This window comes from Hyphomicrobium sp. NDB2Meth4 (assembly GCF_900117445.1).
In the GTDB taxonomy this organism is placed as follows: domain Bacteria; phylum Pseudomonadota; class Alphaproteobacteria; order Rhizobiales; family Hyphomicrobiaceae; genus Hyphomicrobium_A.
This window is the reverse complement of sequence record NZ_FPEJ01000013.1, coordinates 898,751-956,421: the sequence shown is the minus strand read 5'-3', so window position 1 is coordinate 956,421 and position 57,671 is coordinate 898,751. Positions and strand designations below refer to the sequence as shown.

The 57,671-nt window shown below is 61.2% G+C and carries 48 protein-coding genes and 1 pseudogene (2 of these 49 running past the window's edge); 16 read left to right on the top strand and 33 right to left on the bottom strand.

Going from position 1 to position 57,671, the window contains the following annotated elements; genetic code table 11:
- From NDB2M4_RS19605 to NDB2M4_RS19560, 11 genes and pseudogenes are all read right to left on the bottom strand, one after another.
- On the bottom strand, nt 1–100 hold the 5' end (the start) of the coding sequence (locus NDB2M4_RS19605; RefSeq protein ID WP_139247389.1) for a hypothetical protein. 800 nt of this gene lie to the left of the window's left edge; the window shows 100 of its 900 coding nt (coding positions 1–100); its start codon is at nt 98–100; its stop codon lies off the left edge, out of view.
- Nucleotides 101–147: 47 nt separating this feature from the next.
- Nucleotides 148–1,218 (bottom strand): hypothetical protein, encoded by a 1,071-nt coding sequence (locus NDB2M4_RS19600; RefSeq protein WP_244536240.1) that lies wholly within the window; start codon nt 1,216–1,218, stop codon nt 148–150.
- On the bottom strand, nt 1,158–1,613 hold the full coding sequence (locus NDB2M4_RS20550; protein WP_244536239.1) for a hypothetical protein: 456 nt from the start codon (nt 1,611–1,613) through the stop codon (nt 1,158–1,160). The genes NDB2M4_RS19600 and NDB2M4_RS20550 overlap by 61 nt, the downstream gene beginning before the upstream one ends.
- Nucleotides 1,614–2,274: 661 nt before the next feature.
- Nucleotides 2,275–2,568: pseudogene (locus NDB2M4_RS19595) on the bottom strand (transposase); the annotation flags it as partial.
- 242 nt (nt 2,569–2,810) lie between these two features.
- Nucleotides 2,811–3,848, bottom strand: a complete 1,038-nt coding sequence (locus tag NDB2M4_RS19590) for a zinc-dependent alcohol dehydrogenase family protein (RefSeq protein WP_072378120.1) — start codon at nt 3,846–3,848, stop codon at nt 2,811–2,813.
- Nucleotides 3,849–3,900: 52 nt separating this feature from the next.
- A complete protein-coding gene (locus tag NDB2M4_RS19585; protein WP_072378118.1) occupies nt 3,901–4,290 on the bottom strand; it encodes a DUF302 domain-containing protein in 390 nt (129 codons plus the stop codon).
- Nucleotides 4,291–4,494: 204 nt separating this feature from the next.
- Complete coding sequence (locus NDB2M4_RS19580) at nt 4,495–5,061, bottom strand: cytochrome b/b6 domain-containing protein (protein WP_072378116.1); 567 nt, start codon at nt 5,059–5,061, stop codon at nt 4,495–4,497.
- A gap of 11 nt (nt 5,062–5,072) precedes the next feature.
- Entirely contained in the window at nt 5,073–5,348 is a 276-nt protein-coding gene (locus NDB2M4_RS19575) for a PepSY domain-containing protein (RefSeq protein WP_072378114.1), read from the bottom strand.
- Nucleotides 5,349–5,489: 141 nt separating this feature from the next.
- Nucleotides 5,490–5,981: a Spy/CpxP family protein refolding chaperone gene (locus NDB2M4_RS19570; RefSeq protein WP_171988151.1), complete on the bottom strand. Its 492-nt coding sequence runs from the start codon at nt 5,979–5,981 to the stop codon at nt 5,490–5,492.
- 181 nt (nt 5,982–6,162) lie between these two features.
- Complete coding sequence (locus tag NDB2M4_RS19565; RefSeq protein WP_171988150.1) at nt 6,163–8,451, bottom strand: heavy metal translocating P-type ATPase; 2,289 nt, start codon at nt 8,449–8,451, stop codon at nt 6,163–6,165.
- A 42-nt stretch (nt 8,452–8,493) separates the two neighbouring features.
- Entirely contained in the window at nt 8,494–9,222 is a 729-nt protein-coding gene (locus tag NDB2M4_RS19560; RefSeq protein WP_072378110.1) for a cytochrome b/b6 domain-containing protein, read from the bottom strand.
- A 111-nt stretch (nt 9,223–9,333) separates the two neighbouring features.
- Between NDB2M4_RS19560 and NDB2M4_RS19555 the strand changes: the two genes are divergently transcribed.
- The 4 genes from NDB2M4_RS19555 to NDB2M4_RS19540 all read left to right on the top strand — a co-directional run bounded on the left by NDB2M4_RS19555 (nt 9,334) and on the right by NDB2M4_RS19540 (nt 12,658).
- Nucleotides 9,334–10,593: an APC family permease gene (locus NDB2M4_RS19555; RefSeq protein WP_072378064.1), complete on the top strand. Its 1,260-nt coding sequence runs from the start codon at nt 9,334–9,336 to the stop codon at nt 10,591–10,593.
- A gap of 407 nt (nt 10,594–11,000) precedes the next feature.
- Complete coding sequence (locus tag NDB2M4_RS19550) at nt 11,001–11,345, top strand: ArsR/SmtB family transcription factor (protein WP_072378062.1); 345 nt, start codon at nt 11,001–11,003, stop codon at nt 11,343–11,345.
- Nucleotides 11,342–12,406, top strand: a complete 1,065-nt coding sequence (locus tag NDB2M4_RS19545) for a permease (protein ID WP_072378060.1) — start codon at nt 11,342–11,344, stop codon at nt 12,404–12,406. The genes NDB2M4_RS19550 and NDB2M4_RS19545 overlap by 4 nt, the downstream gene beginning before the upstream one ends.
- Before the next feature lie 15 nt (nt 12,407–12,421).
- The gene (locus NDB2M4_RS19540; protein ID WP_072378059.1) at nt 12,422–12,658 is read left to right on the top strand and encodes a thioredoxin family protein; all 237 of its coding nucleotides are present in this window, start codon (nt 12,422–12,424) and stop codon (nt 12,656–12,658) included.
- A gap of 273 nt (nt 12,659–12,931) precedes the next feature.
- On the opposite strand, the gene NDB2M4_RS19535 is transcribed toward NDB2M4_RS19540, so the two are convergent.
- The 5 genes from NDB2M4_RS19535 to NDB2M4_RS19515 all read right to left on the bottom strand — a co-directional run bounded on the left by NDB2M4_RS19535 (nt 12,932) and on the right by NDB2M4_RS19515 (nt 18,411).
- Complete coding sequence (locus NDB2M4_RS19535) at nt 12,932–13,843, bottom strand: NAD(P)/FAD-dependent oxidoreductase (RefSeq protein WP_072378057.1); 912 nt, start codon at nt 13,841–13,843, stop codon at nt 12,932–12,934.
- Between the two features lie 196 nt (nt 13,844–14,039).
- On the bottom strand, nt 14,040–14,954 hold the full coding sequence (locus NDB2M4_RS19530) for a YihY/virulence factor BrkB family protein (RefSeq protein ID WP_072378055.1): 915 nt from the start codon (nt 14,952–14,954) through the stop codon (nt 14,040–14,042).
- A gap of 37 nt (nt 14,955–14,991) precedes the next feature.
- The gene (locus tag NDB2M4_RS19525; protein WP_244536238.1) at nt 14,992–15,954 is read right to left on the bottom strand and encodes an AI-2E family transporter; all 963 of its coding nucleotides are present in this window, start codon (nt 15,952–15,954) and stop codon (nt 14,992–14,994) included.
- A gap of 421 nt (nt 15,955–16,375) precedes the next feature.
- On the bottom strand, nt 16,376–17,035 hold the full coding sequence (locus NDB2M4_RS19520) for a response regulator (RefSeq protein ID WP_072378051.1): 660 nt from the start codon (nt 17,033–17,035) through the stop codon (nt 16,376–16,378).
- Nucleotides 17,032–18,411, bottom strand: coding sequence for a sensor histidine kinase (locus tag NDB2M4_RS19515; protein WP_072378375.1), 1,380 nt, complete (start codon nt 18,409–18,411; stop codon nt 17,032–17,034). Before NDB2M4_RS19515 ends, NDB2M4_RS19520 begins: the two co-directional genes overlap by 4 nt.
- A gap of 180 nt (nt 18,412–18,591) precedes the next feature.
- Between NDB2M4_RS19515 and NDB2M4_RS19510 the strand changes: the two genes are divergently transcribed.
- From NDB2M4_RS19510 to NDB2M4_RS19500, 3 genes are read left to right on the top strand one after another with little or no spacing between them, the layout of a single operon-like run.
- Complete coding sequence (locus NDB2M4_RS19510) at nt 18,592–19,356, top strand: MotA/TolQ/ExbB proton channel family protein (protein WP_072378049.1); 765 nt, start codon at nt 18,592–18,594, stop codon at nt 19,354–19,356.
- The gene (locus tag NDB2M4_RS19505; RefSeq protein ID WP_072378047.1) at nt 19,353–20,012 is read left to right on the top strand and encodes a hypothetical protein; all 660 of its coding nucleotides are present in this window, start codon (nt 19,353–19,355) and stop codon (nt 20,010–20,012) included. Before NDB2M4_RS19510 ends, NDB2M4_RS19505 begins: the two co-directional genes overlap by 4 nt.
- Nucleotides 20,009–20,623 carry a hypothetical protein gene (locus tag NDB2M4_RS19500; RefSeq protein WP_072378045.1) on the top strand — a complete coding sequence of 205 codons (615 nt, stop codon included), beginning with the start codon at nt 20,009–20,011 and terminating at the stop codon, nt 20,621–20,623. The genes NDB2M4_RS19505 and NDB2M4_RS19500 overlap by 4 nt, the downstream gene beginning before the upstream one ends.
- Nucleotides 20,624–20,751: 128 nt before the next feature.
- Here the strand turns inward: NDB2M4_RS19500 and NDB2M4_RS19495 are convergent, their stop codons facing one another.
- Together NDB2M4_RS19495 and NDB2M4_RS19490 are read right to left on the bottom strand one after the other, a co-directional pair.
- Complete coding sequence (locus NDB2M4_RS19495) at nt 20,752–21,387, bottom strand: response regulator (protein WP_072378043.1); 636 nt, start codon at nt 21,385–21,387, stop codon at nt 20,752–20,754.
- Complete coding sequence (locus NDB2M4_RS19490) at nt 21,384–22,811, bottom strand: sensor histidine kinase (protein ID WP_072378041.1); 1,428 nt, start codon at nt 22,809–22,811, stop codon at nt 21,384–21,386. Before NDB2M4_RS19490 ends, NDB2M4_RS19495 begins: the two co-directional genes overlap by 4 nt.
- A 152-nt stretch (nt 22,812–22,963) precedes the next feature.
- Between NDB2M4_RS19490 and NDB2M4_RS19485 the strand changes: the two genes are divergently transcribed.
- A complete protein-coding gene (locus NDB2M4_RS19485) occupies nt 22,964–23,983 on the top strand; it encodes a DUF2380 domain-containing protein (RefSeq protein WP_072378039.1) in 1,020 nt (339 codons plus the stop codon).
- 721 nt (nt 23,984–24,704) lie between these two features.
- Nucleotides 24,705–26,939: a TonB-dependent siderophore receptor gene (locus tag NDB2M4_RS19480; protein WP_083556619.1), complete on the top strand. Its 2,235-nt coding sequence runs from the start codon at nt 24,705–24,707 to the stop codon at nt 26,937–26,939.
- A gap of 172 nt (nt 26,940–27,111) precedes the next feature.
- Here NDB2M4_RS19480 and NDB2M4_RS19475 read toward each other — a convergent pair whose 3' ends face one another.
- The 3 genes from NDB2M4_RS19475 to NDB2M4_RS19465 are packed head-to-tail and all read right to left on the bottom strand — an operon-like array spanning nt 27,112 to nt 30,712.
- Entirely contained in the window at nt 27,112–28,371 is a 1,260-nt protein-coding gene (locus NDB2M4_RS19475) for an ABC transporter substrate-binding protein (RefSeq protein ID WP_244536237.1), read from the bottom strand.
- On the bottom strand, nt 28,368–29,930 hold the full coding sequence (locus NDB2M4_RS19470; RefSeq protein ID WP_139247387.1) for an ATP-binding response regulator: 1,563 nt from the start codon (nt 29,928–29,930) through the stop codon (nt 28,368–28,370). The genes NDB2M4_RS19475 and NDB2M4_RS19470 overlap by 4 nt, the downstream gene beginning before the upstream one ends.
- Before the next feature lie 11 nt (nt 29,931–29,941).
- The gene (locus NDB2M4_RS19465) at nt 29,942–30,712 is read right to left on the bottom strand and encodes a LuxR C-terminal-related transcriptional regulator (protein ID WP_244536236.1); all 771 of its coding nucleotides are present in this window, start codon (nt 30,710–30,712) and stop codon (nt 29,942–29,944) included.
- Between the two features lie 295 nt (nt 30,713–31,007).
- On the opposite strand from NDB2M4_RS19465, the gene NDB2M4_RS19460 reads away from it, so the two are divergent.
- Genes NDB2M4_RS19460 through NDB2M4_RS19435 form a run of 6 tightly spaced genes read left to right on the top strand, consistent with a single transcriptional unit; the run spans nt 31,008 to nt 38,682 of the window.
- Nucleotides 31,008–32,291 (top strand): ABC transporter substrate-binding protein, encoded by a 1,284-nt coding sequence (locus tag NDB2M4_RS19460; protein WP_072378031.1) that lies wholly within the window; start codon nt 31,008–31,010, stop codon nt 32,289–32,291.
- A gap of 9 nt (nt 32,292–32,300) precedes the next feature.
- On the top strand, nt 32,301–33,038 hold the full coding sequence (locus NDB2M4_RS19455) for an ABC transporter ATP-binding protein (RefSeq protein ID WP_072378029.1): 738 nt from the start codon (nt 32,301–32,303) through the stop codon (nt 33,036–33,038).
- Nucleotides 33,035–33,781, top strand: coding sequence for an ABC transporter ATP-binding protein (locus tag NDB2M4_RS19450; RefSeq protein WP_072378027.1), 747 nt, complete (start codon nt 33,035–33,037; stop codon nt 33,779–33,781). Before NDB2M4_RS19455 ends, NDB2M4_RS19450 begins: the two co-directional genes overlap by 4 nt.
- Nucleotides 33,782–33,784: 3 nt before the next feature.
- Nucleotides 33,785–34,696: a branched-chain amino acid ABC transporter permease gene (locus NDB2M4_RS19445; protein WP_072378025.1), complete on the top strand. Its 912-nt coding sequence runs from the start codon at nt 33,785–33,787 to the stop codon at nt 34,694–34,696.
- Complete coding sequence (locus NDB2M4_RS19440) at nt 34,693–36,330, top strand: branched-chain amino acid ABC transporter permease (protein WP_072378023.1); 1,638 nt, start codon at nt 34,693–34,695, stop codon at nt 36,328–36,330. The genes NDB2M4_RS19445 and NDB2M4_RS19440 overlap by 4 nt, the downstream gene beginning before the upstream one ends.
- A 30-nt stretch (nt 36,331–36,360) precedes the next feature.
- Entirely contained in the window at nt 36,361–38,682 is a 2,322-nt protein-coding gene (locus tag NDB2M4_RS19435) for a N,N-dimethylformamidase beta subunit family domain-containing protein (protein ID WP_072378021.1), read from the top strand.
- A 145-nt stretch (nt 38,683–38,827) separates the two neighbouring features.
- Here NDB2M4_RS19435 and NDB2M4_RS19430 read toward each other — a convergent pair whose 3' ends face one another.
- The 8 genes from NDB2M4_RS19430 to NDB2M4_RS19395 all read right to left on the bottom strand — a co-directional run bounded on the left by NDB2M4_RS19430 (nt 38,828) and on the right by NDB2M4_RS19395 (nt 51,337).
- Nucleotides 38,828–39,712 (bottom strand): transporter, encoded by an 885-nt coding sequence (locus NDB2M4_RS19430; protein ID WP_072378019.1) that lies wholly within the window; start codon nt 39,710–39,712, stop codon nt 38,828–38,830.
- A gap of 717 nt (nt 39,713–40,429) precedes the next feature.
- On the bottom strand, nt 40,430–41,863 hold the full coding sequence (gene lpdA / locus NDB2M4_RS19425) for a dihydrolipoyl dehydrogenase (protein WP_348533048.1): 1,434 nt from the start codon (nt 41,861–41,863) through the stop codon (nt 40,430–40,432).
- 19 nt (nt 41,864–41,882) lie between these two features.
- Nucleotides 41,883–43,172, bottom strand: a complete 1,290-nt coding sequence (locus NDB2M4_RS20545) for a 2-oxo acid dehydrogenase subunit E2 (protein WP_072378017.1) — start codon at nt 43,170–43,172, stop codon at nt 41,883–41,885.
- Nucleotides 43,173–43,197: 25 nt separating this feature from the next.
- Nucleotides 43,198–45,861 (bottom strand): pyruvate dehydrogenase (acetyl-transferring), homodimeric type, encoded by a 2,664-nt coding sequence (gene aceE, locus NDB2M4_RS19415; protein WP_072378015.1) that lies wholly within the window; start codon nt 45,859–45,861, stop codon nt 43,198–43,200.
- Between the two features lie 152 nt (nt 45,862–46,013).
- A complete protein-coding gene (locus NDB2M4_RS19410) occupies nt 46,014–48,386 on the bottom strand; it encodes a xanthine dehydrogenase family protein molybdopterin-binding subunit (protein ID WP_072378013.1) in 2,373 nt (790 codons plus the stop codon).
- A gap of 2 nt (nt 48,387–48,388) precedes the next feature.
- Nucleotides 48,389–48,841 carry a (2Fe-2S)-binding protein gene (locus NDB2M4_RS19405; RefSeq protein ID WP_072378011.1) on the bottom strand — a complete coding sequence of 151 codons (453 nt, stop codon included), beginning with the start codon at nt 48,839–48,841 and terminating at the stop codon, nt 48,389–48,391.
- On the bottom strand, nt 48,823–50,667 hold the full coding sequence (locus NDB2M4_RS19400) for a PQQ-dependent dehydrogenase, methanol/ethanol family (RefSeq protein ID WP_210186570.1): 1,845 nt from the start codon (nt 50,665–50,667) through the stop codon (nt 48,823–48,825). Before NDB2M4_RS19400 ends, NDB2M4_RS19405 begins: the two co-directional genes overlap by 19 nt.
- Before the next feature lie 52 nt (nt 50,668–50,719).
- Nucleotides 50,720–51,337: a QcrA and Rieske domain-containing protein gene (locus NDB2M4_RS19395; protein WP_083556613.1), complete on the bottom strand. Its 618-nt coding sequence runs from the start codon at nt 51,335–51,337 to the stop codon at nt 50,720–50,722.
- A gap of 597 nt (nt 51,338–51,934) precedes the next feature.
- Here NDB2M4_RS19395 and NDB2M4_RS19390 point away from each other — a divergent pair.
- Entirely contained in the window at nt 51,935–53,281 is a 1,347-nt protein-coding gene (locus NDB2M4_RS19390) for a porin (RefSeq protein ID WP_072378009.1), read from the top strand.
- A 103-nt stretch (nt 53,282–53,384) separates the two neighbouring features.
- On the opposite strand, the gene NDB2M4_RS19385 is transcribed toward NDB2M4_RS19390, so the two are convergent.
- The 4 genes in view from NDB2M4_RS19385 to NDB2M4_RS19370 are tightly spaced (at most 27 nt apart) and all read right to left on the bottom strand, a layout consistent with a single transcriptional unit that may run on beyond the window.
- Nucleotides 53,385–54,017, bottom strand: a complete 633-nt coding sequence (locus NDB2M4_RS19385) for a LutC/YkgG family protein (RefSeq protein ID WP_072378007.1) — start codon at nt 54,015–54,017, stop codon at nt 53,385–53,387.
- 6 nt (nt 54,018–54,023) lie between these two features.
- Nucleotides 54,024–55,445: a LutB/LldF family L-lactate oxidation iron-sulfur protein gene (locus tag NDB2M4_RS19380; RefSeq protein ID WP_072378005.1), complete on the bottom strand. Its 1,422-nt coding sequence runs from the start codon at nt 55,443–55,445 to the stop codon at nt 54,024–54,026.
- Nucleotides 55,445–56,242, bottom strand: a complete 798-nt coding sequence (locus NDB2M4_RS19375; RefSeq protein WP_072378003.1) for a (Fe-S)-binding protein — start codon at nt 56,240–56,242, stop codon at nt 55,445–55,447. The genes NDB2M4_RS19380 and NDB2M4_RS19375 overlap by 1 nt, the downstream gene beginning before the upstream one ends.
- Nucleotides 56,243–56,269: 27 nt before the next feature.
- A protein-coding gene (locus tag NDB2M4_RS19370; protein ID WP_072378001.1) for an L-lactate permease crosses the window boundary here: on the bottom strand, nt 56,270–57,671 show its 3' portion. The gene runs 245 nt beyond the window's last position; 1,402 of the gene's 1,647 nt are visible here — the last part of the coding sequence; the start codon falls outside the window, past its right edge; its stop codon occupies nt 56,270–56,272.

The following is a 57,671-nucleotide window of genomic DNA, read 5'->3' as shown; positions in this document are numbered from 1 at the left end:
AACGATCGGCCACCGCAAAGCCAGGAGCTCTTTCTCCAATGGCCGGGGAGACCGCGATGGAAACTAGAAGGACAGAAAAGACGAGGAGGGCTGTGCGCACGGGAGGCTCCTTCTGCAGTGTATCGTGACCGAGCGGTGTTGATTTACTTAGGCCTTAGATCCCGATGGTTTGTTGTCGGCGCGCGCATCGATGAGATAAATTTCTTTGTCATCCCGCAGCCCGAGTTTGTCGATGATGCGTTCGACACGACACTGTTCTTCATAGGTGAAATACACGATGGCTTTGATGCCCGCTTTCGCGTCGCTTGCCTTCTGATAGATGGGAACCTGGCGCTGAAGGTTTCGCTCAAGCCCCTTGTTTTTCGCAAGCTTCATCTCGACGAGCGTCTTGTCGTCACTGCCCCGAGAGATTTTGAAGTCGACGGGCCCACCGCCGTCATTCGCTTCAGTCCCGACATCAGATGGCGACCCATACCAGACGAGCCGGTAGAGGACCTGTAGATCCCTTTCGCGGCCGATCGGTTGTCCGCGATCGTAGAAGAGGCGGTACCCGCCCTTGTTCTCTATCACGTCCTTCAGATAGCGAAGCCGGGCGTGCGCCTCTTCATATGTTTCTTGCCCGTGCTCATAGAACCGGCTGTTCGCCAGAAGTGCTCGTTGAAGTTCCCTGATCTGCTCGATGAAGAACCGTTCGGTTTCTTCTACCTTTTCAGCGCTCACGCTGGCCGCGTGTTCGCCGTCATCCTCTTTCATACGGATGTAGTAGTCGATCAACTCAGGGAACTTCAGCATCGTGCGCGCTGCGGCATCGCCCCGCTCTTTCTTGTTCGGCTCGCGGTTCTTTGGACGCACGAGGACAGAGGCGAAGTAGCTTGAGACCTGGTCACGCAATTCGGCGTCAGGGATCGCAGGCGGAATGCGCTCGAAGCCGGTGATAAGATCTCCCCGGTTGATCCAATTCTCGTCCCGCGTCAGCATGTCCTTCGGCGTGAGGAGCACATAATCCCCATCCTTCCAGGGTAGCCAGTACTCTTCGCGCACCCACGCGCTTAGGCCGTAGTGGAACCTCGCATCACCGATGCCGACCAATCGCATCTGATCTTTCCGAAGGTACTTTATCGTGAAAGAGGCCGTGTAGCCGCACAAGTAGTGCTTGATCAGTTTAGCGGTGAAATCGCTGATGTTATCTCGACCGACGCCGTCGCTGATGAGGCACACCTTCTCTGGCTCCCCGCAGTGATTGCCTCCGATCCGAAATCCTTCAGAAGTTCATGGAGGTTTGCGTGCAGGGCACGAGCAAAGTCGATGCCGAGGCCAGACCCGCTATTGCCATGCACCGAGAAGCCGAGCCAGTTCTGCTTTACCTCCGGGAAGCAATACAAGCGCTTCAATTGCGCGTCCGTCGCTTTTCCGGAAATCGCCTTGTCGCGCAGGAAAACGAGGTACTTGATGATGTCGTCGTGGAGCGCCTGATACTCGGGCTTTTCGCTGCTGAAGAGCAGGAACGGGTCGATGAAAAGCGGCAGGTCATTCACGATGGAAATATCGAACGCGCCGTGCTCCTCAAGGACGTTCGAATCCAGTCCGAAATAGTCTGAGAAGAAGGTAGCCATCCCCTAGTATTATTCCAGGAGATTGACCTGCAACCAATCTGCAAGCGGGCAATCGCAGGATTATCCCCAGCCTGATGCGGTGGAGCCTTCAACGTAAAAAGAATCGCCCCGCTCACGAGCGGGGCCGCAGCTTCGGTATTCCTCCGCCAGCATGATCGTCATCACGCGCGCGGTGCCGCCAAGTAACGGCTGCTCCATCCCGACAAATCTATCGTCGAACCGACAACCTTCGAGCCGCTCAGTTCCTTCTCATCAACCTGGGGATTGAGAGTGACCACGTCGGACTTGAGGAAGATCCTGATAAAAGATCGATATCTGACTGCCGGTTCACCTCCACGAGCGGACCTAGTCGGCGATCGTCCAGCGGGCGCCGACCGTCTGTCGCGAAATGGCAGCTCTTGGGACTTTTCGTCCGTGACAGACGGCGTGCTATTGTCTCAACTGTCGGAGACAACGCGTTGCTCCAGCGCCGCCAAGTCATTGACTTCTATACAACCCAAAAAGCCGCCAAAGTAGCAATGCGCGTTGAGGAACTTGAGTAATTCCTTGCCTCTTAATCAGCGGGTCGAAGGTTCGAATCCTTCATCACCCACCATTCTTTTCAATGAGTTAGTCCGGAACACCGCTCTTAAACGGACGAATGAAGGAGCCACGGTCACCGCTTGCAGATCGCCTCTGCATCGGCTGCATCGTTGTTCTGGGTTTTCACATAGGGCTTCACATATGCCGGCGGCATGAGCCGGACCTGATGGCCCAGCTTCTCGATCGTGCGGGCCCAGTGATGCGCTGTCGCGCAGGCCTCGATGCCGACGAGGCAAGGTTCTAGCTTTGCGAAGAAGGCCCTCGACCGGCGGCGAAGCTTGCGGCTGAGGACCTTCTGCCCCTGAGCATCGATGCCATGGGCATAAAAAACGTTCTTAGCGATATCAAGGCCGACCGTGACTGGCTGCACCATCTGACTTCCTCCATCTCAAGCCCGAGAACCATACTGGTCGCTCAGGCCGGGTGATGGATCCCGTCCACAGCATCACTAGCCGACATCTCGGGGCGGTCACTAGGAGCGGCGCCGCTCTCAGTCAACGATGTCTGTTGTTGAGCGTATTCCGGTCGCTTTTACGTCGTCGCGAACAGGCGCGTTTGACCAGACCGGACGTCGTCGCCGATCGTCTTCGGCGGTGCCCCCAAATGGCCGGTCCACTAAGCCTCGATGATCACCTTGAGCGCCTTTGTCTCGGCGGCATTCCCGAAGGTCTCGTAGGCATCGAGAATTTTATCGAGCTTGAAGTGATGCGTAATCAGGAGCTTGGGATCGATTTTTTTCGAGCCGACGGTCTTGAACAACATCGGTATGGTGACCGTATCGACCAGTCGCGTGGTGATGGAAATATTGCGGTCCCACAGCTCCTCCAGATGGAGATCGACCTTCTTTCCATGCACGCCGATATTGGCGATGTTGCCTCCGGCAGTCACAATTTTTTCGCACAGTTCGAAGGTGATCGGAATTCCCACTGCCTCGATGGCGGTATCGACGCCGCGTTTGCCGGTCATCGCCATGACCCTCTCTAAGGCCTTGCCATCTGTGCTGTTGACGGTCGCTGTGGCGCCGAAACGCATCGCTACCGCGAGGCGATTGTCGTCGAGATCGATCATGATGATTTCGGCCGGCGAGTAGAACTGGGCGGTGAGAAGGGCTGCGAGCCCTATCGGCCCCGCGCCGACGATCGCAACAGTGCTGCCCGGCGTAACCTTGCCGTTTAGCACGCCGCACTCGAAGCCGGTTGGCAGGATGTCGCTAAGCATCACTAGCGCTTCTTCGTCCGCGCCGTCGGGAATCGGATAGAGGCTCATATCCGCGTAGGGAATGCGGACGAACTCAGCCTGCGTGCCATCAATCTTGTTGCCGAGGATCCAGCCACCGGTTGTGCAGTGGGAATACATCTGCTTGCGGCAATAGTTACATTTTCCACAGGCGCTGACACAGGAGATCAGTACATGGTCTCCCGCCTTGAACGCCGTGACGGCCGGTCCAACCTTCTCGACGATGCCGACGCCCTCGTGCCCTAGAATTCGGCCGGGCTTGCAGGTCGGAACATCCCCCTTAAGTATGTGCAGGTCGGTGCCACAGATCGTCGTCTTGGTGATCTTGATGATCGCGTCGGTGGGCGCAGTGATTTCCGGCATGGGGCGTTCTTCAACGGATTTCAATCCGGGGCCCGCATAAATGAGCGCTTTCATCGCATTCTCCTTGTTGCTATGGCCCGTTTGACGTGCCGGCACAGGCAATCGGCTAGGCCAAATTGTCGATGGCGCGCTTTAGCTGCTGCGCGACCTCCGCCGCCGCCCGCTTCAACGAAGCATTATCGACGGCCAACATCGATGCTACGGGGTCGATGGCGGCCACTTCGACCACGCCATCCTCCAGCTCCTGCACGACTACGTTGCAGGGTAGCATGGTCCCGATCTTGTCTTCCAACTGGAGTGCGTTATGAGCGAGCGTCGGATTGCATGCTCCGAGGATCATATACTTACGGAAGGCGACACCGATCTTCTCACGCAGTGTCTTCTGCACATCGATCTCGCTGATGATGCCGAAGCCCTCGGCCTTGAGGGCCAGTATTGTCTCGGCGACCACGACGTCGAATGAGCCACGCTTTCTGGTGTTGAAGTAGTAGGACATGTCACCATCCGTTCGCTGTCTTCTGAGGTTCACGAGCCCGGATCCAAGCAACGAGAGCTGCCAGAGATTTTGCAGATAATACGGCGAGCGCTTCGAAGCCGATTGACCTCGATCATATCGTGGTCCTCTCGGCCACGGCGGCACGTCGCTGCGACGGTCCGCCGTGCGCCACCATTACGCGGCTCTTACTCAGGCGAGGTCAAGTCAGGATGCCCGCTTGCGTCCGGTGAACATAGACTTTGCGAGGTTCTCGCGGTGCTCGAGACTAGCTGCCAGTACCCCCAGCACATGCAGCACAACGAGTGCCACCGTACCGTTGGCCAATGCGCCGTGGACGTCTTCGATGAGCTTTGATCCCCAATAGGCATCGGTCGTCATCAGGTAGCCCGTCACGCAGGTCATGGCGAGCATAGAAATGAGGGTGACAACCATTAGCGCACCGGCAGGATTGTGCCCGATGTAGCGGCGTGGCTGCAGACGAACAGCCGCTCGCAGGTAGCCAAATGCCGCACGAGGCGAGCGCACAAAGTTGGCAAAGCGCGCATGCGGCGGCCCAATGAACCCCCACACGATGCGTAAGACCAATAAGCCCGCGATCGCGTAGCCGGCAGCAATGTGCACTCGTTCAATCTCATCGCCCGTTAAGTAGGCGGTCGCGAACAGCGCTACCAGCGACCAGTGAAATACGCGGATGAATAGGTCCCAAACCTTGATCGTAGCCGGCGGCGTCGCGCCGGCTACAGTCGTGAGGGTGGAATGCGAGGTGGTCATCGCCGCACCCGTTACAGAGTGCCGACGACGGCGCCATTGGTCGGATCGACAAACACTTCAACGTGCGCTCCGGTCTTGTCGACGGCATAAAACTCCCCGCAAGCCTTCTTGAGCTTGCCCTTTTGCACCTTGTAACCGAGCGCCTCGACCTTGCTCTGCAGCGCCTCGATGCTGAGCCACTTGTCTTGGCTGGCGGTCGTGCATGGGCGCCCGAGGCTGTTGGCGTGGGCTACAGAGGCAGTTCCGAGAATGGCAATTGCGGCCGCGATGGCTGTGAACTTTCGCATGGGCAGTCTCCTTTGATCATCATTCCCGGCCGCGCATTGCGTCGGGTGAATGAAGACTGCCTTACCGACCCTGACGGCGCGCTGTTGAGTGTTGTCAGCGTACCGTCAGCCGCATCGGCACCTATCACTCTAGCCACCCTGTCACATCATGCAGCCCATGCCAGTAAGGAGACTTTCGGCGCTCCTCTTCTGTTCCTTGCTCAACGTGGCATACAGGGCTGCCAACGCCGGCTTGACCTCTTTCAGCGCTTGAAGCCGCGACTCCATCGTCGAGATATGCAGGTCGAGCCGTTCGACGGGATTGGTCGGCCGCGTAGCCCCCATCATGGTGGCTCGCATCTGCTGCATGCTCTCAAGGTTCTTGCGCAGCGCCGTGGCGTAGGCGTCCCAGACATCCTTTTGGGCGTCGGTGATGGCAAGCTCGGCCTTGATGAAAGCGATGCGTCCCTCCGCGAAAGTGGACGCGTCCCCACTACGCCCCGACATTCCCATCATCGGGCAGCCGCCGCCCATCATTCCCATCATCCCGCCGCCCATCATGCCCATCCCTGCGGGCGGACCTTGATCGGCTTCGGACTGCTGGGCGAGGCCCACTGTGGCGGTGGCGAACAGGATGGCTGCAAGAGCGGCCAACGTGACAACTGCATTTCGTCTCATCGCACGCCTCCAATTCTGTCATTCAGGCTACTGACAATATTGGCCTAGCCCGCCTAAGGTGTTGACCACAATCAACCGTGTGCGGCGCAGCAGACCCGATATGCGAGGGTTTTCGCTCAAATTGGGCGCATGTGTCCGCCCAACAAATCGTCTGCCTCTAAGCGGAAGTCGCTTCCTCGTAGATGTCTTCCTCCTGCGCGTTGTGAATGCGCACGAGGGCTTCGATCGAGCCGATCACCCGCTGGGCATCGCGCACGAGGTACTTGTCGGCGTCCTCCGCCCGCAGGCCATGCGCCAGCCGCGCCAAAAGCCTCGCCTGGTGCAGGATCTCGCGGTGCGCCCGACTCATTGCCGACAGTCCGTGGATGTCGACCAATAGCTTCGACAACCGCGGATAAAGCGCAGTTTCATCCTCGCGCTCGTGGGGGACAATGCTCTCTTCGATAATCGCGTGCGCGCTAAGGATTAGGTCTACGGCACGTTGATCGCTTGCATCATCAAGCGCGTCGGAAATGGATCGCAGCTTGTCCAGTTCCTGCTCGAGCAATCGGTGTTCGTCACTGAGGGCGTGCGCTGTCTTGCCAGGTAGTCCTGCGCGGCGTGAGCGCCACCCAGGCGTCAGTGCCCGCAGCGCATTGAGAATAACGGCGACATCGATGGCCTCCTGCGTCAGCGCGCCCGCAACGGGCGCTAGCCACCCGAAGGCGGCAAAGGCCATCGCAACGCCCGAAAGGCTCATGCCAGCAACGATGCTTTGAAGAGCGATGCGTCGGGCACGTCGGGCGATGGCGACAGCCTCCGACACCCGGTCGAGCCTATCCACAACGATCACCACGTCGGCCGCTTCCGATGAAGCGCTGGCGCCGCGCGCTCCTAAAGCAACGCCGACATCTGCCGCTGCAAGCGCCGGAGCATCATTGATGCCATCGCCCACCATCAATGTTGGATGAAGGCGACTCTCCATGACGACCGCGTCCACCTTGTCGGACGGGACCCGATCGGACAGCACGGCATCGATATTAAGCGCTGCCGCAATCGTCTCCGCGGCATCGGCGTGATCGCCGGTGACCATCACGATCCGAGCAACTCCGGCGGAGCGGAGCGATTGAATGGCGCGAGGGCTCTCCTTGCGTAGTTCGTCGGCAAGGAGCAGGGCGCCGACGACGCGGTCATCTACGGCTACAAACACGCTGAGCGCTGAGCGCCAGGAGGCGCGGCGCAATGCACGTGCCGCCCACTCGTCCGGCTTGCGTGCGCCGAAGATGAGTTGATGCGAGCCGACACGCACCCTGCGTCCGGCGACGAGGCCCTCGAGGCCGGATCCCATGACCTCATGCACCTGCTGGGGCATGTGCAGGGAAAGCCTGCGAGCAGCAGCGGCGTTGACGATGGCGGCGGCGACGACATGTTGCGAGGCTTGCTCCAATGACGCCGCAAGGCTCAACACCTCGTCAGCGTCTTTGTTGGGCGCGGTTTCGACGGCGATCAGACGGGCTCCGCCGATTGTCAGGGTGCCTGTCTTGTCGAACAGAACGGTATGCGTCTGGGCCAAGGCATCAAGCGGCCCGCCGCCTTTGATGATGATGCCGCGGCGCGCTGCCTGCGACACGCCAGCGATAAACGCTACCGGGGCAGCAAGTATGAGCGGGCACGGTGTGGCGACCACCAGAACGGCGAGCCCGCGAATGGGATCTCCCGACAGTGCCCACGCCAGCCCGGAGACCAAGATCGTCGCGGGCAGCAACAACAGCGCATAGCGATCCGCTAGCCGAATGAACGGTGCTTTGGCGGTCTGCGCGGCGGTGACCAGGCGGACGATACCGGCGTACGTGCTCTCCTCGGCCGTGGCCGTCGCCGTGATCTCGAAGGTGTCGCCGGCATTGAGCGTGCCGCTCCGGGCGCTCTCTCCAGCCCGGCGCGTGACCGGGATCGGCTCGCCGGTGAGTGCCGATTCATCTACGATCGCGATCGGAGAAGTGATCAACCCGTCGACGGGGATGATCTCACCAGCACGCACGAGGATCGCGTCGGCAACCTTCACATTTCGTATGTCGACATCTGAGATTGTCTCCTCGATGCGTCGATGCGCCATTCGCGGCGCGCGATCGACGAGTGTCTTCAAGTTGCGCTCGGCGCGGCTGACGGCGTAGTCCTCGAGCACTCTCCCGCCTGTGTACATGATGGCGACGACGATGGCGGCTAGGGGTTGCCCGAACACAAGACCGCCAGCCATGGCCAGAAGGGCGATGGCGTCGACGCCCACGCGTCCCGCCATCAAGTCGCAAACGATGGAGACGGCCAGAGCGATAACGACAGGGACTGTGGCCGCCGCCCATATCCACCCGGCCAACGCAGGGTGGCGTGCGAGTACAGCAGCGCCGCCCAACACGAGGCCAAGCAATGTGGTAAGAATAAGAGCGCGCCGGGCTAGGCGCTCGTTGATCATGGGACGCTACTCAGAAGCAGGATTCAGACCAGGAAGAAGAACTCAGGGGGCGTCGGGCGGAGAACGTGAGAGAATCTTGCGCCCGGTAAACATTGCCGACGTAATGCTTCCACCTTCATGAATCTCCGTCATAACGACCGCAATCAGGTGGAGCACGATCAGAATGGCCAGCGCATAGAAGCCAAGTTCATGCGCCTCAACAAACGGACGGCGGAAGGCGCGCATCGCGTCGTAAGAAGTCTTGTCGATAAGGTCGGTTGCGCCAGGCACCACCAAGGATGGATCAACGCCGGGAGCAGCCACCCACGCCGCGAACGAGCCGCCAAGCGGTGGCCAGAACAAGTCAGTCCCAGCGATGACGATGCCCGTCGCCGCCTGCACGAGCAAGAGCAGGAACAGCAGGGCCACGGCAACGCGAGCGAGTGGATTATGCCCCACATACTGTTGCGGCTCGCCGGAGAGAAACGAAGCCGAATACGCTTTGAGGGCCGCGAGATACCCGGACCCTCCCGGGAGGACGCTGCGCCAACGCGAGTAGCGGTTACCTAAAAAGGCCCAAACGAACCGCCACAGCAAGTTGACAGCCATGACGTAGCCGAAGGATGCATGGATGCCTTTGAGGGTGAGCTTTCCCGGCGCCGACAGCCCAAGCGCATCGTCGAAGAGAATGACGAGGCCCGTGCCGATGAGCCCAATCACGGCCAGCGCGTTGATCCAATGGAACCAGCGCGTGGGAACGTCCCATGCAACGTATTCTTTGTATTCAGCCATAGGCGTCGTCCTCTTTCATCTACTGAGGCGATGACAAGATCGGAGGCGCGGATCGTTAAGTCTAGATAGAACCTCGGATCCACGACAGTCCAGGTGATTGAGAAACAAGCGATGAGCAGACTGGTGACAACCGGCAGTCAGAAGGCGCCCGAAGCCGAAATCAAGCTGCAGCGCTCCCTTGGGCTGTGGCTGAGCGTGCTCTACGGTCTCGGCGTAACGATCGGAGCCGGCATTTACGTGCTGATCGCGCCTGTCGTGGGGCGCGCCGGCATGCAAGCGCCGCTCGCCTTCATTCTCGCGGCACTCGTCATGGCACCATCAGCGGCATCGTTCGCCGAGCTCGCCTCGCGCATGCCGATGAGCGCCGGTGAGGCGACCTACGTGCGGGCCGGCTTGAATTCGGCATTGCTCGCGCGCGTTGTTGGTCTGCTCGTCATCGCCACCGCGATCATCTCGGCGGCAACGGTGAGCCGAGGCAGCGCAGGGTATATCCAGGTGCTGGTCGGCTGGCCGACTCCGCTTATCGTCACGCTCGTCGTCTTGGGCCTCGGCGTCCTGACGGCGATAGGCATCTGGCAGTCCGTGTCGTTTGCCGGGGTCATGACGCTGATCGAGATCGGCGGCCTGCTGCTTATCGTCAGCCTTGGCGCCACATACACGCCCGACCTCTTCCATCGGCTGCCTGAGATCTGGAGCGGGCTGGACGGCGCCGCGGCGTGGGTCGGGATTGCCGGAGCCATCCTCCTCGCCTTCTTTGCGTTCACCGGATTCGAAGGGCTCGCCAATATCGCCGAGGAGGTGAAGCAGCCGTCCCGCACGCTGCCGATCGCCATCTTCTTCACACTGGCGCTCGTGACGCTGCTCTACGTGCTGGTCGTCTGGGTCTCGCTGGTCGCCGTGCCGCGCGAGGAACTGGCGCGGACGGCAGCTCCTTTGAGCCTTGTTTACGAGCGCGTCACCGGCGCCTCGCCCGCGGTCATAACCTCAATCGCCGTCGCCGCGACCATCAACGGCATCGTCGTGTTCATGATCATGGGCTCGCGGGTGATCTACGGAATGGCGGCGCAAGGGCTGCTGCCAGCACGGCTCGCGCGCGTTAACGCACGCACGCGCACTCCGCTCGCCGCGACGGGAATAGTGGTTGCTGCCGTGATGGTGCTCGCCTTGGCCTTTCCGATCGAGGGGCTAGCCGAAGCAAGCTCACGGATCACGCTCATCATTTTTGCGTTCGTCAATGCCGCGCTGCTCAAACTTAAGATCGACGGCTTGACAGCGCCGGCGGACGTGTTCGTGGCCCCCGCGTGGGTGCCGGCACTCGGGCTTGCAACAAGCTTGGCACTATTGGTCGGCGAGATTGTTCTGCTCCTTTGAGGCGCTCTCGAAGGGGCAACGCACTTTGATCGCCACTTTCGTTCCGCCATGCTGTCCGACCCAGTGACCGTCGCGGCCCAAAAGTCGAACGTCCGCGGGCAACGGGCGCCACCCGATCGGCATGATCCATGAGTGTATAAGTTCGGACAGCGCCGCTCGAATGGCAGAATGCCAACGTGCCCGGCAGTCTGCCCCTTTCATCGGGACGCAGACGTCCGCTGTGTGAGGTCATGCGGCTTTGACGACTCAGTACGATAGCGTGACGCGCTACGTCGCCGCGATGAGCGCTATCTCGGCTACGCTGCGTTCGAGTAGAGGCGTCGCCTCCACGATATGGCCAATTGATTCATGTCAATGCGCGCATATGCGTCCATGCGCATATCTTGAGGTCTGAACAAGGTGCGCACATGACCGAACCCGACCTCAGCTCAGCATTGGCGGCTCTATCCGATCCGACACGTCGGAAGGCGCTGGCTCTCCTCGACGAGAGGGGTGAGCTTTGCGTCTGCGAGCTGATGGCCATGCTGGACGCGACGCAGTCGAGAATGTCTCGCCACATGGCGGCGCTTAAATCCTGCGGTCTCGTCGTAGACCGCCGGGATGCACAATGGGTCCGCTATCGCAGGACGCCGAAGTTGACGAAGGAAGCCGAACGAATTGTCGAGGCTGTACTGGCTGCCACCAAAGTCACGCTTGGTAAGGCTAGGCCCCGCAAAGCATCGCTGTCTATGCCACGGCTAGGTCTGTCATGATGACTAAATCCACCGAAGCAGGGCTTTTGCACCGGCGCGATTTGGATGCGCTCAAGTGGCTGGGCGGAACGCTTGCCATGCTCGGCCTTTGGCTCGTGCTTTACCGTCAGCTCGTCCCCTTCTCGCAGTGGGTCGTGTCGCTGCTACCCATGGAGCGCAATACCCATCTTGGCGATGCCATCGCATTCTTCGTCTACGACACACCGAAGGTCCTGCTTCTCCTGACGCTGGTGGTGTTTGCCATGGGCGTCGTTCGCAGTTTCTTCTCGCCAGAGAAGACGCGGGCCCTGCTTGCCGGGCGCGTCGAGGGCATCGGAAACGTCTTAGCCGCGGGCCTTGGCACATTGACGCCGTTCTGCTCGTGCTCGGCCGTACCTCTCTTCATTGGCTTCGTCAGCGCCGGCGTTCCGCTTGGGATTACGTTCTCCTTCCTTATTGCCGCTCCCATGGTCAACGAGGTGGCGCTTGGCCTGCTGTTTGCGCTCGTCGGCTGGAAGGTGGCGGTGACCTATCTGGCATTGGGATTGTCGGTCGCAATCCTCGGCGGATACGTCATTGGCCGACTGAAGCTGGAGAGCTGGCTTGAGCCATGGGTGCGCGACATTCGCGCCGGCTACGCCGAGCTTCCCGATCAGAATTTGGCGCTCGTGGACCGCATCAAGGCGGGTATCGAGGCCGTCAAGGATATCGTCGGTCGGGTGTGGATCTGGATCCTCGTCGGCATTGCAGCGGGTGCGCTCATTCACGGCTACGTTCCGGCCGACCTGATGGCACGCGTCATGGGGGCGGACACCTGGTGGTCCGTGCCTGCTGCGGTTTTGCTAGGCATCCCGATGTATACCAACGCCGTAGGCATCATCCCGATCGTTGAAGCGCTCATTGCGAAGGGCGCAGGTCTCGGTACGACGCTCGCCTTCATGATGAGCGTGATCGCGCTGTCACTGCCCGAGATGATCATCCTGCGCAAGGTGCTGTCGATGAAGCTCATCCTCGTGTTCGTCGGCGTGGTCGGCACAGGCATCCTCGTTGTCGGATACATATTCAACGCTTTGTTTCACTGATCGAGGTAGGCGCTCATGAAAGACGTCAAGATCCTGGGACCCGGCTGCAAACGCTGCCAGGCGACAGCGGATATGGTCAAGGCCGAGGCTGAGAAACTCGGTGTTGAGGTTGCGATCTCGAAAGTCACAGACTACGCGGCGATCGCGCATTACGGCATCGCGTCGACGCCTGGCATCGTCATCGATGGCAAGGTAGTGCACGCAGGGGGCTTGCCGAAGCAGGAGGCTGTTGCGGGCTGGCTGAAGGCATAACGGCGCTGGCACGCCTCGCAATCGAGCGGCTTGATCCATCGTCGGCTTAGCCGCCGTATGCAGGGGCACCCCTCGAGGGCAATGACGATGAGGGCTTCGTCCCACTGGCGGAACTCCGCCGCACTTAGCTTGGCGAGGCGAACGCCATCGACTTTTTGCTTCTGCTGTACGGGGAATAGCTGTCGAAGGTGCAGATGGCTCGACGCGTGCTCATGACCCAAAGCGGAACTTGTGCGCGCCGTTCAAGGTGAATTGGGACATCTAAGAGCGTTACTAACACAGTCCATCTTCCTTAAGGAGCGCATGGTTGATGGCGACGCCTGCTTTTGCACCTTCTGCGGCGGCCACAGCCACGAGCAGCACGTCCCGCGATACATCGCCCGCGACGTATACGCCTGGCACGCTGGTCTCCTCAGTAACCGGATCAGTGACGACACCGCCCTTTTCATCACGAGTACAGCCGAGCAGCTTCGATAGATTTGATTTCTGGTGGCAGCCCGTCGTGAAGAACATCGCAGTCCGCTCGACGGCTTCGCCATTCTGAAAGCGAATCCGTTTCAACCGGCCGCCGTCTCCTTCAAGCTCAGCAATCGGATCCGGGAATAGCTTGATGCCGCGTTCAGATAGTCGCTGCGTCATTGCCTTTGTTACCGTGCCCTCTCCACCGGTACAAAGGATCACCTCCGACGACCACTGAGTCATCATCAGGGCCAGTCCGGCGCCTTTATCTCCTGCGCCGTAGACCGCTATCAGTTGGTCGCTGTGTTCGAAGCCGTCGCAATAGGGACAGTGGTGCACTGAGCGCCCGTAAAGCGCTCCGATCCCGGCAAGGTTTGGAACCTCGTCGACCAGGCCCGTCGCCAACAAGACCTTGCGCGCAGATCCAGAGGCGTTGCCGGTGCAGGTGAATCGAAATCCTCCATTCGAAGGCATTATCGTTGAGACCTCTGCGTGGGTATGCGCCACGGTGGCGTATTTTTCCAACTCTTTGGCACCGATTGCGAGCAGCTCGCTAGGGGAGCAGCCTTCGTGCCCAAGCAGACCGTGGATTGCGCGGGAAGTTGAATTGCGATGTGAACCGCTGTCGCAGAGCAAGACGCGGCGCCGGCAGCGCCCGAGGATCAGGGCGGCGCTCAGGCCGGCGGGCCCAGCTCCAACGATCAATGCGTCATAGGTATCGATCATGGTTCCCTAATCCAGCTCTCGATGGAAAGCCCGTGCATCCGAGCTGGCCGCCAGATCTCGACGTCAGCTTGCGCGGGGTCGTGTCGATTGCGCGGCGGCAGTCACATGTGCTGCGTTAGATCAGGACGCCACCACAAAGTTGGCCGCATTAGTACCGGTCCACCCAAAAATGTATGCGCCGGATGTGCAACCGGCATCATCCCTCGCGAGAAGCCCCGTCGTCACCGTGAATCTCGCGCGCGATTTCCGCGTCGAGTTCTGCGCCTAGCAAGATGACGATGGCGGAAACCCACATCCAGATCATGAGGCCAATCATGGCGCCAAGAGAGCCGTAGACCGCGCTGTAGTTGGCGAAGTTCGTCAGGTACCACGACAACAGCGCAGAGCTTGCGATCCAGACCGCCGCCGCTGCACACGCTCCGATGCTGAGTAGCGACCAGTAGGGTTGCCGCCGGCTCGGCCCGAAACGGTAGAGGGCGGCTAGCCCAGCCAGGATAAGCACGAGCAGGATCGGCCAACGCAGCAGGCCGATATAGCCGGCTGACTCCACGCCGAATGCGGATAGCACTAGCGGCAGCACCACGACTGCGCCGATGGCTACGAGTAGCGTTGCCATCGCGCCGACTGTGAGCAGCAGAGAGACGAGGTTTAGTCTGAAGAAGCTGCGTTCTTCCTTCTCGCCGTAGACTACGTTCGAAGCATCCATGATGGCCTTCGTGCCGCTGTTGGCGCTCCAAATGGCGAACAGCAGAGCGAAGATCGAGGTCAAACTCAACGACGCCGTTCCGCCGCTGCCGGCGCGACTTATCTGGTCCTGGAGTATGCTGAAGGCCCCGGCGGGAATTAGACCTTTGAGATCGCTGACTTGGTTCATGACAGTGCTAGGATCGGCAAACAGCCCAAACAGCGAGACGAACGCAGTGATGGCGGGAAACACCGCAAGTAACGCGTAGAAGACAACGCCTGCGGCAATCGCTAGAACTCGATCTTCGTTGAACTGGTGGTAGACGCGCTTGAGGATGGCCCACCAGCGCGAGGCCGGTAGTTGAAGCGCGCTGATTACGCTGCCATTGCTTGAATCTACTTCTCCTGTCTGCGCGGTGTGATCCATGAATGGAAACGCTAACCCAGCTTGCACGTTCCTCGGATCATGGTTCGTCACGCTCAAGCACGTCTTCGATATAAATCAGGCGCACCGCGGTAAGCATCGCGGCGATCAAGGGCGTGGCGATTACCAGTCCGAACACGCCAAACAGCGTTCCTAAAACCGTCTGACATAAGATCGTGAGCGCAGGAGGCAGCGCGATGGTGCGCTTCTGAATGAGCGGGGCGACCACGTTTCCTTCCAGCATCTGCACGCCGACAAAAAGGAGCGCCACCCAAAGTGCCATGCTGGGAGATTGCGACAAGGCTACCAAGATGGCCGGCACGGCACCGGCGAGGGCGCCGACATACGGCACGAAGTTTAGTAACCCCGCGAACAGTGCCAGCGTCAGAGCCAGTGGCACTCCAAGCAGCCAGAGGCCGATACCGATGAGGACTCCGACGATAACCATGTCTATGAGCTGGCCGACGAACCAGAGCTGCAGCGTATGCGCGATCTTCTGCGCAACTTCCCTTCCGCGCGGCCTCCAGTCGACGGGCAGCAATCTCAGCGCTCCGGTCAGATACATCTGAGGGGACGTTGCGAGGAATGCCGCGGTTGCTATGACGACGATGGTGGTTCCGCCAATGCCGAGAACCGACATGGCAACGCCGGGAAAATAGCCACTAAGACCCGACCTTAGGGATTCGGCTCCGCTACGGACCTGCTTCGCCAGGAAGGATCCCCATTCGCTGGCATTCAGCGTCTCCCACAACTGCTGCACTTGATCTGAGAGTTCGGTGGTGAGCTGCACGGTATAATCGGCAATGACGGCCCCTCGCCACCAGAGCAACAGCCCGATCACGGCCAGGGCTGTCGTGACGACGACGGCCAACGACGCTCCCGAACTCAGTCGGGAATTGCCCCGAACGATCTCGCCGGCTCCCCGGAGGATGCAGGCAAGCAGCACCGCGGCGAAGCCTAACAACAGGATGTCCCGCAACACCCATACCGCGAGCAACAGCACGGCGCCGATTGCGCAAGCGCGCAACGTGCGGTCAATGGCTCGTAGATGCTTGATTGCCTGATCGTCCACAGAGCCCGCCTTTCGGTATCAGCGGGTCCTTCACGTCTCGCCGGCCGACCGCCGTAATGAAGCGGAACGAAACAACTTCACGAACTGTTCCCTCAGCAACGCAGCCGACGGTGCTCTCGATCTTCGAGTGTCCGAGAACCAGTTGTAGGTTTATGCGCGTTTCTGCAACCGCATGGTTACCTGCCGATACGACGACCGTTAACTGACGATCGCCATGCTGGCGGAATGTCAGCGCCCACTTTCGTTTCCGACGGACGGTACCGAAGTCGTAGGGGTTGTTGTTGCGGACGTCGGCGACAGCGTTTGTGACACTGGCCGTCGCGACGCCAGCAGCAGAGCTACTGGCGCGCTACTAAGGGACCTGCTCGTGGTGCGGGCCCAGCTGAACCAGCCCGGCGGCATGCGCGAGCCAGACGAGGTGCGCATCGCTGCGGGCGCCGATCTTGGCTTTGATCGTGTAGTGGTGGTTGCGGACCGTCTTCTGGCTGAGGTTCAGAAGCGGCGCGATGTCGTCGCTCGTCAGGCCGGTGGCCAGGAGGCGAAGGATCTCGGTCTCGCGCGGCGTGAGGCTTTCGGTCAGATGCTTGCCGCCTGTCAGCCGATCGGCCGCGAGCGCCTGGGCGACGTCCTCGCTCAGAAATGTGCCGCCGCGCACTATCGCGGCAACGGCGCGGGTCAGCTGCTCGGGATCGCTGCTTTTGGTCACGTAGCCCGCGGCGCCGGCCTCGAAGGCCTTCAACGCGAACGCGGCACCCTCGTGCATCGAAAAGATGAGAAGGCGCGCGTCCTTGTCCCATTCGCGGATGCGGCGCACTGCCTCGATGCCGCCGACGCCGGGGAGGCCCAGGTCCATCACGACGATGGACGGGCGATGCTTCTTGTAGAGCACGTAGGCGTCGTTGGCGTTGTCGGTCTCGGCGCAGACGCGGAATTCGTCATGCAACTCGAGGAGGCGGCGGTAGCCTTCGCGAACAACGGGGTGATCGTCGACGAGCAGGATTGAGATGCTCATGCGGGAAGCATCGCGGCATCGAGCGGAATGACCGCGGCGACGTGCATTCCTCTGGCGCTCGGGCGTAGGGTGAGTGATCCGCCATATGGCTCGAGGCGTTCCTTGATGCCGAGAATGCCGTATCCCGTGTGGCGGTCGGGACCGTCCGCGTCTCCGGCGCCGTCGTCCTCAACCGTCAGCGCGATGACATCCTCGTGCTTCTGCGACCGCTCCAGCCGCAGGTGCACCTCGGACGGCTTACCGTGCTTGACGGCGTTCGTGATGCACTCCTGCGCGATGCGATAGACGTCGGTGGCGACGTGCGTCGGCAGGTCGGCGATGTGTCCAGAAAACTCCACGCGGAATACGGTGCCGAGACGGCCTTGGTCGGTGTGGTCCGTGATGAGCTGGCGCAGGCTGGCTTCGAGGCCGATCTCCTCGATGTTCTGCGAGCGCAGCCGCTTCAGTGTACTACGCAGCGACAGCATCATGCGCTTCTGGACCTGCGCGATCCGCGCGGCGTCCGATGCCACTTCCGGAAAATCCTCGCGCGTGCGCCGCTCGATGATGGCGGCAAGCGCTGCGGTCGCAGTGAGGCACTGGCCGAACTCGTCGTGAAGGTCGCGTGCAATGGTGCGACGCTCGTCCTCCTGCACCTGGAAGAGGCGCGTCATCAAAGCCTGGCGCGTGGCGCGAGTTGTTGCGAGGTTGTCGGCAAGCTGGTTCACGGCCTCGGCAATATGATTGAACTCACCGGTGCGAAAGTGCGGCAGCCGCCAGGCGAGGTTGCCGTGCTGGAGCTGGCGCAGGCCGTCGATGATTGCGCGTGCGGGCATAAGCGCGTAGCCGATCATCAGCGCCGCGAGGAACGCGATGCCGCCGGCCATCGCGAGTGCGATGCCGAGCAAGGCGGAGAGCCGCTGCCAGGCAAGGCGCAGCGCCGCCTCTGGCTGCACCGATACCGTGATGACGCCCGCGGATCGATCGCGCAGAGTCAACGGGCGCTCTGCCGGCTTATGCGCGCCGAGGATGCCGGTATATGCAGCGACGAACCAGGCTGGAGGCGCTTCACCGACCGCCTCGACCTGGCTGCATAACGTGCCGCTCTCCTGCTGCACCGGCGTGAGTTTCACGCATATCCCCGGCGAGATGATCGACTGGGTCGCGAGCGACTGCCAGACGGGCATCGGCAGGATGGTATTCTTCATCATGCCGCCACGCCAGACGAGCCGCTGCCAGAACAGCGCCTCCAGATGCTGGCCGACCCGGGCCGCCGTAGCCGTCACCGAAACATCGATCGAGCGGTGGGTATCCACTGCGATCCAGGCGATGGCCGCGGCGAGACAAAGGGCGACGACGCCGCAAAGCCGGAAAATGAGACGCATCAATAGGTGCATCGGCTGCTCCCCCTTTTTGCCGTCCAACTTGGACGCTGGTCGTGGCGAAAAGCAAGGCTTCAGGCCAGCAATCAGGCAAAAAGCCTGGAAGGGACAGTCACCGTGCCCTTCCCGACCAACGTATCCCCGGCACAACCTGCCCCAGGGCGAAGACAAGCCATTGGAGGGCGAGACCTACGCATGCTGGATGCAGTGTACACAAGCTTTAACCGCTATTCGGCCGCTGTCAGGGAGAGGCGGCGCTTGGAGGCGGGCGATCCGGTGCTTCAGTGGCTCATCTTCGCCGGCCTCAATGTGCTGGTGTTCCTCCTACTGTGGTTCTACGGGCTCATCCAACGGGCGCTGGACGCCGACCCGACGCACATCACGTTGCTCATCGTCCTCATCTACGTTGCCACGTCGCTGCACTGCCTTTGGCGGTGCGTGGCGGTTTCACGTGAGAGTGACGCTGAGACAAGGCTTGCGGCGACGGTGACCGATGGAGCCCCGCTCGGACATGGAGACGGCTTTGTCGCAGACCATGTGCGGGACCTCATTACGAAGTCGAAGGTGCTCGGCGGCGGCCAGAAACTCGATCAGTCGTTGATGCTGCGCGTGCTCGCGCAGCGCATCAACGGGTCGACGCCGTTCGGCGCCTTCGCTAGCGATCTGGCGATGAAGCTCGGGCTGTTCGGCACTATTGTCGGCTTCATCATGATGCTGGCGCCGATTGCCGGGCTCAATGGTGAGGATCAGGCGGCGATAAAGTCATCCATGGCAATGATGAGCGCTGGCATGGCGGTGGCGATGTACACGACGCTCGCCGGTCTCGTGGGATCGATCCTCATCAAAATCGAATATCAGTTTGTGGAAGGCGCGACGGCGCGTCTGTTCGCATCTGCAGTGGGTTTCACCGAAGTGCACGTCGTTCCAGTCCTCGAGCAGGGCAAGAGCGCCGCGCGATGATCGATGAATTCAACTTGCAGCCGCGTGAAGCGCCATTTGATCCTCTGAGCGCCATCCTGTTCAAGGCGCTACAGCTTATCGCTTTCCTATTCTTTATCGCGTTTCTTGCGTTGTCGCAGCAGAAGGACACCGGCAAGGTTGACACCAAGGCCGAGTTCTTCATCTCGATGACGTGGCCGGACAACCATCCGGACGACTTCGATTTGTTCGTCCAGGATCCCACGGGGAACGTGGTCTGGTACCGCAAGCGCGATATCGGCTTTCTCACGCTCGAGCGGGATAACCGCGGCGGCGCCAATAGCTTCGTCAAAGTCGGTGGAGAGAAGATCCTCTCCCCCGCCAGGCAGGAGCTGGTGAGTATCCGTGGGATCGTCGCTGGCGAATATACCGTCAACGTCTATCACTTCTCGGCGCGCACCGGGCAGCCGGTGCCGGTGACCGTCTCCGTCGAGAAGCTCAACCCGCATGTCACCGTCGTCGCCCGCGAGACGCTCGACATGGACAAGGAGCGGTTTGAGAAGACGGCGATCCGCTTTACGCTGGATGCCGAGGGCAATGTCACGTCGAAAAGCCGGGTCGATCGCTCGATCCTGCAAAGCTTCTTCGATCATACTGCCAACGGCGCGTCCTACTCCAAATACGGCTACAAGCAATGAACACGCAGATGCACGTCATCGGCCTTACGGCAGCTTATGCAGCGCTCTGCACGTTGCTGCTGATCGTCCTAATTCACATCTCCATCCCCCGTCTTGCGAAAGCGGGGATGATTGCGCTCATGACGGCGTTCTGCGCCGGCGTGTTCTTTTTTTCGCAGGGCATGCTCGGTTGGGCCGCTGCCAGCGCAGTCCCGGAGCGCTTCCAAGTGTTGTGGACGCGCGTCGTCGAGCCGAACCCATCACAGCAATCGTCGGGTGCGATCTACCTTTGGGTGGAAGCGCTGGACGATCACAATCTGCCCAGCGGGGAGCCGCGCGCGTTCATCGTGCCCTATTCAGCCGCGATGGCGGACAAGGTCTCGACCGCGCAGACGGAGATCAAGAAGGGAAATGCGCAGGCCGGGACACGGCATGCCTTCACGCCGACTGTTGGAAGCGGAGGCGGTGCACCTGCGGGCGTCAACGTGCGAAACGTTTCGCAGGGAGCGATGGCGGGCGGCGATCCATCGGGCGGCGGCATTTTCGATCCGGCGGCCCTTGGCGGGCAGTCGAAGGCCATCGACCTTATTCCACTGCCGCCGCCGTTGCTGCCACCGAAGGACGGCCCGTGAGTTCCTGCGGTCGCAATGCCGAACCAGGGGTTCATAAAACAACGATGAGACCAAATCGGCGATGCAGAGGAGTTGTCGCAGCGCGGAGGGATACCGAGAGATCCAGCAAACCGCGCGGAGGGCCTTAATCAAGAAGGAGCGATGATCCTGTACTTCAAAGCGATGTGCACGAGCTCGACATCGGAGGTGACACCGAGCTTCGACTTGATGATATAGTGATAATTCGCCACCGTCTTGGCACTGAGATTGAGGGTGCTCGCTATCTCATCGCCTGACCTGGCATCCGCCAGCATCCTGAAAATATCGAATTCGCGCGGTGTGAGACGGTCGATCGGGCCGCGATCGCCATCGATGTGCGTAGCGGCAAGCGTCTCACTCATGTCCGGCCCAATGGCCCGCCGGCCTGAGGCAACATCGCGTATCGCCTGGATCAGCAGTGAGGGCGGACTGCTTTTGGTGATGTAACCTCTGGCGCCGGCCTGGAACGCCTGCACCGCGTAGGCTGCGTTCTCGTGCATTGAGAAGACGAGCACCTTGGCCGCATCGTCCCACTGACGCAGTTGGCGCAGTGCTTCGATCCCACCCTTACCCGGCATACTCAGATCGAGAACGACAATGTCTGGCTGGTGCTGCTTATACTGCGCATACGCGCTCGCGCCGTCGGCTGCCTCGGCAACAACATGCATGCCGCCGTGCTTTTCGATCAACCGGCGGTAGCCTTCCCGCACGACAGCATGATCGTCGACGAGCATGATGCGGATCATGACAGCCGTACCTCGGGAACCGGTGCTGGAGTGGGAATCGTCACCTGCACCCGCAGGCCACCCCCGGCGACGAGCTGGAAGTCTATGGTGCCTCCGAGCGCGTCGACACGCTCCCGCATGTTCGACAGGCCCATCCCCGGGCTAAGCTTTCCCGACGCCAGCCTGCTCGCCTTGCCGTCGTCCTCGATCGTCAGCCGCATGCGCCGGTCCTCGACAGCACCTGCGGAAATGATGTGCTCTAGTCGCAAATCGACCTTGCTCGCTTCGGCGTGGCGCACGGCGTTGGTCAGCCCTTCCTGCGCAATCCGGAAGACGTGCATGGCCGTGGCCGGCGGTAAGGGCCCAATCTCTTCCGGTAAATGTAAAGCGAATTGCGTGGCCGGACGGCGGCGCGAGTTCCAGACGCTCACCAGCTGCCGCAACGCCTCGTCAAGTCCGATTTCGTCGACGTCTGCCGGACGTAGCCGCCGGAGCGTCCCACGCAGGCTATGCAGCATACCGCCGGCGATCCGACCGACGCTGCTGGCCTCCGATGCGATGTCCGGCTCCGAAACCTCCAGTGATTTCTCCATGGATGCGGCGAGTGCGGTGATCGCAGCCAGGTTCTGCCCGTATTCGTCGTGCAGTTCCCGAGCCAGCTCCCGTCGCTCCTCCTCCTGCGCGACGACCAGCCGCTGAGTCAGATGGTTGCGCTCATCGAGCATCGCTTCGATCTTTGCGGCGAGCGCGTTCGATGCCTTGCTGATGTGGTCGAGTTCCTTCAGTCGGAAAGAAGGAAGCCGCATGGAAAAATTCCCCGCCGTCATCTGCTCCAGGCCGCCGATCAACTGATCGGCCGGCTTCAGCGCCCTCGCTAAGGCCAAATAAACCAGCGATGCAAGGACAAGTGCGATGAGCGCGGTAAAAACGGTGAGTTGCCTGACCTGTTTCCAGGCGCGGGAAGCGACCGCCGACTGGGTTGAGGTAACGACAAGTGTGCCACGTGAATTAGCGCCCTCGCCGACGTGCCGCTTGGCGGCAGCGCTGTCGCCGTAAAATCGTTCCCAGACCCAGACAAACCACCTCGGCGCTGCCGCCCCTGCAGCAGGAGTGCCGACGCAGTGACTACGTACGAGCTCGCCAGCTGGGCTGTGCAGCTCGATGCATTGTCCGGCGAGGGATAGGTCATCGATCACCGTGTCCCAATCGGGAAAGCGCTTCTCGGTGTCGATCTGCGTCGAGATGCGCAACAACTGCATGTCGAGCTGCCTGCCGATGATGTCGACCGCCGCCGCAGCGCGCTCGATTTCCTCCTGTCTCGCCTCATGCACGGCATACAGAGCCGCCGCGACCAGACATCCAGCCGATACGAAAGCGATGCGCAGTAGTAAGGCCGCTTTCAGGTCGGTGAGCTTGCGGCTCCAGCGTGTGATCCATTGCAGCATATGCCGATGATCCACCTTTCCGTGCGTTTGCCAAGGCGGTCGACGTAATCTCGGGAAATTTGCCCGGCTCCAACCGGCAAATCACCGTGTCCGCATCTACTGGCGCTTCCTAGGCTCGCGAGCGTTTCTTGGGGCAATCGGAGATAGGAAAGATGAAGGTGAGGCCCATTCTAGACTTGCTGGCGCGGCGGTGGCTGATCGTAGGGGGGCTTATTGCACTGGCCTTCGTCGGCGCGTTACCGGTGGCATTCGCAGGGCAAGCCCCTCCTACCCTGGCCGTCTTGCCGTTCGAGATCGAGGACACTTCGGGCGAGACCGGACCGCCCGACCGACACCAGAATATGCTCACCCGCACGACAGCCTTAACCGCCGAGGCGGTCACCGCCAGCAATCTCTTCTCGGCCGTGCCTGAGGCAAAGGTATCGGCAGCGATCGCCGAGATAAACTCGGGTACCCATTTGCGCCGCTGCAACGGCTGCGAGCTGGACATCGCGAAGCATGCCGGCGCGAGATACGTGCTGGTGGGGTGGATCTATAAGGTCAGCACGCTCGTCCTCACCCTGCACGTCGACATCAAGGACACCGCGACCGGCAAGCTAGTATACGCCCGTGTCTTCGATTTCCGCGGCGACAACGAGAGGGCGTATCAGCACGCCGTGCGCACGATGGTGCGCTCCCTCCAGGACTCCATGCAACGCAACCCCCGGGATGTCGGCGAAGCAGGCGCGCCGAAGATCAAGATCGCAGTCTTCGATTTCGAGCTGGAGGACAAGAGTGCCGGCGGAGGAATTATTTCTGAGGACGACCTTGACCGGCGGTATCTCGGGGAGGCGACCGACGAGGCGAAACGCCTGCTCGAAAGCTCCGGCCGCTATTTTATCGTCGACAGCAAAAACGCAGACCTAGGGGAAGACGCGCGCAAGTTCGGCGTCCGGTATTGCCAGGGCTGCGACGCTACCGCGGCCGGCAAGTTGGGCGCCGACGCGGCAATGACCGGCGTGATCACGCGCGTGAACCGTACCGAGCACACGCTCCTGATCCGCGTCACCGACGCCCATACCGGTGAACCCATCTTGACGGGCTTCACGGATCTACGCCTCGGTGCAAACTATGCATGGCCCCGGAGTGTAAAGTGGCTCATGAAGACGCGCGTTTTGGCCTTACCGAAGTGAAGCAGCAAATTCGCGTCGAGGCGGAGGGCGCACATCACTAAAGGAACCATCGGTCGACGACGATTTTGCCAATGCGGCGCATATCCGTGCATCGGGCTCGCCGAGTTTGCGGACATGCGCCGCAGCTCACTGGTAGACGAAGGGTGGGGACGGCCGAGTCCGCACCTCTCCTCCGAACGGGCGATCGCCTACATGTCGGATGACGCTCCGGAAGCGGACGTCAGTTCTCCACGCGTGTCAGTAAATTGGGGGGCGCTGGTATTCAATTTCCGGCATCGGTCGCCCCACTATGTTGAGGTGATGAGCACGTCCGCTGATTCACCAGTCCTCGCTTCAGACGTCGTGGTTTGGCACACCCCTGGAGTGCCACTGCGGCGCTAACAGGAGCTTGGGCTCGTGGGCAAGGAAGCAGCGATGCACGCCAGCAGCATCCCGTATTCGAAAGGGTGCTTGGCTGATGCTCCAGCTGTCACGTAGACGATGCCCCGTGCCCGAGGTCTCAGTTCGAGTGGTCGACGATGAAATCCTGGTGATGGGCGATCACGTCAACAAAGGCTACCTCGACAGCCGGTGAGCCGCGGCCTCAGTTGTCGTTTTGCACCAGGAAGAATAGAACTCCAATACTTGTATACTTGTGGAGTAGACAAAGTGTGAAGGCCGCCCCAAAGTTGCGGACGGCACCACCGTGGTGCCAGCGTCAAGTGTGCGTATCGGGGGTCTTATGTCGCGTTTGCGTGGTGTGGCGCGGTCGTCGTTGACGGTCGCGATGATGACGGTCGGCATTGCTGGAGTGAAGGCACAGGAGCCCCCATCATCAGCCCGACAGGAGCCGCAAGTAACGCCACTGCCCCCAGTGACGGTCGAAGCTCAGAAAGAAATTCCGAAGAAAAAGGCCAAAGCGAAATCCAAGCCGGCTAAGGCTGTTTCAGCGCCAAAGGTGCCCACTGCCCCACAGCAATCGAAGTCGAATTCCACCCAGACCGAGACGGCAACTGGACCCGTGAAGGGCATCGTTGCAACGCGCAGCGCGACAGGCACCAAGACAGACACGCCGCTGATCGAGACGCCGCAGTCGGTTTCTGTGGTGACCGCTGACCGCATCTCGCAGCAGGCCGTCACCAGCCTCAATCAGGCTCTTGCGTACACTGCTGGTGTCATGCCGGCGATCTGGGGACTGGATACCCGTTTCGACTGGGTCAGTATCCGCGGCTTCGACGCCTACCAGCCCGGGTATTTCATCGACGGCCTGCTGGCCAGAAATAACAACACATGGGCCGTGGCGAAGGTCGAACCCTATGCGGCCGAGCGCATCGAGGTGCTGAAGGGACCGCCTTCCGTCCTCTACGGGCAAGGTAACGTGGGCGGCATGATCAACGTCGTCAGCAAACGCCCGCTCGATGAACCGTTCAACGAGGTGCAGGTTCGAATTGGAAACAACAACCGCCTCGAGACGGATTTCGACTTCTCCGGCCCCGCCACCTCCGATGGCAAACTCCTCTATCGCCTCACGGGCGTCGTCGTCGACACCGACACGCAGATGGATTTCGTCGACGAGAAGGAAATGTTTATCGCACCGGCTCTCACCTGGAAGCCGGAGGCAGGTACGACCCTTACAGTGCTCGGCCAGTACCGCAAGGATGACACCGTCCCGTCGCCGGCGACATACTTGCCCACTCCGGATAGCAAGGTTCGCCCGAACCTATTCGTAGGCGAGCCGGATCACGACAAGTTCGAGCGCGAGCAATGGGCGGTTGGATACCTGTTCGAGCACCGCCTCGACAGCATCTGGAAGGTGCGCCAGAACCTGCGCTACACCTCCATCGACGTCGACTACAAGACCGTCTACGGCGTTGGCTCGTCCGATAACGGCGCTACCCTCAATCGCGTTGCCTTCCGCTCTGACGAGACGGCTGATCTCTTCACGGTCGACAATCATGCCGAGGCAAAATTCGTCACTGGTAACGTTCAGCACACGCTGCTGGCCGGCATCGACTACCAGCGCAACTGGTACTCCATCCGTTCGGGCAGCGGGGCGGCATCTCCGCTTGATCTGAGCAACCCCGTCTACGGCATCGATTTCGACGAGCCGGCGATCTCGACCGATGCGGGTACGGTTTTAGGCCAGACCGGGCTCTATCTGCAGGAGCAGGCGAAGATCGCAGAACGCCTCATCGTTACGCTCGGCGGCCGCTACGACTGGGCTCGGACGGAGCTCGACGACCGCAGCGACAACGATGCTGATGAGGAAAAGACCGATAAGGCGTTCACCTGGAGAGGAGCCCTTCTCTATCGTGACCCGAGCGGGCTAGCCCCATACTACAGCTACTCCGAGTCGTTCTTCCCGCAGAGCGCGTCAGGCGAACTGTTCGAACCGGAAACGGGTCAGCAGCATGAGGTCGGCGTCAAGTACGAGATGCCGGGAATTAGGAGCCTCTTTGGCGTCGCCGCCTTCGACATCAAGCGCCAGAACTACCTCACCTACGACCCGGGCGACAATTACGCTGCGAAAGCCACAGGCGAGATACATTCGCAGGGTATCGAATTCGAGGGTGCGGCAGATCCATTGCCGGGCCTCGAGGTGCTCGCAACCTACACGTGGATACCCACGTTCGACATCACCAAGAGCAGTGACCCGAGCGAACTTGGACAGCGCTCGCCGATGGTGCCGGAGCACACGGCATCATTCTGGATGCATTACCAGTTGCAGGACGGCGCGTTCAAAGGACTCGGCTTCGGCAGCGGTGTGCGCTACATCGGCGACAACCCTGGCTACCTGGGAACGGTAACGGCGCCGGACGTCACTCTGTTCGACGCTGCAATCGACTATGAGATCAATGACTGGCGTTTCGCCGTCAACGCGACGAACCTGACGGACGAGTATGTGATTAGCTGCTACAGCAGCTGTTACCTCGGCGAAACGCGCAAGGTCATCGCCTCCATTCGCCGCCGCTGGTGACCCGAGAACAAGGTTCGAGTCCTTCATCACCCACTATTCCCTTCAATGGGTTAGTCTGGAACACCGCTCTTACACGGACGAAAGAAGAATCCACGGTCGCCGCTTGCGTGGTGCGGTGAGCCGCTGGGCCTCTGTCCGTTCGGTCATGCCCCGTATGCCAGATTGTGCCTTACTACGGCTCCTCAGCCTTGGCCGAAGACTGCTTGAGCTCTGCGCTGAACCAAGGTGGCAACTTGAAGCGGCCCACGCGATAGGGGTCGGGGGCGATCAGGACGCGCTGGCGCGATTTGTTCTGGAGCTGAAAGAACAGGTGCGGCATGCCCAAAGATGGATCGTTCGTCTGGTTAGGGAACGGGATCGCCGACTGCCAGACGGGATGATAGCAGATGGCCCCGGCCACGCTGCGGAACACGATCGAACGCAGCCGTTCGGCAACCTTGCGGTTCTGTTCGAACCCGCCCGGCCCCGCTGTGCCGCCGGCAGCCGCCGCAGCAAGCGCATAGTGGTGCAATTCGCTGTAGGTCTGGCAGCCGACGTTGGGCGTTGAATCTTCTCCGAAGCGCTCATAATAGCGTTTGGCGAATGCATTGCCCAAAGCGTCGGGGATGAGCCCAATGACGGTGCCGACGATAATGCCTTCGGCCGCTGGTCCTGCTGTCGCGCTGAACGCCTCGTGCATCGCGCCGTACTGCAGATAGACCAGTGCATCCACCGGCCGTTCGACAAACTGGCGCTGAAATGATGCAAGGTCGCCGACGTAGAAATGTGTGTTGGCGATCACCGCCGGATCAGCAGCCCGTATTTGCTCGATTGTCGAGGACCACTCGGTCGTCGGCGTGCTCACGATTTTCGGGCCGTATGAGACAACCCAGCCGAATTCTCGCGCCGCGCTCGCCATCGCATTGGCGATGACGATGCTGTACGGCTTTGAGCCCGATACAATGGCCATGCGGTTGTTGCGAGGCGTCCATTGCCCGGTGTCCTTGAGCCAAGTGATGAACTTCACGAAGCCCTGCCCGTACCAGTATTCCGGCGGATCGCTCATAAAACAGCCGAAATACCGGTCGCGGTTGCTCAGCACCGTGTCGTGGTGCTGCACCAGCGTATTGGTGTGGATGTAGATGACGCCGGCATCCGCGATCGCCTCGTATTCGGAGTTCTGCGGACCGATATTGTAGCCGCAGATGATCGCATGGCAGCCGAATTCATGCAGCAGCCGCCGCGTGGCGCCGAGTATCATGTCGGCGGACTGCCGGTTGCTATCGATGAAGATGGGCTTGACCGGGCGCCCAAGGATGCCGCCCTGCGCGTTGATCTCTTCCGCGGCGAGGATGATGCCGTTTCGAAATTCTATGCCATCCGCCGTTGATGGGCCGCTGAGGGGTACGATGCTCCCGATCGGAATCGGTGATGTGTCGCTCGTCATGCTCATCCCGCCTCCGATTGAAAGTCTGACGATGTATCGTTCTCCTCGAACAGCACGTGGTGCATGAGGACTCGCAGCCGCGCGGGCGCGATGGGCTTGATAAGAAGAGGGAGACCCGCAGCGCTGATTTCCGCGAGCCGGCGCTCATCGGTGTCGGCGGTGACGATGATGCACGGGATCTCTTCGCCCAGAGCCGTTTGGACCGAGCGGCAGACGTCGAGCCCGTTTGATCCGCCGGGCAACTGGAAATCGGAAATGACGAGATCGGGCCGCTTCTCCGCGGCCATTTGAAGGGCCTGATCATAATTGCCCGCGGCGTGAACGATGATGCCCCAGCGATCAAGCAGCGTAGACAGCGCATCGCGCAGCACCGAGTCATCCTCGACAATCAGCGCCTCGACGCCGACGAACTCTCCGGTAAGCGCTTCCGTGATGTCGTTCTGTCCGACTTCGCTGCGCCAGATGTCACCGATTGGGACGGTGATGGAAAACACTGATCCGCGCCCAGGTGCGCTGCGCAGGGATATCGGAGTTTCCAGCAACTGGCTGAGGCGCTTTGCGACGTTGAGTCCAAGCCCTAGCGCCGTGCGTTCCGAGTGGCTGCCGCCTGTGTTGATACGAAAGAACTCGTCGAAAATGCGCTCATGATGCTCAGGCGCGATTCCGCGTCCAGTGTCATAAACCTCGATCCGTAACTTGTTGTCGATGCGGCGGCAGCCGAGGAGGATGCGCCCGTAGTCGGTGTAGCGGATCGCGTTCGAAAGGAAGTTCGCCAGGATCCGCTCGAGCAGCAGTTGATCGGTTGCGATGTGGCAGCTGGTCGGCACGATTGTGAGGTTGAGGCCTTTGTCTTCCGCCTGATGGATGAACTGCACGCCCAGACGCTTGAAGAGTGTCGCGACGGGGAACGAAGCAACGCGCGGAACGATGGCTCCCGCATCGAGCTGTCCGACGTTGAGCAGCGCGCCCAGCAACTCCTCCATGACCGAGACGGTCAAATCCATCGAGCGCAGCGCTTGCGAGCGCGCCTCGGGGTCCTCGACCGACATGCAGTTGTAGACGAGGATCTTCATCGTCGCGAGCGGCTGCCGCAGGTCATGGTTGGCGGCGCGCAGGAAGCGCGACTTCATGATATTGGCCTTCTCCGCGAATTCTTTGGCTTCGCGCAGGGTCTCTTCACTATACCGCGTCCGCGTGACGTCTTCGGCAACGAGCGTCAGGCCGCTTTCATGCCCCAGTGTCGTAACGAGCTTGCAGATGCGTCCATCGCTGAGCTTGAGCTGCAAGGTGGTTCCCGATCGCAGGGCATCGGTGCATTCGGCGATCCACGTCTCCTCGTCGTCCTGGCGGACGACTTTTTGCGCGATGAGTTCTCGCACAAACTGGGAAAGAGACGTGCCGTATTGAAGCCGCTCGCCCGCAGCGCCGAACAGGTCGCAAAACGGGTCGTTGACGGCGATGAGCCGTAGCGCGTCATCGAAGATGCAAAGACCGAAGCCAACTCTCTGCAGGGAGTCCCAAACCCTGCGCAGTGGCACTTCAGACGACGATCGTTCTACGCCCAATTTCACATTCGCTAGCGTTTGCGGCTTACCGCGTAATGGATCACCTGAGAGCGATCGCTGAGCTGAAGCTTTCGCATGATGTTTGAAACGTGCACGCGCACGGTGTTCCTGCTGAGCTTCAGAGATTCAGCAATGCGCTGCACCGAGGCGCCTTCTCCGAGCAGGGCGAGAACTTCCTGTTCGCGCGCCGTCAGAGGCTGCTCGCCCCTGGGTTCGGCGGCTGGGTCATCTGCGGAGGGCGTGTCCGACGTATTGAATGCGTGTGGCTCGGGCGCGCTTATCGAACTCTCGAGAATGCGGCGCGGATAGCTCACCTGACCAGCGAGAGCCAGCGAGAGCGCCTGCAGCATCTCCTCTGGCGGCGCGGTTTTGGGAATGTATCCGATCACGCCCTGTTCGATGGCCTTGATCACGTGGCCGCGCTCCTCGTGCACGGAGACCACGACGATCGGGATCTGCGGGTAGCGCTGCCTCAACATGCGCAGGCCGGCAAATTCGGCAAAACCGGGCATGACGAGATCGATCAGCATCAGCTCGATGTCTGGGTTGGCATCCAGGATGGCGACCGCATCCTCGAACGACACGGCCTCCAGCGGGTCGAGCGACTTCTGCATGCGCCGCATCAGCGTCTTCAGCGCGTCGCGTACGAACCAGTGATCATCGGCGATCAGGACTTTCATGCGCCGTTTTGCGCGGTCCTGGGCATCATCGATATGGCTGCGTGTGAAGGAACGTGCAGCCGAGGATGTTGCTGCCAGCGTTACCTCTGAGGCGATCGTCATATCCCGAGTTCCTGCTGTAGGCCGGAGTACCCTGGTCGAGGGGAGCACTCTGGTTGAGGACGGTCCCACCAAACGCTGTGATTGTAGACGATATGCTTATGTGGCGTTGTGGCGTGAATGACAAGGCCTGAATGTATCGAGCCTGAATGGTTTGGCGCCCCCGCGTGATGCGCATGCAATGTGCACGATAAGCATAAAAACTAAGCATTTCTTTGTGTTGACTCTGGCTATTTGCACTGAGATAAACGATACGACTAGTCGATCAGTCTAGTGCATCTGCCGTCGGAGGGGAAGAATGCTTAAGCGACCCATGCATCGTCGCAACGTCATCAAGGGTATCGGCACGTTGTCTGTGGCGCCGGCCATCCTCAGCATGTCTCGTGGTGCCAGTGCTGCACCATCTGGTGAGCCCATTGTCCTCGGCTTGCCGATCTCGGAAACGGCCGCCGCGGGCGTCCAGGATCACCAGGACCATCTAAACGCGACCATCCTTGCCCAGGAAGAGATCAACGCCGCCGGCGGAATTCTCGGCCGTCCGCTCGAGTTGAAGCACGTTGACGTCGACCTGCTCTCGGCCGAGAGCTGTCAGGCGTCGATCCGCCGACTTGTCGATATGAAGGTTCACGCCATTTCGCAGGCGTTCCTGTTCGTGCCGATCCCGGCCATGGATGCGTCCGTCGCCTACAAGTGCCCATACGTCAGCGCCAACACGCAGCGCGCGGCTACGGATCAGGTTGCAGCCAATCCGGAGAAGTACAGCCACATCTTCCAGATGGATCCCTCCGAAGTCTTTTACGGCCAGGCATTCCCAATCTTCCTCAAGCAGATGAAGGACAGCGGTGCGTGGAAGCCGCTCAACAACAAGGTCCACATCATTCAGGAGCAGGTGGCCTACTGCCAGACTATCTCGAAAGCGGCGCAGGAGGCTCTCAAGAACAGTGAGTTCGAGCTGGCTGCAGTGACGGACATCCAGTACCCCGTGCAGGACTGGGCGCCCGTGATCGAGCAGATCCGCAAGGTCGGTGCAGGCACTGTCATGGTCGACCACTGGGTGGCGTCCGAGTACGCTTCCTTCGTCAAGCAGTTCCAGGCCAATCCGCTCAAAGGTGCGCTGGTCTACCTGCAGTACGGTCCCTCGCAGCCCGAGTTCCTCGAGCTTGCCGGTAAATCAGCTGAAGGCTTCGTGTGGGGCACCGTCCTCGGCGTCTATGCCGATGAGAAGGGCATGAAGTTCCGCAACGCCTACACCAAGCGCTTCCCCGGGACGCCGGTTGGTCTCGCGCACACCGCATCGGGTTACGACATCGCCTACATGATGAAACAGGCGTGGGAGCATGTCGGTGATCCGATGAACTTCAAGGGCGTGTGCGACTATCTCCGTGTAACGCCGTTCCGCGGCGTCGCTGGCTGGTCCTACATGAACAACCCGCGTCAGGAAGCGGTGCACTACCCGGTCGGAACGCAGGATATCGAGAAGGGCATGGCCCATCTTTATTTCCAGGTCCAGGACGGGGAGCACAAGATCATCTTCCCCGAAACTCTGAAGCAGGAAACGTTGCGCGCCGCGCCGTGGATGTGAGGCGTGGTGATGGCAAACGTTCCGCTTTTTACGGCCGAAGACATTCGGCTGGATCTGGGCGGCCGCGAGATCCTCAAGGGGATCTCGCTGTCCATTGAGCCCGGCCAGGTGCTCGGCGTCATCGGCCCAAACGGCGCCGGGAAGACCAGTCTGTTCGAGGTGCTTTCCGGTCGCCATCGGCCCAAGAGTGGCCGCGTGACGTTCAAGGGGCAGGATATCACCAACCTGCGCCTGTTTGAGCGGGCTCGGCTCGGGATCGGGCGGACCTATCAGACGCCAGTCGTCCCGGAAGACCTGACTGTCGGAGAGGTCCTCAAGGCCTCGCGCCAGGCCTTCCGGCCGATGCTCACACGGCACGATGCGGAATGGGGCATGGAACTCGTCGATTTGCGTGTCGACGAGGACATGCCTGCAAGCCGTCTCGAAACGATGAACCGCCGCAAGCTGCTTCTGTCTGTTCTGTTGATGCGACGGCCCACACTACTGCTGCTCGATGAACCCGCCGCGGGTCTCATCAACTCGGAGATCGATGAGATCGACCATCTCATCCGTCTCGTCTCCAAGGAGATGAACATCGCGATCATCATCGTCGAACATCGCATCGAGCTACTCGATACGATCGCCGACCGCGTGATGGTCATGGATGCCGGCGAGCAGATCGCAGAAGGCGGCCTCAGCGACATCCTCAACGATCCGCGCGTGCATGCCGCTTACTTCGATAATCATTCAGAGGAGCACGCGGCATGACGGTTTCGCAGGAGCAGGTGGCGCGCGGCGAGCCGATCCTGAGCGTGAATGGCCTATCGGCCGGTTATGGCCCGATGCGTGTCATTCACGATCTGGATCTCATCATTCATCCCGGTGAGCGCGTCGGGATTGTCGGTCTCAACGGCCACGGCAAATCGACGCTGTTCCTGGCAATTGCCGGCCTGACCGGCTGGCAACGCGGCTCGATCAAGCTGAGCGGCCACGAGGTCGGCGGCACACGCAGCCAAGGGCCCGGGCGGCATACGCACAAGGTGGTGCGGCGCGGGTTGGCCCTCATGCCCCAAGGCGATGAGATCTTTCACGGCCTCACCGTCGAGGAACATCTCGACAGTGGTGCTTTCACGCCCAAGGCATGGCGCGAACGGGCCACCCGCAAGGAAGGTGTGCTGCAGGTGTTTCCGCCACTGCGCAAGCTGATGCAGACGCCTGTCGGACGATTGTCTGGCGGCGAGCGGCGCATGGTGTCGCTCGGACGCGGGCTGATGGCGGACGCATCGCTGTTTCTGGTCGATGAGCCATCACTGGGGCTCGCGCCCAAAATCGGCAAGAGCGTCATGGAGGCGCTGTTCGCAATCGAGCTGGGCAGCTCCGCGATGGTGATCGCCGAGCAGAACGTCGCCCTGCTGGAAGGGCGAGTCGACAGGATCATCGGAATGCACGTCGGAAAACTCAAAGGCGAGGCCTCAGCCTCCCTCGCCCAGCACAACAGGCGCGAGGCATAAATTATGGATTTCGGCTTCATCTTCATAACGGCCATCACATTGGCGTGCATATACGGGACGCTGGCGATCGGCATCTCGATCACGTGGTCGAGCCTTGGGCTCGTCAACATGGCGTACGGCTTCACCTTCTCGGCGGCGGGCTTCGGTGCCTGGTACGTGGGGCGCCTGGCGCAGGACCTTCCGCTTGTTGCCGATTACCCGCTGCTGCTAGGCGCCATCGTCATTGCGGCAGGCATCGTCACGGGGGCGCTCGTGGGTGTGATGGTCTGCGCGCTCGCGTTTATCCCGATCCACGACAAGCCCGAGTTCACCGTCCGCGGTCTTATTGCAACGCTGGCCATCAGTCTGATCGGCACTCAGGTGCTGCTCTATATGTTCGGGCCGCGCGCGAAGCCGCTTCCCACGTTGTTCGGTGATTGGAAGGTTTCATTCGGCGACATCGTCATTACGGCGGATAAGGGCGGATCGATCATGGCGTCGATCGTTCTGCTGACGCTGACTTTGCGTTGGATGACCCATAGCCGGCGCGGGCTCGAAATCCGGGCCATGATGATGAACCCGCATGCAGCATCTCTAGTCGGCATCGGTGTACGGCGCACCGGGTTCTATGTGATGGCGCTCACCGGTGGCCTTGCAGGTCTCGCCTCCGTTCTCCTGTCGCAGACTTACTTCGTCAGTCCGTTCGCGGGCCTGACGCCGCTCATCAAAGGGCTTAGCGTGGCTCTCTGTGGCGGGCTTGGCAGCGTACAGGGCGCGGTGATCGCCGCGGTGATCCTCGGCTTCAACGAGGCGCTCACGGCGTCGTTTCTCGGCGGGCAATACGTCCTCATCACACAGTTCCTGCTGATCATCGCGATCATTCTCGTACGGCCGCGCGGCATCGCGGGCATCCTGGATAGGGCCCGCGAAGCATGACAACGATCTGGAAGAATCCGCACCAAGTCTGGCATGCGGCCAAAGCCAACCCTGAAGCACCGACCCCGGATTGGACCGACCCGACAGAGATATGGCGCAAGAAGCGCACCTCGCACGCCAAGCTCTATAAAGTCGGACGCCTGCGCTACTATCACAAGTGGGGTGGGCACGGCGCAAAGCTCTGGTCGCGGCTTCGCTACTGGCCGACGCGTCGGCGCGTGCTCGACATTCGTTCTGAGTACAACCCGAAGACTCAGCGGGTCGAGAAGACGATCGTCGATAAGCGTCCGATCTGGTGGATGATGGCGTTGATGGCATTGGCTGTGCTGCCGATGCTGACGCCGGGCGAAGTCGCCAACACGCTACTCGGCGCGGCGACGATCTTCCTCATCTATTCGGCGATCAACCTTTGCTGGACACTTGTCATCGGCACGGCGGGCATCTTTTCGCTGGCAACGATGGCTGTGGTCGGTGCGGCCGCATACGCCGCGGCGGGCACGTCAGTCTTCTGGGGCTGGCCATGGTGGACGATGCCGCTCTCGGGCGCGGCGCTTGGCCTCGTCATGGGCGTGATCATCGCCTTGCCGGCAATACGCCTCGACGGCTTCTATTACGCGCTGCTGACGCTCGGTCTCAATGAACTGTGCCGTGTCTACGTCATCCAATCGAAGACGTTCGGGTCTGCTACCGGAGGCCTCTACGGCGCAGACAGCTTCATCCCACAGTCGGCCTCGCAGTCGACGCAGCTGATCATCGGCTACTATGGCAGCTTCGTCGTTCTGCTGGCCGCGCTGCTGCTGTTCCGCTTGGTGAACGGGCGCAGGCTGGGCCGTATCCTGCGCATGGCGCCGGAAAAGCGCGAGGCCTTCGCGGAGGCGGCTGGCGTCGATTACCGCAAGGCGCGCATCCACGTGTTCATCATCACCTCGATCGCGCTGGGTGCCATCGGCGGCTACTACGCATCCTACTTCCGCGGCGCCTCGCCATCGCTGTTCTCGTTCGACACGGTGCTGCTTGGCTTGGCGATGCTCGTCATCGGCGGATTGGGGCGCGCCGAAGGTGCCGTGCTCGGAACCTTGATCGTCGTCTTCTTCGACAAGGTTCTCATCGACCTCGGGGCCCTGCGCCTCGTCATCATCGGCCTCATCATGCTCTTCGTCGTGCTGTTCCTGCGCCGAGGTCTCTTCGGCATCAAGGAACAGTTCCGTACCTGGCGCGACAAGAAGAAGAGCGAGCACAGATCAGCACGAGCGGAGAAAGGCGGAGAGATGCTGCCCGAAGAAGCCACCGAAACCGAAGACAAGGACGAACTCTATCTGCGCCGCTTCGACAAGCTGACGCGCGACTACCTGAAGACGCTCGTGACAGACGAGGTCATCGAAGAGCATCGCAGAAGTCCGCTCGGACAGCACAGCGAAGCGTTGGAGCGTCTGCTGATCTATTTCCGCAGACAGCCGCAAGTCGACAAGTACGCGATCACCGTCATTGAGCCGTTCAAGTCGTACCGCATCGTCGCATTGTCCGGCCACCGTGGCGTCGCCCCGCGCGTGGTCGAAGAGAAGGTCTACACGAGCATCCACGATGCCTATCACGGCGTCTTCATGCGCCGCGTTCAGGACCTTCTGGAATCGTGAAGTCACAAGAATAAATCGAGGCTCGCTGCAATGGCGCAGATCAAACTCTTCGGCTACGCCGATAAGATCACTATCAAACCCGGTCAGAAGATCGACATTCATGTTCACGCGGACGGAACCGATCGCGCATCCGCGCAGCTCGTGAAGATCATCCATGGCGACCAGCACCCAAGCGGGCCGGGCTTCATCGAGAAAGAGGTTGCGTGCGAGGTCAACGGGGAGTGGGACGTCAAGAAGCAGTTCACTCAAGTGGGCTCGTTCTTGCGCGTGGCCGATCCTGCAAAGCGTCTTGCCCACGATGGAAGCTTCACGATCTTCGGTTACGTCTGGGCGACACTTCCCAGTTTCGGCGTCAGGCAGTCTCTGATCGGGCGCTGGGACAGCTACCGGAACGAAGGCTATTGCCTCGGCATCAATCGCAGCGGGCTTCTGGAATTCTGGCTGGGTGACGGCAAGGAAGTCGACTACGTTGCAGCCGAAGTGCCGCTGCAGCCGCGCATCTGGTATTTCGTGGCTGTCAGCTTCAACGCCGAAACCGGGCGTGCCGAGCTCTACCAGGAGCCGGTGATGAACCGCTACAACTCTCTGTTGGGCAAGGCGGCGCCGCTCGACTATCGCTCCCACGTTGCCGAGACGCTCCGCTTTCGCGCGAAGAACGGCGCGGAAACCCCATTCATCATGGCAGGCTCGCAGGATTGGCACGAGCTGCGCGGATACTTCATCTCGGAGTGCTTCTGCGGCAAGATCGATCGGCCGGGCATGTCAGGCCGCGCTTTGACGCGCGATGAACTCGACAGGATCAGGGACGGCGGTCCGCCCCCGCCCGACGGCCTTCTGGCTTACTGGGACACGACCGTCGGCTACACCGAGAACGGCATCGGCGATACCGTCGTAGACGTCGGCCCCTACCGGCTCGACGCACATGGCTACAATCGCCCCGTTCGCGCGATGACAGGCTACAATTGGTCGGGACGAAACGACTGCTTCCGCCTCGCGCCACATGAATACGGTGGTGTCGAGTTCCACGCCGATGCGATGATCGACTGCAACTGGGAAGTCACGCGCTCGTTCACCATTCCCAAGGATCTCAAGAGCGGGGTTTATGCCATTCGCTTGCGCGCAGGCCCCGGCGTGGGACTTGCAGAAGAATACGTCGTATTCTTCGTGCGTCCCGTCACGCCGCAGGGGCGTTTGGCTTTTCTCGCGCCGACCGGAAGCTACCTAGCCTATGCAAACGAACACCTGAGCTTCGACACGCAGATCATTCAGCCGATGACGGGACAGCCGCCGATCGTCGCCGACATCGACGTGGAGATGTACAAGAATCCGGACTTCGGGTTCTCCACCTATGATTCCTACATGGACGGGACCGGCGTCTGCTACAGCGGCTATCATCGGCCGCTCGTGAACATGCGCCCGAAGTATCGGGTATCGAGCATGGGGACGACGTGGCAGCTGCCGGCGGACCTGTCGATCATCGCCTGGCTCGAGCACCAGGGCTATGACTACGACGTGATCACCGATGAGGATGTTCACATCGAAGGATTGGCAGCGCTGGCGCCCTATAAGTGCGTGATGAGCGGATCGCACCCCGAATACGTATCCGAGCCGATCCTCGATGCCATCGAGGACTATGTCGCCGATGGCGGCCGCTTCATCTACATGGGCGGCAACGGCTTCTATTGGAACGTCGCCTATCGCAACGATGATCCATCGGTGATGGAGGTGCGCAAGCTGGATTCGGGCATGCGTGCGTGGGCGGCCCGCCCCGGCGAGCACTACCTGCAGACCACCGGTGACAAGAGCGGACTGTGGAAGAACCGCGGCAGGCCGCCGCAAAAGATCTTCGGCGTCGGCTTCATCGGCGAAGGTTTCGAGGATTCGCGCGCTTTCCGCCGCATGCCCGACAGCTACCATCGAACGGTCGACTGGATGTGCAAGGGCATCGAGGGCGAGATCATCGGTGACTGTGGTTTGGCTCACGGCGGTGCTGCCGGCCTTGAACTCGACCGCTATGACCGTTCTCTCGGCACGCCTCCGCACGCCAAGATCATCGCCTCGTCAGGCGGCCACACCGACAACTTCGTGCTGTCGACGGAGGAGGTGCTGTACGCCCACGCGGGCCTAGGCGGCACGCAGGACTATCGCATCCGTGCCGACATCGTCTTCTTTCCAACCGCCAAGGACGGCGCGATGTTTTCGACCGGATCGATCGCCTTCGGTCAGGCGCTACCAGCCGAAGGGTTCAACAATACTGCCGCCAAGCTTCTCGCCAACGTCGTCGAGGCCTTCGTGCAGGATGGGCCGCTGCCCGGTTCCAGGTGGATAGCAGACGAAAAGCAGTGGCGCTGAGATTCCTCAATGGGAGGCACGTTTGGGAGAGGTGATCGGCGGCGGGCGGATTGGTGGCTCGCAAGAGCACGTGCCGCACTAACTTCACATCAATTCACAGCCGAACTGCGTGGCGAGCACTTGGCCCGCCACGCAGTGCCGTGCGTCACCAGGTATAGACGTACTTCAGGTTCCAACTGTTGTTGTCGGAATGGTTCTGTCCCTTGAAGCTGGTCGAGTAGCGGGCGGTGATCGACTGGCCCTTGTACGTAAACACCATGACGCCGAGACCGCCGTCGAACACCCAGGATTCGGGAACGATGCCGTAGGCGTCGGAGTGCTCATAATCGAGGGCGATGAACGGCTCGAGCCACTGATTGACACGCCAGCCGAAGCGATTGTTGGTGTAGAACGTCGTGCCAGGCTTGACGCCGTCGACCAACGGAGATTGCCACATGAAGCCGGCGTCGCCCGTCCAATCGAGTTCCCAGATCAGCGGCGTGTACCACAGCATGCTGGTGAGGTTCTTCCAGTTGCCGTCGCTGACGCTCTTGTCGCCCCAGGGGATCTGCAGGAACGACTGGATGCCGAGAGTCGATTGAGGCGTCGGTTTGAACCAGGCCGCAAAGCCGGTGTAAGTGTCGCCGAACCCGCTGCGGTGGCGATCTGCGGGATCGACCGCACCGCGATCGCGGATCGAGATTTCCGGCTGGATGATTTCCCACGCCAGACCGATGTTGCGGTTGAAGTCCGGCGTCCAGAAGTGGACGTATTTCGAGAGTCCAACGATGCGCTGAGCACCTGAGCCATCGACCAGATCGCCGTTTGCGTCCCAGCGTTGCGAGTCGTTCTGAACGTAGGCGTACTGAACGAACACGTTGAACGGATCGAAGTTCACCGGCAAATCGTACTCGTGCGGGCCGATGACATCGAACACGGTCTGCGCACGCGCTGGCTCGGCGCCAAAGAGCGCGCATCCCGTTGCAAGTGCTGCAACCGTACTGCGCAGTGGCAGCCCGTGCGCCCAAGCGGACCAATTGTTTAAGGCCATTCCCTGTATCCTTTTTTGCATTCAGCGTTCGCACGCAGCCGATCGTCTCGCTGGAAAAGACCAGCAAGGGGCCGTCCCAGCAGACGAGGCCTGCGGGCGCTGTGATTGATCGGAGAACTAGATTGGACGCAGACGGACTGCCGAACTGGGCAGCTCACTTGGGGCGCGTCCGAAGTCACGGACGGCGTACGCTGGCGATGACGCCTTAGTCGGGATCAACGGAGGGACCAGCGGCCGGCGACGAGAAAGCCGACCGCTGGTCATGGGTGAGGTCACAAGGCCGGGCAATGGAGCGAAACCCGGCCGGACCGGACTATCGACGCGCCGAGCAGAAGCGCTTCGATAGTACCGGTGCGGCCCCCCGTCCCCCGTCTCCGATTACGCGACGACGGATCCGGCAATCGAGTGCAGTATGAGTACGCTCGAAAGCGGTTCCGCTTTTCATCTTTGCAAACGCTATGCCACTACGTGTTTTAATCTGCATAGATATTGTTTGACCAATAAGTGCTTGAATTGGCGCGTCATTTTTGCGTGACTTGGAATGCGCCTGTGTAATCGTTGTGGGTAGGCGTGTCACTCGGCGTGCGTGCGTTACAGTGTGGTGGACCGCCCGCGAAAGCCGGATTTGCGAAATGAGTCATTGAATGACGCGCGCGGTCATTGGCTTTCGCAATTGGCGAAGTTGCTAAAGGCTTTCGGCTTTCGGCGCGCTTTGCGCTAGGGCTTACGGCGCGGGGCGGGCATCAGGTCGGTGATGGTGCCTTCGAACATCTCCGCGGCCTGAGCAATCGTCTCCGACAGCGTCGGATGGGGATGGATGGTGGCGCTGATGTCGGTGGCGTCTGCGCCCATCTCGATGGCAAGCGCGGCTTCTGCGATGAGATCGCCGGCGTTAGGTCCGGCAATACCGCAGCCTAGGATGCGATGCGTGTCGGGATCGAAGAGGATCTTGGTGAGGCCATCGTCGCGGCGCAGAGACAATGCACGTCCTGAAGCCGCCCAGGGAAAGCTTGCCTTCTCGTAGCGGATGCCATTGGTCTTGGCCTCCACTTCGGTGAGGCCGACCCAGGCGACTTCCGGATCGGTGTAGGCAACGGACGCAATCACGCGGGCGTCGAATGCGGATTTCATGCCGGCGGCGACTTCCGCTGCAACCTTTCCTTCGTGCACGGCTTTGTGAGCAAGCATCGGTTGGCCAACGATATCGCCGATGGCGAAGATGTGCGGAACGGTGGTGCGCATGCGGCGATCGACCGGGATGAAGCCGCGTTCGTCGACTGTGATGCCAGCGCTTTCGAGCCCCAGCGTCTTGCCGTTCGGCGCGCGGCCGACGGCGACGAGAATTTTGTCGAAGCTCTGCGGGCCGGGGGCGTTGGCCCCGGCGAAGGTCACGGCAAGTTTTTTGCCGGATGCATCGACGCTTGCGACTTTGGTGCTGAGCAGGATGGCGGCGTACTGCGACTTGATCCGCTTCATCAGGGGCTTGACGATGTCGGCATCCGCGCCGGGAATGATCTGATCCATCATCTCGGCGATGGTGATGCGCGTGCCGAGCGCGTGATAGACGGTTGCCATCTCCAGACCGATGATACCGCCGCCGATGACGAGCATCGTCTCGGGAATATCGGTGATTTCGAGAGCGCCGGTGGAATCGATGATGCGCTCATCGGATGTCGGCAGGAACGGTAGCCGTAAGGGCTCCGATCCGGCGGCAATGATCGCCTGATCGAAGGTGATGTGTGTGATCTCGCCGGCGGCGTCGGTGACCTCCACGCTATGGGCGGACACGAAGCGCCCGGTGCCCGTTACAACTTTGACGGCACGCTGTTTGGCCAGCGCTGAAAGGCCACCGGTCAGGCGTTTGATGACGTCATTCTTCCATCCGCGCAGCTTGTCGAGATCGACCGACGGCGCGGAAAATGTAACGCCGGCGGTGCTGAATTCCTCGGCCTCATCGATCACCTTGGCTGCGTGCAGCAAGGCCTTCGATGGGATGCAGCCAACGTTGAGGCATACGCCGCCAAGCACGGGTGAGCGCTCGACGAGCGTGACTTTCTTTCCGAGGTCTGCGGCGCGGAAAGCGGCAGTGTAGCCGCCGGGGCCGGCGCCGAGCACGAGGATCTCGGTCTGCAGTTCTGACTGGTTTGGCATTGCGCTGGGACTGGCTGGCTCAGAGGACGAGTTGGCGGACATCGCCGAGCACTTCGGCGAGGCGACGCGTGAAGCGTGCGGCGAGCGCTCCGTCGATGACGCGGTGATCGTAGGAGAGGCACAGAGGCAGCATGAGGCGCGGCTCGAAGCTGTCGCCATTCCAGACGGGGGTCATGCGGGCGCGGACCACGCCGAGGATCGCCACCTCCGGCGCATTGACGATGGGAGTAAAGTTGGTGCCACCGATGCCACCCAGACTAGAGATGGAGAAGGTGGCGCCTTGGATGTCCGTGGGGGCGATTTTGCCGTCGCGCATCTTTTGCGAGACGTTTGCCAATTCCTGACTGAGCTCGATGATGCGTTTGCGATCTACATCCTTGATCACCGGCACGACGAGGCCATCCGGTGTATCCACGGCGACGCCGATGTTGAAGTAGTGCTTCAGAATTAGCTCTTCGCCGGAGGGAGACAGCGAAGCATTGAACTCGGGATGCTGCTTCAAAGCGGTGACTGTCGCCATGAGCAGGAACGAGAGCAGCGTGACGCGGTAGCCTTTGTCTTTCGCCGCAGCATCGAGCTGTTTGCGGTACACCTCGAGCTCGGTGATGTCGGCCTCGTCGGTGTGCGTGACGTGCGGAATGTTGAGCCAGGCGCGGTGGAGGTGCGGCCCCGACAGCCGCTTCATGCGCGACAGCGGCTTAGTGCTGATGGGGCCGAACTTTGCGAAGTCCTGCGCGGGGATGGCCGGTATGCCAGCGCCCGAGGAGGCAGCGGCGCCCAGTGCGCGTTTGACGTCGTCCTTGGTTATGCGGCCTTTGTCGCCGGTACCTTTGAGCTTCGTCGGGTCGATGTCGAGTTCTCTCGCGAGTCGACGCACCGACGGACTGGCGTAGATGCTGCCGAAATCGGTGGGTGCCGGGAACGGGCCCGCATGGCCATTGCCGTTAGACGTGGCAATTGGAGATGGCGCCGCCGGGTTCTGATCTGCTGGCTTGCCGGGCGCTGTTGCGGATGCGGCAACAGCGGTATCGGCGATTTGTGCGGTGTCGCCCGCCGTGCTTGCGGCGGCACCTTCGGGCAGAAGCTTGAGGATGAGACTGCCCGCGCTCACCTTGTCGCCGACGCCGATGTTGATCTCAGCGACGCGTCCCGATGACGGGGCCGGGACTTCCATCGTGGCCTTATCGGATTCGAGCGTGATCAGCGGATCTTCGGCGCGAACGCTGTCGCCGGGTTTCACCAATATCTCGATGACGGGAACGTCGGCGTAGTTACCGATGTCAGGGACCCTGATTTCGATCGTGTTCATAGCTGTCTGGTCCACGTTGTGCGGGTCATGCCTTCACCGGATTGGGTTTGTCGGGGTCGATGCCGTAGCGTGCGATTGCGTCGGCAACGACGGTCGATGGAAGCTTGTTCTCGTCCGCGAGCGCCTTGAGCGCCGCGACGGCGACGAAGTGGCGATCAACCTCGAAATGGAAGCGCAACCGGCGGCGATAGTCGGAGCGGCCGAAGCCATCTGTGCCGAGTACGCTGTAGGAGTACGGCACGAAAGCGCGCACCTGATCGGCGAAGGCTTTCATATAGTCGGTCGAAGCGATGGCAGGGCCGGCCGGTCGATCCGACATGACGCGCGTGATGTAGGGAACACGGGGGGTCTCGAGCGGATGCAGTAGGTTCCAGCGTTCGACCTCCTGGGCTTCGCGTGCGAGCTCGGTGAAGCTGGTAACGCTCCAGATGTCGGCCCCGATGCCGAAGTCCTTTTCAAGCAGCTCTGCGCCTGCGATCACCTCGCGCAGGATCGCTCCCGAGCCCATCAGGTGAACGCGGCGGCTTCCCTTCTCGCCCTCAGTGCTACGGAGAAGATAGATGCCCTTGATGACGCCTTCCTCGACGCCTTCGGGCATCGCCGGGTGGGCATAATTCTCGTTGAGGACGGTGAGGTAGTAGAAGACGTCTTCCTGCCGCTCGATCATGCGCTGCAGACCGTTCTGGATGATGATGGCAAGCTCGTAGGCGTAGGTCGGATCGTACGAGATGCAATTGGGGATCGTGGCAGCGAGGAGATGGCTGTGCCCGTCCTCGTGCTGCAGGCCCTCTCCGTTGAGGGTCGTGCGGCCTGACGTTCCGCCGATGAGGAACCCGCGAGCGCGGCTGTCGCCCGCTGCCCAGGCAAGATCTCCCACGCGCTGGAAGCCGAACATCGAATAGAAGATGTAGAAGGGGATCATCGGGAAGTTCGAGGTGGAGTAGCTGGTGGCTGCAGCAATCCACGATGACATGGCACCCGCTTCGTTGATGCCTTCCTGCAGCATCTGCCCGCGGCTGTCCTCCTTGTAGAACATCAGCTCTCCGGCATCGGAGGGACGGTAGAGCTGGCCGACCTGACTGAAGATGCCGAATTGGCGGAACATGCCTTCCATGCCGAAGGTCCGGCTTTCATCCGGCACGATGGGCACGATGCGGGGCCCGAGGGTCTTGTCGCGCAGCAGAGTGGAAAGCACGCGCACAAAGGCCATTGTGGTAGAGATCTCGCGATCCTCGGTGCTTTTCAGCTGACCTTCGAACAGCGACAGCGCGGGAGCGGGAAGGCTCTCCGAGCGCCGGCGCCGCGCGGGCAAGTATCCGCCCAAGCGATCGCGCCGCTCCTTGAGGTAGCGCATCTCCTCGGAATCTTCGGCGAAGCGAATGAATGGCAGCTTCTCGATTTCAGACTCGGGCACCGGAACCTGGAAGCGGTTGCGGAACTGGCGCAGGGCATCGATCTCCATCTTCTTCTGCTGATGGATGATCATCTGCGCTTCGCCAGCGTTGCCCATGCCGTATCCCTTGACGGTTTTGGCAAGGATGACAGTCGGCTGTCCGCGGTGCTCGACGGCGGACTTGTAGGCGGCGAACACCTTCGAGGGGTCATGGCCGCCGCGCGTCAGCTTCCAGATGCGCTCGTCGGACCAGTCGGCGACCATCGCGGCGGTTTCGGGATAGCGGCCGAAGAAGTTCTTGCGGATGTAGGCGCCGTCTTTTGATTTGAAATCCTGGTAGTCGCCGTCGACGCACTCTTCCATCAGCTGGCGCAGCTTGCCGGACGTGTCGCGCGCCAGAAGCTCGTCCCAGTTCGATCCCCAGATGACCTTGATCACGTTCCAGCCGGCGCCGCGGAAGTTGCCCTCCAGCTCCTGGATAATCTTGCCGTTGCCACGCACAGGGCCGTCGAGCCGCTGCAGGTTGCAATTGATGACGAAGATGAGGTTGTCGAGCTTCTCGCGCCCGGCGAGCGAAATGGCGCCGAGGCTTTCAGGCTCGTCCATTTCGCCATCGCCGCAGAAGACCCAGACGTGGCGCCGGTCAGTGTCGAGCAGCTCGCGGCCTTTTAGGTACTTGAGGAAGCGCGCCTGATAGATCGCCATGAGCGGGCCGAGGCCCATGGAGACAGTCGGGAACTGCCAGAAATCCGGCATCAGCCAGGGATGGGGATAGGAGGAGACGCCGTTGCCATCGACTTCCTGGCGGAAGTTGCAGATCTGCTCCTCGGTGAGACGCCCTTCGAGGAATGCGCGGGCGTAGATGCCGGGCGAGGAGTGACCCTGCATGAAGACAAGGTCGCCGCCGTGTGTCGCGGATGGTGCGTGCCAGAAATGCTCGAAGCCCGTGTCGTACAGCGTCGCCGCAGACTGGAAGCTGGCAATGTGGCCGCCCAGCTCGGATGAATCCTTGTTCGCACGCAACACGATCATGGCTGCGTTCCAGCGGATGGCCGAGCGAATGCGATGCTCGACGTCGAGGTGGCCCTCGTGCTTGGGCTCCTGGTCGGCAGGAATGGTGTTGACGTAGGCGGTGCGCGCTGCAAACGGAAGCTTGGCGCCGGAGCGGCGGGCCTCATCGACGGCTGTTTGCAGCACCTCGTCGGCGCGATGCGTTCCATCGAACGCGATGACAGAGGAAATCGCGTCCAACCATTCGCGCTCTTCGCGCAGCTTGTCGTTCGCTTCGTTCTGCATCGTCGGTGGTCCTCGAATTGTGGTTACGAAAGCCGCACGTCACCGCGGCGTCGTGCATGCGTCATGCAACACGACAGCGGGAAGCCGCAGATTTCGCGGTCATTGGGGATGCCGCTTCAGCGGCATCCCGGTCTCGGTGGGGTGGGCGGTTGCTATGCCTCTAGCTTTTCCCCAGTGGGCAAGCTGCGCAGCCGCTTGCCAGTGGCAGCGAAAATCGCGTTGCAGAGTGCCGGAGCGAAGGGCGGTACGCCGGGCTCACCGACTCCCGTTGCGTGGTGCGTCGGAGACGTCGGTTCGATGATGTGCACATTGACCTTCTGCGGGAAGTTCCCCATGCGCGCGACGGAGAAATCGCCGAAGTTGGACTGCTCGGCGCGTCCGTCCTTGAAGGTGATGCCACTGTACATCGCTGTCGACATACCCATTACGGCTGCGCCTTCAACTTGCGAGCGAATGCGCTCGGGGTTGATGTAGAAGCCGCAATCGATGGCGGTCGTGACCTCCGGAACGCGAATGGTGCCATCGTCGTCGATGGCGACGTGCACGACCGACGCCACGTAGGTGACGAACGAGCGGTGGACCGCGATGCCTAGACCTTGCCGGTCGGGGAGCTTTTTGCCCCAGCCGGCTTTGTCCGCGGCGACGTTCACGACGTTCTTCAAGCGTGCGGTGTCGATGGGGAACTCCGGATAAGGCTCGCCGTAGTTCCAGAAGTCCTCCGGCATGCCTGCGGTTTTGATGTCGATGACGCGGTCTGGGCCGATCATCTCCAACAGCATGTCCTTGGGATCGCGGCCGAGCTTATGGGCGAGCTCGGCGACGAAGGACTGCACCGCGAATGCGCGCGGGATATTGGACACCGAGCGGAACCAGCCGATGCGCGTGTGTGCGAAGGCCTGTCCGTTCTCGCAACGGATGTTCGGGATGTCGAACGGCATATCGACAAAGCCCATGCCGTATTCGATCTTGAACTGGTAGCCGCTGTCCTCGGCGAAGGTCGACAGGATCGACGGAGCAACCGTGCGATGTCTCCAGCCGGTGACCTTCCCGGCCTTGTCGAGCGCGACCTCGATCCTCTCTGCCGAGGTGGTGTGATAGAACGCGTGCTGCAGGTCGTCTTCGCGCGTCCATTGCACGCGTACAGGCTTGCCGCCGAGCGTCTTGGAAAGCTGCACGGCTTCGATGGCGAAGTCGCACTTCGATTTGCGGCCGAAGCCACCACCCAGCAATGTCACGTGGACAGTCACGTTTTCAATCGGCACGCCCATCGTCTTGGCGATGTCTTCGCGCGTGCCATAGGGGCTCTGGACCGGCGCCCAGACCTCGATCTTGCCGTCGACGATGCGCGCGAGGGCAACGGGCGGCTCCATAGAGGCTTGGGCGACGTGCTGCTGTGTGTAGTCGGCTGCGAACACTTCGGCTGCGTTGGCGAAGGCTGCGTCGGCATCACCCTGGCTGCGGATCACCTTCCCGGGTTTTGCCGCTGCCGCGATCATGGCATCGCGATAGGCCGGGGAGTTATAGACGGCGTTCGGGCCATCCTCCCATTCGATCGCGAGCTTCTCGCGGCCCTGCAAGGCTGCGTAGGTCGAGTTGGCAATGACGGCGACGCCGCCGAGAGGAGCGAACTTTGCCGGTGCTGCCCAGCCTGCCATTTCGTGCACGGCTTCGACGCCCGGTACCTTCTTGGTCTCGGTCGCATCGAACTTCTTGACCTTGCCGCCAACGACAGGCGGGCGCGCGATAACGGCGTACTTCATGCCGGGAAGGTGCACATCGGCGCCGTAGATCGCCTTGCCGACCGTTATGTCGTGCAGGTCGACGATCTGCGTCTTGCCCTTGCCCATGTAGCGGAACTGGCTCGGGTCTTTGAACGTGATCTGATCGGGCCGCGGCACTGCCATCGCCATGGCGATGGTCGCAAGTGCGCCGTAACCGATCTTCTTGTCGGTCTCGATGAGCTTGCCGTCGGGGCCTTTGGAGAGTTGGATGACCTCGTGGTTCGACGCTTTGCACAACGAACGGTCGACGCCCCAATGAACGGCGGCTGCTGCTTCGAGCATGAAGCGCATGGCCGCGCCGCATTCGCGCATCGGCTGGATGAAGTGGCGCACGCTGCGAGAGCCGTCGGTGTCCTGGTTGCCGTAGCGAGGCTCATCGCCCGGTGCCTGGATGACGCGCACGCGCTGCCAGTCGGCTTCCATCTCATCGGCGACAACCATGGGCAGGCTGGTGCGTGCGCCCGTACCCATCTCGGAGCGATGGGCGACGATGGTCACCTGGCCGTCCTTGTCGATAGCGACGAAGACATGCGGATCGCTGACAACACCGTGCGGCATGCCGGCTGCGCCGGTCGGGTAGGCTTCATATGCGTTGGCCGCACCGGGGACGATCTGCAGCGCCAGGGCAACGCCCGAGGTCTTCAACACGCCGCCGATGAAAGAGCGCCGGCTGACGTTCTCAAGAATGGCGCGCACCGGCGGGTTGCCCGCGGGGCCGCTTTGCTTTTCGAAATAGTGCAACATGATCAGACGCCCCCCGCTGCTGCGCGCACGGCAGCGTGAATGCGCTCATAGCATCCGCATCTGCATATGTTTCCGGTCATCTCGTCGACGATTTCTGCATCCGTCGGAGCGCGGTTCTTGGCGAGCAGAGAAGCTGCCTGCATCATCTGGCCAGCTTGGCAGAATCCGCACTGGGGAACGTTCAAGTCACGCCATGCCTGTTGCACGGGGTGATTACCGTCGGCGCTCAACCCTTCGATCGTCGTCACTTTCTTGCCGGCTGCTTCGCTGACCGCCGTCTGACAGCCGCGGACCGCTGTGCCGTCGAGATGCACGGTGCATGCGCCGCAAAGACCTACTCCACACCCGTATTTCGTGCCGGTAAGGCCGAGTTCGTCACGCACGAACCAAAGCAGTGGCGTGTTGGGGTCCCCGTCGAATTTTATTTCTTTGCCGTTTACGCTGATGGTGAGCATTGCTGTCCTCCCTTCGCTCCCGAGAAGTCGCCCGCTGCTGCCTGCTCAAATTCCCCGACCCGCGCTGCGAGAGTTGCGCGGGTCGGGGCTGTTTCAAAGATCACTCGCCGAGTGCGAACACCCAGATCGATCCGCCTTCTGGAACCGACTTCTCCCAGCCGACCTGATCGTGCATCTTGCCCTGGATCCCACTGGGCATCAACACCCCAGCCAGAGACAACGGCGATGTACTGCTTGCCGTCGATCGAGAAGCTGCTGGGCGGAGAAATGATGCCCGACGGCGTGGGGAACTCCCAGAGCAGCTTGCCGCTCTCGCCGTCGTAGGCGCGGAACATGCGGTCGTTGGTGCCGCCCACGAAGACCAATCCACCGGCCGTCGTCAGGATCGAACCGAAGTTCCAGGAGTGCTTATAGGTCTGGCGCCAGACTTCCTTGCCGCCATCGACGCTCCATGCCTGGACGCCGCCAATGAAGGGGAAGTTGTCGTCGACCTTGAGGTCAAGCTTCTTGATATCGACGCCTGCCGACCACTGGCCTGGCAGAACAGGCTGGATCATGCCGGTCAACGTCATGCAGTGATTGTCGTTGAAGGGCACGTACAGCATTCCGGTTTTGGGATTGTACGCCTCATACGGCCAATCCTTGCCGCCCCAAAGGCTCGGGCAGTAGGTTGCCGTCTTGTTGGTGCCAGGCTTTGCGTCCTCGTTATAGGTGGGACGTCCCGTCTTCGGATCAATGGTCTTGAAGACGTTGTTCTTCACATAGCCTTCGGACTTGTCATAGCTGATCTTGCCCTTGGCATCGCGATCCAGCCAATAGAGGCGGCCGTTGCGCTGGGCGCTGATGAGACCAGGAACCTTCTTGCCGTCACGATTGAACTCGACGAGTGTCGGAGCATTCATGCCAGCCCAGTCCCAGGAGTCATTCCAGTGATACTGGAAGTGACTGATGATCTCGCCGTTGTCCGGGTTGAGTGAAACGACCGAGGCGAGATAGAGGTTGTCGCCTGGACGCTGATCGCCGAGCCACGGTGCGCCGTTGCCCACGCCCCAGTAGATGACTTCATTCTTGGCGTCGTAGTTGCCGGGCATCCACATGGTGCCGCCGCCGTTCTTCCAGGCGTCTTTCCAGCGACCTTCCTGCGGCCAGGTTTCAGAGCCGGGTTCGCCGGGGGCCGGAACCGAGTAGCGAGTCCAGGCGAGCTTGCCCGTCTCGGCGTCGAATGCCTTGACGAAGCCGCGCACGCCGAATTCACCGCCCGACGGGCCGACGATGATCTTGCCCTTCACGGCAAGAGGAGCGGAAGTGATGTAGGCGCTTTCCTTCTCCCAATCGCAGACGGGAGACTCCCAGACTTTCGTTCCGGTCTTCGCATCGAGAGCGGTCAGAACGCAATCGATGCCCGCAACGTAGACCTTATCGCCCCACAGCGCGACGCCGCGGTTCGTCATGTGCAGCGCGCCGAAGCCCTCAGGCAGCTCGCGCTGGTACTTCCACAACGAGCGGCCAGTCTTGGCATCGAACGCCAGGACCTGGTTGCGCGGCGTGGCGACGAACATGTAATCGCCGTTGACGATGGCGGGTGCCTCGTGACCCGAGGCGACGCCGGTGGCGGCGGACCAGACCGGCTTCAACTTTGCGACGTTCGAAGTGTTGATCTGGTCGAGCGGCGAGTAGCTCCAGCCCTCATAGTTGCCCTTGGCAAGGAGCCAGTTCTCTGGCTCCGGATTGGCAAGGCGCGCATCGGTGACCGGCTTGTAGTCGGCCGCGTTGAGCGCCGATGCGATCGTCAATGCGAGCGCAGCGACGGGTAGTCGTAGTGTCATCGTGTCCTCCCAATTTTTTCGATTGATTTGGTGTGCGGCAGTTTTCTGCCGCTCACGCGGCTGGCGGTCCGATCGGGCCGTCCAGCTTCCCTGCAACCACCAGCGCGCCATCGGTGATGGCGACTGGCAGCATGGCTAGTTTGCGCGTGGCCGGTCCGTGTGCGACGGCGCCGTCGTTGCCGACGTCGAATGTCGAGCCGTGGCAGTTGCAGACGATCATGCGCTTGTTTTCGTGGATGCTCGTGATCGGGCAGCCGTTGTGTGTGCAGACCGCCGAGTAGGCGACGATCCCATCGGCCGAGTGCGGCTTTGTCGATGGTCCGATTTCGTCTTCCTTCAGCCGAACAAGCAAAAGGAGACTGGCGCGCGACTGAATGACAGTCTGCGTCTTCGGGTCCATCGGATAGACGAGAACCGGGGGCTCACCGAGCTTGACGTCGGCGGGGTTCACAACCTTCCCCTCGTTGTCGCCTGTCATGTAGACGAGGTGATCGCCCGGTTCAGGGCGTGAGCGCTTGGACTCAGCGAACGCCGACGATCCAGAAAGCATCTCCGTGGCTGCCGCACACCCGGCAAGCGCGAGCCCCTTCACAATCGCGCGACGCCCGACTTGGCAAGCGCATTCCCCCTCTCGGCCGGCACTGCTGCCGGTCGTGGTGTCCTTCGGCATCCTCACTCCCCAACCTTTGTTCTTACGTGCTTGACGTGGGAATCCGGCGGGCTCACCGCCGCAACCGGACCCTTCACGAGTAGTTAAAGGCACAAACCGTGCCAACCGGGCCAGTCGCGACGTTCGATGCCCAATCAGGCACGTTCGCACCGGATTCTCGGGCGTATCGACGTGGGCTGCTGTGCAGCCCACACCTGATGGTTGCAGTGCACGCGTGTCCGCGGACAGCGGAGCGTTACACGCAGGGCGCTGATCTGTCACAGCACCGGGCCCGTCAGGGTCATGTGCATCTCACCCGGAGGCGAGCTGCGCGTTACTCCGGCGCAACAGATAGAAGAGAGAAGTGGGCGCTCCACGGCCTCGTGCGGTTGTCACCTGTGTGCGCCGATTGCGGAAACACGTGGGTTTCTCTCTGCGAGCTCGCGGCAACTAGGTTCGATGATGCTCGTAGCGCGCCTCGTGGTGCGGTGTCACCGCAATAGTTGGCATACGCCTTGCCTTACTCGTTCTTCGTAAGCGTGCCCGCGTCATGCGTTCGGGTGCGCAAATGAGTACGCGACCCGTCAAGTCGTGACAGTATTTGTAGGAGTAAGCGTAATGCGTGGGGGAAGTCGTGCGCTGTGCTGCGCCGTCGTGATGATGGCAGCAGGCGCGATCCAAGGCGGTAAGGCCTCGGCCGCAGATCTCGGTGGCGATTGCTGCTCTGATCTGGAGGAGAGGATAGCGGAACTCGAGGCGACGACCGTGCGAAAGGGAAATCGGAAGGTCTCGTTCTCGATCTCGGGCTTCGTCAGCCAGCAGGTCATGTACTGGGACGATGGCAACGAGAGCAACGTGTACGTCAACGGTCAGGCGCCTGACCTTGCTACGCGCTTCACATTCGCCGGTGAGGCGATCATCAGCCCGGGTTGGAAGGCAGGCTATCAGCTGACGGTTTCGCTCGATGCGACTGACGCTTTGCTGGTCGATCAGAACACTTCGAATGCCGGCACTGGCATCGATCTCATCCACTCAAACTGGTACCTGCAGAGCGACAAGCTCGGCCGCGTGACAGTCGGCAAGCAATCACACGCCTCGGACAACGCGGCGCTCGATTCCGACCTTTCGGGCACGCTGATTGCCGCAAACACCGTGACCTTCGATGGCGCCTCGTTCCGCTTGCGGCCGAAGGGTGGTCTTTCGGGCGCTGCGGGCCTTTCGACTGCCACCTGGTGGGATCTTGCATTCTTCTGCCAGTCGACACAGCTCGGTATCGGCGGCGACTGCGCCGGCGACCGTCGCAACGCGATCCGCTACGATACGCCAACCTTCGGCGGCCTCGTGCTTTCAGCGTCCTGGGGCGAGGATGATTTCTGGGATCTGTCCGCCCGTTGGAAGGGCGAGTGGCAGGACTTCCAGCTGGCACTGAGCGGCGCTTACACGTCGGCTTCGGATCCGGCCTTCGGTGACGCCACCTACGCGCAGGTCGGCGGCTTCATCAAACACAATCCGTCCGGACTTTGGGTGCACGCGCTCTATGGTGAGGAAGGCGCGTCGCTGCCAGGAACGCAGGATGATTATCACTACTACATCAAGGCCGGTCTGACGCAAAAGTGGGTCCCACTCGGCAACACGCACATCTATGGCGAGTACGGACAGAACCGCGATATGCATGCCTCGTATCCGGCGGGCAGCGCCAGCCTGTGCGCAGACTTCTTCGGCGTGGGCGGCAGCATCAGCGACTCTTGCAGCAGTGCCGCCGACACGGACGTCACCTTGACGGGGACGGATGCCTCGCGCATCGGCGTCGGCCTCGTGCAGGATATCGATGCGGCCTCGATGCAGCTTTGGGCGAAGTGGCGTATGCACCAGCTCGAAGCGACCTACGTGGACGGCGGCGTTGCCGGAAAGCAGAAGTTCGAAAGCTTCAACATGGGCATCGTCGGCGCGATCATCTTCTTCTAAGCGCTGGATCCTCCGAACTCCTCGCGCAGCCTCGGGGGCGACTTCGGTCGCCCCCTTTTTTTATCCGTGAGGGTGATGGGCAGCCCGCGCGAAATGCGCCCGGTCAGGCATCTATGACAATGAGATGCACGCGCTTGGGGCCATGGGCGGGGCGCACGATGATACCGCCGACGTCGGCGGTGCGCGATGGCCCTGAGATGACGTTCACAGCGCGCGGCCAGTTCTCGAGCGCCATGCGGGCCCAGACATCTTCGGGATGATCGACGACATCTTCGGCGCGCAGCACGATGACGTGCATATCGGGAAGAAAATTGAGGGTTGTGGGATTGTCTGGCGCTGAGGCGACGACCACGCTACCTGTTTCGGCTATGCCGGCCAGCGCCTGCGTCACACATAGTCGCTCGACGTGGCGTCCGGGGCCGTAGTTGATTTTCCAGTCCGCGGGCCAGCCGAGGCTCTGAATGGCTTTGGCGACGCTGATGTCGGGTGTTTCATCGTCGGGCATGAGAGCGCGCACAGCCGAGACGAGCAACTGCTGCGAAGCAAGGCGTTCAACAGTGAAGTTGTTCGCGATGACCTTGGTAAGAAACTGCGACATGCGCTCGGCGCCGAGAGCAACCTTGGGTCCGCTGGGTCGCTGGTCCATGCGTGCGTCGAGCAAGGCGCGATCGTGTTCCGATGCATGGCTTTCACCGAGCGCCGATCGGATGCGCTGCAGGATCTTGTCGCGTCCCAAAGACTGCTACCCTTGCTTTTTTGATTTTGCCCAGGCGGCATGGAATGTCGTGCCTTGGGGTGCTGGCATATCACGTCCGGTGGTCCATCCGGAAGCGAGAGGCAGGCGACGAAAGCGCCCGCTCGAGCGGCCCAACAGTGCGCCGATGCCGACCAGCGTGCGCGTCACTGCGTGGTAGAGTTTGGGGCGTGTTGCCAGCCAGGCCCATGCATCGATGCCCCAGCGTGCCTTGCCACGGATAAAACCTTCTTCCCACTGATCGTGGCGGAGATGGCGCAGCATGTCCGGCAGAGGAATCTTGACCGGGCAGACTTGCTGACAGCGTCCATTCAGCGTGCACGCGTGCGGCAGCTCCTGCGCCTTCTCGTGCCCCGCGATCATGGGGGTCAGCACTGCGCCCATGGGGCCGGGATAAACCCAGCCATACGCATGTCCGCCGACCGAGAGATAGACCGGGCAATGGTTCATGCAGGCGCCGCAGCGAATGCAGCGAAGCATCGGCCGGTAAGCGCCCTCGAGCATTTTCGTGCGGCCATTGTCGACGAGAACGACGTGGTATTCCTCAGGCCCATCGAGATCGCCCTCGCGCCGCGGACCCGTGGAGTAGGTGACGTAACTCGTCACGTCCATGCCGAGCGCGCTGCGTGCAAGGAGGCGCAACAGCACGGAAGTGTCGTTCAGCGTCGGTACAACTTTTTCAATGCCGGCGGTTACGATGTGGACGCGCGCCAGCGTCGAGGTCAGATCGCCGTTGCCTTCGTTGGTGACGATGACGTTGGAGCCGGTCTCGGCGACGAGAAAATTGGCGCCTGTGATGCCAACGTCCGCGGCGAAGAACTTGCCGCGCAGAACCGACCGCACCTGGCCGATCAACTCGGCGGGGTCCTCAACGTGGTGCTCAAAGCCGTACTGGCGATGATGCTCGTGAAAGAGCGAGGCGATCTGGCTCGTCGTCTTATGGATCGTCGGCATGACGATATGGCTCGGCGCTTCCTTGGCGAGCTGCACGATGTATTCGCCGGCGTCCGTCTCGATTACCTCGAGGCCGTCGGCTTCCAGTGCATCGTTTAAGCCGATCTCCTCCGACACCATGGACTTGCCCTTGGTGACGGTCTTGGCGCCAACGCGCGCGCAGATATCCCGGATGATGCGGCAAGCGTCCTGCGCATCCGAGGCCCAGTGGACGTGGCCGCCGCGGCGGACGACTTCAGCCTCATAGCGCGTGAGGTAATAGTCGAGGTTGTCGAGCGTGTGGTCCTTGATCGCGCGGCCTGCTTCGCGCATCGCCTCGAACTCGGGGAGAGCCGAAACGGCGCGCGCGCGTGCAGCCACGAAGCCGCCCTTGAGGCTTCCGATCGAGCGCTGGAGGTTCTCATCGGAAAGGGCTTGCGCAGCGCGCTGCTGGAAGCCCTGCGGTTGGGCGCTCATCAGGTCTTCTCCGCTTCGCCGATGCCCGGGCCCTTGGCCATACCTGCAAGCACCTCGGCGGCGTGGAACACGCGCGTCGTCTTGCCGAGGCGCTTCAACCTGCCAGCAATGTTCAGGAGACACCCGAGGTCTCCGCCGATGACGGTGTCGGCGCCGCTCATGTCGATGTTCCCGACTTTGTCGGAGACCATCTTCACGGAGATATCGGGATACTTGACGCAGAATGTTCCGCCAAAGCCGCAGCAGGTTTCGGCGTCCTGCAACTCGCGCAGTTCAAGACCGGCGACGTCCGAAAGCAGCTGTCGCGGCTGCGCTTTGATGCCGAGCGTACGAAGGCCCGAACAGCTGTCGTGATAGGCAACCGTGCCCGCGTATGAGATGCCCTCGACACGGACGTGAAGGACATCGCTGAGGAAGGACATCAGCTCGTAGCTGCGTTGACTGAGCGAGTCAGCGCGCGCGCTCCATGCCGGGTCGTCCTTGAGCATCTCGGGATAGTCTTTGCGGAGCATCGACATGCAAGAGCCCGAGGGGCCGACGACATAGTCGAATTCGCAGAACGTTTCGATGACCTGCTTGGCGATGCGTCGCGCAGCTTCGGTATCGCCGCTGTTGTAGGCAGGTTGCCCGCAGCAGACCTGCTGTGAGGGCACCTCGACAATGCAGCCAGCATCCTCGAGGAGCTTGATCGCAGCAAAGCCCACGCTAGGGCGGAAGAGGTCGACGAGACACGTGACAAACAGCGCCACCCGCGGCGGAGACGTCGATGAACCGGAGGTGGGTTCTGGCTGAGACATGAAATTCGTCGACCTCTAACTTGGCAATCAGTGGACGAGCAGGTTGAAGGGCCAGTAGTAGGCTTGCCCCATCACCAGCAATCCGACGAGCATGGCCAGCGCCACGCTATGGAAGAATACGAAGCGCAATATCGTGCCCTCGTGGCCGTACCAACGGGTGGCCGTGGAGGCGACGACGATGCTCTGGGCATCGATCATCTTGCCCATCACACCGCCGGAACTGTTGGCGGCTGCCATGAGCGTCGAATTGATGCCGAGCTGTTCGGCGCTGACCTTCTGCAAGCCGCCGAAGAGAACGTTCGATGCGGTGTCAGAACCGGTGAGGGCGACGCCGAGCCAGCCGATCAACGTACCGAAGAATGGATAGAACCAGCCGGTGTTGGCGAGGGCCAGACCGAGCGTCGCGTCGGTCCCGGCGTATCGCGTCACGAAGCCGATCGCCAACATGCCGGCGATCGTCAGCAGCGAATAGCGCACTTGATAGAGGCTGCGCAGGTAGATCCGGACGATGCTTATAGGGCCGTAGCCCAGCAGGAAGCCGGAGAGTATGCCTGCGATTAGAATGCCTGTTCCTGTCGCGGACAGTGCGTTGAACGTGTAGATCGCAGCTTCGGCGTGCGGTGTCGGCACGACTGGAGGCACCTTCTGCACGAGTTCGTGCAGGCCCGCGACGGGATATTTATAGATCCAGAGGCTGTCGAGATACGCCTTGCCCTGCGGTGTTCCCCACGTGAACACGAATACGCTGAGCAGGAGCCACGGCATCCATGCGCGAAGCACGGCCGCGCGCGATGGTTCAGGCGCTGCACCGGCAAGCGGCGTGGTGTCTGTCGATGCCGTGCCGTCCGCACTGGTCATGGCGTTCTTGGGCTGCCAGACCCGCAGGAACAGCGCGAGGCAGATCATCGAGCAGATCGCTGCGATGATGTCGACCAGCCACGGCCCGTGGAAATTCGACACGAGGTACTGGGGAATGGCAAAAGAAAGGCCCGCGACAAGCACGGGCGGCCAAACCTCAATCATGCGCCGAAAGCCTGCAAAGGCCCAGATGAGCCAGAAGGGCACGATCAGCGAGAAGAGGGGAAGCTGGCGACCGATCATTCCGCTAAGCTCATGCAGATCGAGCCCGGTCACAGCCGCAAGCGCAATGACTGGAGATCCGAGTGCGCCGAAGGCAACCGGTGCGGTATTGGCAATGAGCGATAGCCCAGACGCGGAGAGGGGTGAGAACCCCAGTCCGATGAGCATTGCAGCTGTAACAGCGACCGGCGTGCCGAAGCCTGCAGCGCCTTCGAAGAAAGCGCCGAGCGAAAACGCTATGAAGAGTAGCTGCAGCCGCCGGTCATCGCTGATGTTGCGAATGCTCTGCTGCAGCAACGTGAACTCTCCGCGCTCATTGGTGAGCTGGTAGAGGAAGATCACGTTGAGA

Bases quoted from the DNA above. Each gene is read 5' to 3' on its own strand.
- NDB2M4_RS20550 (WP_244536239.1), bottom strand. From the start codon at position 1,613: ATGGCTACCTTCTTCTCAGACTATTTCGGACTGGATTCGAACGTCCTT.
- NDB2M4_RS19590 (WP_072378120.1), bottom strand. From the start codon at position 3,848: ATGAAAGCGCTCATTTATGCGGGCCCCGGATTGAAATCCGTTGAAGAA.
- NDB2M4_RS19585 (WP_072378118.1), bottom strand. From the start codon at position 4,290: ATGTCCTACTACTTCAACACCAGAAAGCGTGGCTCATTCGACGTCGTG.
- NDB2M4_RS19580 (WP_072378116.1), bottom strand. From the start codon at position 5,061: ATGACCACCTCGCATTCCACCCTCACGACTGTAGCCGGCGCGACGCCG.
- NDB2M4_RS19575 (WP_072378114.1), bottom strand. From the start codon at position 5,348: ATGCGAAAGTTCACAGCCATCGCGGCCGCAATTGCCATTCTCGGAACT.
- NDB2M4_RS19565 (WP_171988150.1), bottom strand. From the start codon at position 8,451: ATGATCAACGAGCGCCTAGCCCGGCGCGCTCTTATTCTTACCACATTG.
- NDB2M4_RS19560 (WP_072378110.1), bottom strand. From the start codon at position 9,222: ATGGCTGAATACAAAGAATACGTTGCATGGGACGTTCCCACGCGCTGG.
- NDB2M4_RS19555 (WP_072378064.1), top strand. From the start codon at position 9,334: ATGAGCAGACTGGTGACAACCGGCAGTCAGAAGGCGCCCGAAGCCGAA.
- NDB2M4_RS19550 (WP_072378062.1), top strand. From the start codon at position 11,001: ATGACCGAACCCGACCTCAGCTCAGCATTGGCGGCTCTATCCGATCCG.
- NDB2M4_RS19545 (WP_072378060.1), top strand. From the start codon at position 11,342: ATGATGACTAAATCCACCGAAGCAGGGCTTTTGCACCGGCGCGATTTG.
- NDB2M4_RS19540 (WP_072378059.1), top strand. From the start codon at position 12,422: ATGAAAGACGTCAAGATCCTGGGACCCGGCTGCAAACGCTGCCAGGCG.
- NDB2M4_RS19535 (WP_072378057.1), bottom strand. From the start codon at position 13,843: ATGATCGATACCTATGACGCATTGATCGTTGGAGCTGGGCCCGCCGGC.
- NDB2M4_RS19530 (WP_072378055.1), bottom strand. From the start codon at position 14,954: ATGGATCACACCGCGCAGACAGGAGAAGTAGATTCAAGCAATGGCAGC.
- NDB2M4_RS19520 (WP_072378051.1), bottom strand. From the start codon at position 17,035: ATGAGCATCTCAATCCTGCTCGTCGACGATCACCCCGTTGTTCGCGAA.
- NDB2M4_RS19515 (WP_072378375.1), bottom strand. From the start codon at position 18,411: ATGCACCTATTGATGCGTCTCATTTTCCGGCTTTGCGGCGTCGTCGCC.
- NDB2M4_RS19510 (WP_072378049.1), top strand. From the start codon at position 18,592: ATGCTGGATGCAGTGTACACAAGCTTTAACCGCTATTCGGCCGCTGTC.
- NDB2M4_RS19505 (WP_072378047.1), top strand. From the start codon at position 19,353: ATGATCGATGAATTCAACTTGCAGCCGCGTGAAGCGCCATTTGATCCT.
- NDB2M4_RS19500 (WP_072378045.1), top strand. From the start codon at position 20,009: ATGAACACGCAGATGCACGTCATCGGCCTTACGGCAGCTTATGCAGCG.
- NDB2M4_RS19495 (WP_072378043.1), bottom strand. From the start codon at position 21,387: ATGATCCGCATCATGCTCGTCGACGATCATGCTGTCGTGCGGGAAGGC.
- NDB2M4_RS19490 (WP_072378041.1), bottom strand. From the start codon at position 22,811: ATGCTGCAATGGATCACACGCTGGAGCCGCAAGCTCACCGACCTGAAA.
- NDB2M4_RS19485 (WP_072378039.1), top strand. From the start codon at position 22,964: ATGAAGGTGAGGCCCATTCTAGACTTGCTGGCGCGGCGGTGGCTGATC.
- NDB2M4_RS19480 (WP_083556619.1), top strand. From the start codon at position 24,705: ATGTCGCGTTTGCGTGGTGTGGCGCGGTCGTCGTTGACGGTCGCGATG.
- NDB2M4_RS19475 (WP_244536237.1), bottom strand. From the start codon at position 28,371: ATGAGCATGACGAGCGACACATCACCGATTCCGATCGGGAGCATCGTA.
- NDB2M4_RS19465 (WP_244536236.1), bottom strand. From the start codon at position 30,712: ATGACGATCGCCTCAGAGGTAACGCTGGCAGCAACATCCTCGGCTGCA.
- NDB2M4_RS19460 (WP_072378031.1), top strand. From the start codon at position 31,008: ATGCTTAAGCGACCCATGCATCGTCGCAACGTCATCAAGGGTATCGGC.
- NDB2M4_RS19455 (WP_072378029.1), top strand. From the start codon at position 32,301: ATGGCAAACGTTCCGCTTTTTACGGCCGAAGACATTCGGCTGGATCTG.
- NDB2M4_RS19450 (WP_072378027.1), top strand. From the start codon at position 33,035: ATGACGGTTTCGCAGGAGCAGGTGGCGCGCGGCGAGCCGATCCTGAGC.
- NDB2M4_RS19445 (WP_072378025.1), top strand. From the start codon at position 33,785: ATGGATTTCGGCTTCATCTTCATAACGGCCATCACATTGGCGTGCATA.
- NDB2M4_RS19440 (WP_072378023.1), top strand. From the start codon at position 34,693: ATGACAACGATCTGGAAGAATCCGCACCAAGTCTGGCATGCGGCCAAA.
- NDB2M4_RS19435 (WP_072378021.1), top strand. From the start codon at position 36,361: ATGGCGCAGATCAAACTCTTCGGCTACGCCGATAAGATCACTATCAAA.
- NDB2M4_RS19430 (WP_072378019.1), bottom strand. From the start codon at position 39,712: ATGGCCTTAAACAATTGGTCCGCTTGGGCGCACGGGCTGCCACTGCGC.
- lpdA (WP_348533048.1), bottom strand. From the start codon at position 41,863: ATGCCAAACCAGTCAGAACTGCAGACCGAGATCCTCGTGCTCGGCGCC.
- NDB2M4_RS20545 (WP_072378017.1), bottom strand. From the start codon at position 43,172: ATGAACACGATCGAAATCAGGGTCCCTGACATCGGTAACTACGCCGAC.
- aceE (WP_072378015.1), bottom strand. From the start codon at position 45,861: ATGCAGAACGAAGCGAACGACAAGCTGCGCGAAGAGCGCGAATGGTTG.
- NDB2M4_RS19410 (WP_072378013.1), bottom strand. From the start codon at position 48,386: ATGTTGCACTATTTCGAAAAGCAAAGCGGCCCCGCGGGCAACCCGCCG.
- NDB2M4_RS19405 (WP_072378011.1), bottom strand. From the start codon at position 48,841: ATGCTCACCATCAGCGTAAACGGCAAAGAAATAAAATTCGACGGGGAC.
- NDB2M4_RS19400 (WP_210186570.1), bottom strand. From the start codon at position 50,667: ATGACACTACGACTACCCGTCGCTGCGCTCGCATTGACGATCGCATCG.
- NDB2M4_RS19395 (WP_083556613.1), bottom strand. From the start codon at position 51,337: ATGCCGAAGGACACCACGACCGGCAGCAGTGCCGGCCGAGAGGGGGAA.
- NDB2M4_RS19390 (WP_072378009.1), top strand. From the start codon at position 51,935: ATGCGTGGGGGAAGTCGTGCGCTGTGCTGCGCCGTCGTGATGATGGCA.
- NDB2M4_RS19380 (WP_072378005.1), bottom strand. From the start codon at position 55,445: ATGAGCGCCCAACCGCAGGGCTTCCAGCAGCGCGCTGCGCAAGCCCTT.
- NDB2M4_RS19375 (WP_072378003.1), bottom strand. From the start codon at position 56,242: ATGTCTCAGCCAGAACCCACCTCCGGTTCATCGACGTCTCCGCCGCGG.